45 protein-coding genes, 1 tRNA gene and 1 riboswitch (2 of these 47 running past the window's edge) are annotated in these 57,671 nt (G+C 68.0%); of the genes, 27 read left to right on the forward strand and 19 right to left on the reverse strand.

What is annotated here, in order from left to right; translation table 11 throughout:
- Positions 1 to 1,625, forward strand: the 3' portion of a protein-coding gene (locus tag CJ177_RS26265; protein ID WP_095868981.1) for an ABC transporter ATP-binding protein. 124 nt of this gene lie to the left of the window's left edge; the window shows 1,625 of its 1,749 coding nt (coding positions 125-1,749); its start codon lies off the left edge, out of view; its stop codon occupies positions 1,623 to 1,625.
- 58 nt (positions 1,626 to 1,683) lie between these two features.
- On the opposite strand, the gene CJ177_RS26270 is transcribed toward CJ177_RS26265, so the two are convergent.
- A complete protein-coding gene (locus CJ177_RS26270; protein ID WP_005244522.1) occupies positions 1,684 to 2,619 on the reverse strand; it encodes a methionyl-tRNA formyltransferase in 936 nt (311 codons plus the stop codon).
- 110 nt (positions 2,620 to 2,729) lie between these two features.
- Between CJ177_RS26270 and CJ177_RS26275 the strand changes: the two genes are divergently transcribed.
- The 5 genes from CJ177_RS26275 (at position 2,730) to CJ177_RS26295 (ending at position 23,600) form a co-directional block, all read left to right on the forward strand.
- The gene (locus tag CJ177_RS26275; protein WP_005244521.1) at positions 2,730 to 3,533 is read left to right on the forward strand and encodes an alpha/beta fold hydrolase; all 804 of its coding nucleotides are present in this window, start codon (positions 2,730 to 2,732) and stop codon (positions 3,531 to 3,533) included.
- 45 nt (positions 3,534 to 3,578) lie between these two features.
- Positions 3,579 to 4,778, forward strand: coding sequence for a sensor domain-containing diguanylate cyclase (locus tag CJ177_RS26280; protein ID WP_095868982.1), 1,200 nt, complete (start codon positions 3,579 to 3,581; stop codon positions 4,776 to 4,778).
- A gap of 289 nt (positions 4,779 to 5,067) precedes the next feature.
- Positions 5,068 to 21,843, forward strand: coding sequence for a non-ribosomal peptide synthetase (locus CJ177_RS26285; RefSeq protein ID WP_095868983.1), 16,776 nt, complete (start codon positions 5,068 to 5,070; stop codon positions 21,841 to 21,843).
- 162 nt (positions 21,844 to 22,005) lie between these two features.
- A complete protein-coding gene (locus tag CJ177_RS26290; RefSeq protein ID WP_005244518.1) occupies positions 22,006 to 23,352 on the forward strand; it encodes a lysine N(6)-hydroxylase/L-ornithine N(5)-oxygenase family protein in 1,347 nt (448 codons plus the stop codon).
- Complete coding sequence (locus CJ177_RS26295; protein WP_005244517.1) at positions 23,349 to 23,600, forward strand: MbtH family protein; 252 nt, start codon at positions 23,349 to 23,351, stop codon at positions 23,598 to 23,600. The genes CJ177_RS26290 and CJ177_RS26295 overlap by 4 nt, the downstream gene beginning before the upstream one ends.
- A 106-nt stretch (positions 23,601 to 23,706) precedes the next feature.
- Here the strand turns inward: CJ177_RS26295 and CJ177_RS26300 are convergent, their stop codons facing one another.
- Together CJ177_RS26300 and CJ177_RS26305 are read right to left on the reverse strand one after the other, a co-directional pair.
- Positions 23,707 to 25,146 (reverse strand): threonine/serine exporter ThrE family protein, encoded by a 1,440-nt coding sequence (locus CJ177_RS26300; RefSeq protein WP_005561483.1) that lies wholly within the window; start codon positions 25,144 to 25,146, stop codon positions 23,707 to 23,709.
- A gap of 1 nt (position 25,147) precedes the next feature.
- Entirely contained in the window at positions 25,148 to 25,528 is a 381-nt protein-coding gene (locus tag CJ177_RS26305; RefSeq protein WP_005262863.1) for a nuclear transport factor 2 family protein, read from the reverse strand.
- A 72-nt stretch (positions 25,529 to 25,600) separates the two neighbouring features.
- Here CJ177_RS26305 and CJ177_RS26310 point away from each other — a divergent pair.
- Positions 25,601 to 25,675, forward strand: a tRNA-Thr gene (locus CJ177_RS26310).
- 143 nt (positions 25,676 to 25,818) lie between these two features.
- Positions 25,819 to 26,022, forward strand: a complete 204-nt coding sequence (locus tag CJ177_RS26315; RefSeq protein WP_095868984.1) for an RNA polymerase sigma factor — start codon at positions 25,819 to 25,821, stop codon at positions 26,020 to 26,022.
- 13 nt (positions 26,023 to 26,035) lie between these two features.
- Here the strand turns inward: CJ177_RS26315 and CJ177_RS26320 are convergent, their stop codons facing one another.
- The 4 genes from CJ177_RS26320 to CJ177_RS26335 form a co-directional block, all read right to left on the reverse strand.
- Positions 26,036 to 27,448, reverse strand: a complete 1,413-nt coding sequence (locus CJ177_RS26320; RefSeq protein WP_095868985.1) for a lipase family protein — start codon at positions 27,446 to 27,448, stop codon at positions 26,036 to 26,038.
- Positions 27,449 to 27,548: 100 nt separating this feature from the next.
- Positions 27,549 to 28,184: a TetR/AcrR family transcriptional regulator gene (locus CJ177_RS26325; protein WP_095868986.1), complete on the reverse strand. Its 636-nt coding sequence runs from the start codon at positions 28,182 to 28,184 to the stop codon at positions 27,549 to 27,551.
- Positions 28,185 to 28,226: 42 nt separating this feature from the next.
- Positions 28,227 to 30,119 carry a glycoside hydrolase family 15 protein gene (locus CJ177_RS26330; RefSeq protein WP_095868987.1) on the reverse strand — a complete coding sequence of 631 codons (1,893 nt, stop codon included), beginning with the start codon at positions 30,117 to 30,119 and terminating at the stop codon, positions 28,227 to 28,229.
- A gap of 92 nt (positions 30,120 to 30,211) precedes the next feature.
- Entirely contained in the window at positions 30,212 to 31,099 is an 888-nt protein-coding gene (locus CJ177_RS26335) for a sigma-70 family RNA polymerase sigma factor (RefSeq protein ID WP_005244510.1), read from the reverse strand.
- Between the two features lie 105 nt (positions 31,100 to 31,204).
- On the opposite strand from CJ177_RS26335, the gene CJ177_RS26340 reads away from it, so the two are divergent.
- Positions 31,205 to 31,969: an SDR family oxidoreductase gene (locus CJ177_RS26340; protein ID WP_095868988.1), complete on the forward strand. Its 765-nt coding sequence runs from the start codon at positions 31,205 to 31,207 to the stop codon at positions 31,967 to 31,969.
- On the opposite strand, the gene CJ177_RS26345 is transcribed toward CJ177_RS26340, so the two are convergent.
- The 3 genes from CJ177_RS26345 to CJ177_RS47465 are packed head-to-tail and all read right to left on the reverse strand — an operon-like array spanning position 31,954 to position 33,261.
- Positions 31,954 to 32,868 (reverse strand): SigB/SigF/SigG family RNA polymerase sigma factor, encoded by a 915-nt coding sequence (locus tag CJ177_RS26345; protein WP_095868989.1) that lies wholly within the window; start codon positions 32,866 to 32,868, stop codon positions 31,954 to 31,956. The genes CJ177_RS26340 and CJ177_RS26345 overlap by 16 nt on opposite strands.
- 43 nt (positions 32,869 to 32,911) lie before the next feature.
- Positions 32,912 to 33,058, reverse strand: coding sequence for a hypothetical protein (locus tag CJ177_RS47460; protein WP_179443285.1), 147 nt, complete (start codon positions 33,056 to 33,058; stop codon positions 32,912 to 32,914).
- 59 nt (positions 33,059 to 33,117) lie between these two features.
- Positions 33,118 to 33,261 (reverse strand): hypothetical protein, encoded by a 144-nt coding sequence (locus CJ177_RS47465; protein WP_016883983.1) that lies wholly within the window; start codon positions 33,259 to 33,261, stop codon positions 33,118 to 33,120.
- A 287-nt stretch (positions 33,262 to 33,548) separates the two neighbouring features.
- Between CJ177_RS47465 and CJ177_RS26350 the strand changes: the two genes are divergently transcribed.
- On the forward strand, positions 33,549 to 33,902 hold the full coding sequence (locus CJ177_RS26350; RefSeq protein WP_043943643.1) for a helix-turn-helix transcriptional regulator: 354 nt from the start codon (positions 33,549 to 33,551) through the stop codon (positions 33,900 to 33,902).
- 15 nt (positions 33,903 to 33,917) lie between these two features.
- Here CJ177_RS26350 and CJ177_RS26355 read toward each other — a convergent pair whose 3' ends face one another.
- Entirely contained in the window at positions 33,918 to 34,301 is a 384-nt protein-coding gene (locus tag CJ177_RS26355) for a hypothetical protein (protein ID WP_005244506.1), read from the reverse strand.
- Between the two features lie 241 nt (positions 34,302 to 34,542).
- Here CJ177_RS26355 and CJ177_RS26360 point away from each other — a divergent pair, with 241 nt between their 5' ends.
- From CJ177_RS26360 to CJ177_RS26370, 3 genes are all read left to right on the forward strand, one after another.
- Entirely contained in the window at positions 34,543 to 34,851 is a 309-nt protein-coding gene (locus CJ177_RS26360; RefSeq protein ID WP_005244505.1) for a MerR family transcriptional regulator, read from the forward strand.
- Between the two features lie 449 nt (positions 34,852 to 35,300).
- Positions 35,301 to 35,528, forward strand: coding sequence for a hypothetical protein (locus CJ177_RS26365; protein WP_095868990.1), 228 nt, complete (start codon positions 35,301 to 35,303; stop codon positions 35,526 to 35,528).
- 29 nt (positions 35,529 to 35,557) lie between these two features.
- Complete coding sequence (locus CJ177_RS26370) at positions 35,558 to 36,523, forward strand: hypothetical protein (protein WP_005244503.1); 966 nt, start codon at positions 35,558 to 35,560, stop codon at positions 36,521 to 36,523.
- A gap of 63 nt (positions 36,524 to 36,586) precedes the next feature.
- Here CJ177_RS26370 and CJ177_RS26375 read toward each other — a convergent pair whose 3' ends face one another.
- Genes CJ177_RS26375 through CJ177_RS26395 form a run of 5 tightly spaced genes read right to left on the reverse strand, consistent with a single transcriptional unit; the run spans position 36,587 to position 40,240 of the window.
- On the reverse strand, positions 36,587 to 37,750 hold the full coding sequence (locus CJ177_RS26375) for an epoxide hydrolase family protein (RefSeq protein WP_095869234.1): 1,164 nt from the start codon (positions 37,748 to 37,750) through the stop codon (positions 36,587 to 36,589).
- 55 nt (positions 37,751 to 37,805) lie between these two features.
- Positions 37,806 to 38,156, reverse strand: coding sequence for a hypothetical protein (locus tag CJ177_RS26380; RefSeq protein ID WP_061042242.1), 351 nt, complete (start codon positions 38,154 to 38,156; stop codon positions 37,806 to 37,808).
- Positions 38,157 to 38,205: 49 nt separating this feature from the next.
- On the reverse strand, positions 38,206 to 39,033 hold the full coding sequence (locus CJ177_RS26385; protein WP_095868991.1) for an LLM class F420-dependent oxidoreductase: 828 nt from the start codon (positions 39,031 to 39,033) through the stop codon (positions 38,206 to 38,208).
- A 40-nt stretch (positions 39,034 to 39,073) separates the two neighbouring features.
- Entirely contained in the window at positions 39,074 to 39,877 is an 804-nt protein-coding gene (locus tag CJ177_RS26390) for a hypothetical protein (protein ID WP_005244499.1), read from the reverse strand.
- 48 nt (positions 39,878 to 39,925) lie between these two features.
- Positions 39,926 to 40,240: a multidrug efflux SMR transporter gene (locus CJ177_RS26395; protein WP_061042240.1), complete on the reverse strand. Its 315-nt coding sequence runs from the start codon at positions 40,238 to 40,240 to the stop codon at positions 39,926 to 39,928.
- 10 nt (positions 40,241 to 40,250) lie between these two features.
- Positions 40,251 to 40,312, reverse strand: a riboswitch (guanidine-III (ykkC-III) riboswitch).
- Between the two features lie 771 nt (positions 40,313 to 41,083).
- Between CJ177_RS26395 and CJ177_RS26400 the strand changes: the two genes are divergently transcribed.
- Together CJ177_RS26400 and CJ177_RS26405 are read left to right on the forward strand one after the other, a co-directional pair.
- Positions 41,084 to 41,800, forward strand: a complete 717-nt coding sequence (locus CJ177_RS26400; RefSeq protein ID WP_179443301.1) for a response regulator transcription factor — start codon at positions 41,084 to 41,086, stop codon at positions 41,798 to 41,800.
- An 80-nt stretch (positions 41,801 to 41,880) separates the two neighbouring features.
- Positions 41,881 to 43,263 (forward strand): cell wall metabolism sensor histidine kinase WalK, encoded by a 1,383-nt coding sequence (locus CJ177_RS26405; RefSeq protein WP_061042239.1) that lies wholly within the window; start codon positions 41,881 to 41,883, stop codon positions 43,261 to 43,263.
- Positions 43,264 to 43,266: 3 nt separating this feature from the next.
- Here the strand turns inward: CJ177_RS26405 and CJ177_RS26410 are convergent, their stop codons facing one another.
- Positions 43,267 to 43,692 (reverse strand): HIT family protein, encoded by a 426-nt coding sequence (locus CJ177_RS26410; RefSeq protein ID WP_005244493.1) that lies wholly within the window; start codon positions 43,690 to 43,692, stop codon positions 43,267 to 43,269.
- A 140-nt stretch (positions 43,693 to 43,832) separates the two neighbouring features.
- Between CJ177_RS26410 and CJ177_RS26415 the strand changes: the two genes are divergently transcribed.
- Together CJ177_RS26415 and CJ177_RS26420 are read left to right on the forward strand one after the other, a co-directional pair.
- The gene (locus CJ177_RS26415) at positions 43,833 to 45,086 is read left to right on the forward strand and encodes a bifunctional glycosyltransferase family 2/GtrA family protein (RefSeq protein WP_095868992.1); all 1,254 of its coding nucleotides are present in this window, start codon (positions 43,833 to 43,835) and stop codon (positions 45,084 to 45,086) included.
- Positions 45,083 to 47,173, forward strand: coding sequence for a glycosyltransferase family 39 protein (locus tag CJ177_RS26420; protein ID WP_061042237.1), 2,091 nt, complete (start codon positions 45,083 to 45,085; stop codon positions 47,171 to 47,173). Before CJ177_RS26415 ends, CJ177_RS26420 begins: the two co-directional genes overlap by 4 nt.
- A gap of 60 nt (positions 47,174 to 47,233) precedes the next feature.
- Here CJ177_RS26420 and CJ177_RS26425 read toward each other — a convergent pair whose 3' ends face one another.
- Positions 47,234 to 47,632 (reverse strand): hypothetical protein, encoded by a 399-nt coding sequence (locus CJ177_RS26425; protein WP_061042236.1) that lies wholly within the window; start codon positions 47,630 to 47,632, stop codon positions 47,234 to 47,236.
- Positions 47,616 to 48,002 carry a hypothetical protein gene (locus tag CJ177_RS26430; protein WP_005244488.1) on the reverse strand — a complete coding sequence of 129 codons (387 nt, stop codon included), beginning with the start codon at positions 48,000 to 48,002 and terminating at the stop codon, positions 47,616 to 47,618. Before CJ177_RS26430 ends, CJ177_RS26425 begins: the two co-directional genes overlap by 17 nt.
- A gap of 100 nt (positions 48,003 to 48,102) precedes the next feature.
- On the opposite strand from CJ177_RS26430, the gene CJ177_RS26435 reads away from it, so the two are divergent.
- From CJ177_RS26435 to CJ177_RS26480, 10 genes are all read left to right on the forward strand, one after another.
- Positions 48,103 to 49,242, forward strand: coding sequence for an acyl-CoA dehydrogenase family protein (locus tag CJ177_RS26435; protein WP_005244487.1), 1,140 nt, complete (start codon positions 48,103 to 48,105; stop codon positions 49,240 to 49,242).
- Between the two features lie 120 nt (positions 49,243 to 49,362).
- Entirely contained in the window at positions 49,363 to 50,151 is a 789-nt protein-coding gene (locus tag CJ177_RS26440) for an enoyl-CoA hydratase/isomerase family protein (RefSeq protein WP_005244486.1), read from the forward strand.
- Between the two features lie 36 nt (positions 50,152 to 50,187).
- A complete protein-coding gene (locus tag CJ177_RS26445) occupies positions 50,188 to 50,565 on the forward strand; it encodes a Zn-ribbon domain-containing OB-fold protein (protein WP_095868993.1) in 378 nt (125 codons plus the stop codon).
- On the forward strand, positions 50,565 to 51,713 hold the full coding sequence (locus CJ177_RS26450; protein WP_095868994.1) for a thiolase family protein: 1,149 nt from the start codon (positions 50,565 to 50,567) through the stop codon (positions 51,711 to 51,713). The genes CJ177_RS26445 and CJ177_RS26450 overlap by 1 nt, the downstream gene beginning before the upstream one ends.
- Positions 51,714 to 51,722: 9 nt before the next feature.
- Positions 51,723 to 52,928, forward strand: a complete 1,206-nt coding sequence (locus tag CJ177_RS26455) for an acyl-CoA dehydrogenase family protein (RefSeq protein WP_257014686.1) — start codon at positions 51,723 to 51,725, stop codon at positions 52,926 to 52,928.
- Entirely contained in the window at positions 52,925 to 53,887 is a 963-nt protein-coding gene (locus tag CJ177_RS26460; RefSeq protein WP_005244482.1) for a phosphotransferase family protein, read from the forward strand. The genes CJ177_RS26455 and CJ177_RS26460 overlap by 4 nt, the downstream gene beginning before the upstream one ends.
- A 16-nt stretch (positions 53,888 to 53,903) precedes the next feature.
- Positions 53,904 to 55,106, forward strand: coding sequence for an acyl-CoA dehydrogenase family protein (locus tag CJ177_RS26465; RefSeq protein WP_005244481.1), 1,203 nt, complete (start codon positions 53,904 to 53,906; stop codon positions 55,104 to 55,106).
- Positions 55,103 to 55,864, forward strand: a complete 762-nt coding sequence (locus tag CJ177_RS26470; protein ID WP_061042230.1) for an SDR family NAD(P)-dependent oxidoreductase — start codon at positions 55,103 to 55,105, stop codon at positions 55,862 to 55,864. The genes CJ177_RS26465 and CJ177_RS26470 overlap by 4 nt, the downstream gene beginning before the upstream one ends.
- A 35-nt stretch (positions 55,865 to 55,899) precedes the next feature.
- Complete coding sequence (locus CJ177_RS26475) at positions 55,900 to 56,661, forward strand: SDR family NAD(P)-dependent oxidoreductase (RefSeq protein ID WP_005244479.1); 762 nt, start codon at positions 55,900 to 55,902, stop codon at positions 56,659 to 56,661.
- 26 nt (positions 56,662 to 56,687) lie between these two features.
- Positions 56,688 to 57,671, forward strand: partial view of an NAD(P)-dependent alcohol dehydrogenase gene (locus tag CJ177_RS26480; RefSeq protein WP_095869236.1) — the 5' portion only. 48 nt of this gene lie beyond the right edge of the window; 984 of the gene's 1,032 nt are visible here — the first part of the coding sequence; it begins with the start codon at positions 56,688 to 56,690; its stop codon lies off the right edge, out of view.

Consider the following 57,671-nt stretch of genomic DNA (forward strand, 5'->3'; position numbering starts at 1 on the left):
CGCTGGTTCCCGTCTACGTCTTCGGCGTCCTCGTCGACCGGGTGCAGGACGGTGCGCCGCCGTCCACCATCGGGTGGGTGGTCGCGGTGATCGCATCCGCCGCGGTGATCGGCGGCGTGTGTGCCGGGTTCGCGTCGTTCCTGATCCGCAGTCTCGGCGAGGGAATCCTGGCGGATCTGCGCGAGCGCACCGTCGACCGGGCGCTCCGGCTGCCGATCCAGACGGTCGAACGCGTCGGCAAGGGCGACCTGCTGTCGCGGGTCGGCGACGACGTCGCGGTGATCGGCAAGGCCGTCACCGATGTGGTCCCCAACCTCGTCACGGCTGTCCTGCTGGTGGTGCTCAGCATGGTCACGATGCTCGGCATCGACTGGCGGCTCGGGCTCGCGGGCATGGTGGCGCTGCCGATGTATGCACTGGCGATGCGCTGGTACCTGCCGCGGTCCGCGCCGGTGTACGCCGCCGAGCGTGTCGCGATGGGGGAGCGTTCGCAGGCCCTGATCAGCAGCATGCAGGGCGCCCGGACGGTGCGCGCCTACGGTCTGGAAGACAGCCATCTGGCGCAGATCAACGGTGCGTCGGAGAAGGCCCGCGACCTGTCCGTCGGCGTCTTCGCACTGTTCACCCGGTTCGCGGGACGCGGCAACCGGGCCGAGTTCGTGGGGCTCGCCACCATCCTCGCCGCTGGATTCGCGCTGGTGAACGCCGACATCGTCACCGTCGGGCAGACCACCACCGCGGCACTGCTCTTCCACCGGGTGTTCAATCCGATCGGCATGCTGATGTACACGTTCGACGAGGTGCAGTCGGCGGGAGCGAGCCTGGCACGGCTCGTCGGCGTCGTCGACCTCGACGACGAGTCGAGCACCGGGAGTGCCGCCGTCCGGGAGTCCGCGGATTCGACGCTCGAACTCGCCGACGTGCGACACACCTACGACGGCAGCCACGAAGTGGTGCACGCCATCAGCCTGCAGGTGAAGTCCGGTGAACGCGTCGCACTCGTCGGCTCGACCGGGGCGGGCAAGACGACGGTCGCGGCGATCGCGGCCGGCTCGATCGTCCCGACGTCCGGCTCGGTGCGCATCGGCGGCACCGCGCTGCCGGACCTGGCGCCGGGTGGTCTCCGTCGCCGGGTCGCCATCGTCAGCCAGGAGGTCCACGTGTTCGCCGGACCACTGATCGACGACCTTCGGCTCGCCGCACCCGACGCCTCCGAGGAGGACGCGGCGATGGCACTGAAAGCCGTCGGCGCCGACGGCTGGGTGAACGCCCTGGACGACGGCGTTCAGACCGTGGTCGGGGAGGGCGGCCACGAGCTGACCGCCGCCCAGGCACAGCAATTGGCTCTGGCGCGGCTGGTCCTCGCGAACCCGGCGGTCGCGATCCTGGACGAGGCGACGGCCGAAGCGGGCAGCGCGGGTGCGCGGGAACTCGAGGCGTCGGCCGAGGCGGCGACCCGTGGTCGCACGACGCTGGTGGTGGCCCACCGGTTGACACAGGCGGCCGCCGCCGATCGGGTCGTCGTCCTCGAACACGGCCGGATCGTCGAGCAGGGTCCGCACGCCGATCTCGTCGCGGCCGGCGGACGCTACGCCGAACTCTGGTCGGCGTGGGAGGGTCGGTAGGGCGTTCCGCCCCGTGCGCCTTTGTGGTAGCCCCCGCTACCAGAAAGGCGCACGGGCGTCAGCTGAGGTAGCCGCCGCCGTGGGGGAAGAATTCGGTTCCGGCGAGTTCGGTGCCGTCGTCGAGTCGGACGCGCTGGATCTTGAGACCCTTGTTCCGACCCGTGCGAGCGTCGGGTCCGGCGACGATGACCATTCCGTCGCCTTCGTGGATGAAGACACGCCCGGGCGTTCCACCGTAATTTCCTTCGGACACGGCGGCCTTCAGAACCCGGACACGCTGTCCCTTGTAATGGGTGAAGGCGTTCGGGTACGGGTCGGACTGCGCGCGGACGAGCCGTTCGATCGCGTCGGCGGGCCACGTCCAGTCGATGAGGCTGTCCTCGGGGGCGCGCTTGTGGAAGAACGTGGCCTGCGAGCGGTCCTGCGGTATCCAGTCCGTGCGACCGGACGCGATCAGCTCGAGTGCGTCGAGGGTGATCGGGCCGATCATGTCGACGGTGCGGTGGAACAGATCGGTGACGGTGTCCGTCGGCCCGACGGGCGTCGACCTCTGCAAAACGATGTCGCCGGCGTCGAGTTCCTCGTCCATCAGGTGCGCGGTGAGGCCTACTTCTTCCTCACCGTTGATGAGCGCCCAGATGAGCGGGGAGAATCCTGTGTACTTGGGCAGGAGCGAGTCGTGAATGTTGAGGGTGCCGTAGCGGGGAGAGTCGAAGACGTCCCGTGGCAGCCAGGTGCGCCAGTTGTTGGCGACGACGATGTCGGGGTCGGCCTGCTTCAGTGCGGCCTTGAAGTTTTCGTCCGGCTTGGTGGCGATGTGCACGGGCACCCCGTGCTCGGTGGCCAGGTCGGCGACGGAGTCCGCCCACATCTGTTCGTAGACGTGGTCGCTCTTGGGGTGGGTGATCGCGAGGACGACCTCATGGTCGGACTGGAGCAGGGCCTGCAGGGTACGGTGACCCCAGGTTTGATATCCGAGTGTGGCGACTCTCAACGCGGTCCTCCTGGACGAGCTTGTCGGTCAGCGCCGCATGCGAGCGGCAGCGAAGCCAGCTTAGGCTATCCAATCTAATTCGGTGAGACCGCCCATGGAAGGAAGGCAACATGACGATCGCCACGATCAACGGGATCCCCCTGAATTACCAGGTCAAGGGATCCGGCGATTTAGTGGTGCTCATCATGGGAACCGGAAGCCCGGGACGGGTGTGGGATCTGCATCAGACCCCTGCACTCATCGACGCCGGTTACCGCGTCTGCACGTTCGACAACCGTGGCATCGCGCCGTCCGGTGAGAGCCTCGGCGGGATCACCATGGACGATCTCGTCGCCGACACCGCGGGACTGATCGAGCACCTCGGCGGCGGACCGGCGCGCGTCGTCGGCACCTCGATGGGTGCCCGCGTCGCACAGGAACTGGCCCTGACCCGGCCCGACCTCGTGCACAAGGCGGCGTTCCTCGCCGGTCACGCCCGCATGGACTACTTCCAGCAGACCCTCACCGAAGGCGAGCGCGCCCTGCACGACAGTGGTGTCGAACTCCCGGCCAAGTACCGGGCCGCGGTGACTGCCGTAATGAATCTGTCGCCCGCCTCGCTCGTCGACCCGCACACGGCCCGCGACTGGCTCGACCTGTTCGAGTTCAGCGGCGGCCGAACGTCGGACGGCGTGCGCGCGCAGATGGAGATGGACCGCAGTTTCGACCGCAGGCAGGCCTACCGGGCGATCACGACACCGTGCCTGTCCATCGGTTTCGCCGACGACAGGATGATTCCGCCGTATCTGTCGCGTGAGGTGGCCGAGGCCATCCCGTCGGCGCGGTACTACGAGATCCCCGACGTGGGGCACTACGGCTACCTCGAACAGCCCGAAGTGGTGAACAAGGTGCTGCTCGAGTTCCTCGCCAACTGACAGTCTCGCGCGGCTGGAGGCGATCACGGTGACGGCGAGATTCTGATGGCGTTGGGTATTCCGCGCCTCGGGGTGGGCATCGTCCGGTACGACATCGTGAACGGGGCCTTGTGGTGGGATGAAAAGGCCGCCGCCATCTTCGGGGACGACGGTTCCCGGCCACCGCTCGAGTTGTGGCGGGAGCGGGTCCATTCCGAAGACATCGGCGCGGTGCGTCGCATGTTCGGTGACACCGCCGGATCCGTCGGCGCGGAGTGTGTGTTCCGCATCGTGCTGGCAGATCGGTCGACCCGGTACATCCTCACCCGCAGCATCGACGTCACCACCGATGCGTCCGGCGCCCCCGTCGAGCTGACGGGAGTGGTCATCGAACTCGGGCACGTGGCCGGCCGGGACGCGCAGCTCGCGTCGTTGCTCGATCGGGTGGGCCTGGGGTTCATGGCGCTCGACGAGGACCTTCGGATCATCTACGTCAACTCCGGCTGCCTGCGGCACGTGCGGCGGTCGCGGGACGAACTGCTCGGCCGTGTCGTCACCGAGGTTCTTCCCGAAACGCGCGGCAGTTACTTCGACGCACTGTGCCGCAAGGTTCTCGCCACCGGCCGGGAGCAGCAGACGCGGGTGGACTCGCTGTATTCGCCCGGGATGACGATCGAGGTGACCGCGGCAGCCGATTCCGGTGCACTGGTCGTGCATTTCCGGAACGTCACCGCGGAAGTCAGCGCCCAGCAGCAGGCGGAGGAGGCGCACGCTCTCCTTCTGCACGCGGCCACGCACGACAGTCTCACCGGACTGCTCAATCGCGCCGCCATCACCGAGCACCTGCAGCGCTTGTTCGAGCCGGGTGCGGGGCCTGCGGTCGCATTGTTCCTCGACGTCGACGGCTTCAAGGACGTCAACGACACCCGCGGGCATCGCGTCGGTGATCGCATCCTGCAGGGGGTGTCCGAGCATCTGCGCCACGCGATGCGCGCTCCGTCCGCGGTCGGCAGGCTCGGCGGCGACGAGTTCGTCGCCATCCTTCCCGACATCGACGAACTCGACGTCGACGACGTGGTCACCCGGATGCTCGCGTCGATCACGACGCCGATCGACGTCGGCGACGAACTCCTCGCCGTGACGATCAGCGTGGGGATGGCGCGCAGCACGTCGGCTCGCACGGTCGACGAACTGCTACATCATGCGGACACCGCCCTCTACGCAGCCAAGCGTCGCGGTGGGAACACCGCGGTCTGGCACCAGTAGGTTGCTGGGCGGCTGCCCCTGGGTGTCGACGCCGCCGCTCGTGTGCCAACGCCGCGAACGAGCGGTATGTTTACACGGTCGAACTCGACGCCGGGACCGCTTCGGTGCGGTAAAAGCTGGCGGCGGTGCGGGCGACACGCGTTCGTGGTGATTGAACACGAATTACCGCTGTGATAATCCGGCCTGTGAACTTGCCGGCAACCGGGTTGTTGCTAGTGGGTAGCCTAACCTAAACTCCTTCGGGTGCCCGTCGTCGGACGGGCGCTCTCGACGGACGATCGGATCACCCATGTCTCCGGACCACTCGGCGGCTGCTCGCTCACAGCGCACTTCGGCTGAGGGCACTTCTCACTCGGCTCGCGTCAGTTCGACGTCTGTCGCATTCCCGGTGACGGCCGCGCAGTCCGAGGTGTGGGTCGGGCAGCAGTTGAACCCGGGCAGCCCGGTCTACAACCTCTCGCTCGTCGTCGAGGTCGCGGGCCGGATCGACCTGGACCGTGCTGCCGCGGCCATCCGGAAGACCGCCGAACGGGCCGAAGCCCTGCACGTGCGTTTCGAGCGAGGCGACGACAACGAACTGCTGCAGGTGCCGACAGCTCCCGACGCGTGGACTCTCGCCGTCGTGGACCTGCGCGGCGAAGTGGATCCCGACGCGAGTGCGCGCGCATGGATGGATCGCGACATGGAGACCGTGGTCGACATCGACTGCGGCGAACCGTTGTTCCGGCACGCCCTGCTGCGCACCGGGGACGAGTCGGTGATCTGGTATCAGCGCTACCACCACAGCCTCATCGACGGATACGGCATCACCCTCCTCGTGGCCGACGTCGTCGATCGATACGAGCACCCGGAACTCGAGACGTCCACGGCGCCGTGGCCCCTCGACACTCTCGTGACGTCCGACCGCGACTACCGTGCGTCGGCGCGCTTCGAGTCCGACCGCGACTTCTGGATCCAGCAGGTGATCGACGCCCCGGAGCCGCCTCGGCTGCTCCCGCAGGTCGTCGACCACTCCGGGTCGCCGATCTCCGCCCTCGTCGAGATCGACGGGGACGACGCCGACGCGATCTACACCTTCGCCTCCGACGCGGGGATCCGGCGCACCCGGCTGCCGCTCGCCGCGGTCGTGGCGTACATCCACCGGTTCACCGGCCGCCGCGACCTCACCTTGTCGCTGCCGATGACGGCGCGGGTCGGCCGCGAGCTTCGCCGCATCCCGGGTATGTGCTCGACGATCCTGCCGCTCCGGGTGCAGGTGGATCCCGCGATGACCGTGGGCGAGCTCGCCACCCGCATCGACACGACGCTGATCTCGGTGCTGCGGCACGGGCGCTACCGCGGCGAGGACCTCGCCCGCGATCTGCGGTCGATCGATCCGGACCGTCAGATCTTCGGTCCCGGAATCAATTCCATGATGTTCGAGCACTCGCTGACGTTCGGCGGTTTCCCGGCGTGGGTGCGGGGTTCGGCCACCGGACCGGTCCGCGACCTCGATTTCTCCATCCGCGGTGGGCAGGATTCGGAGCCCATCCAGATCGACCTCCGGGCCCCGGCCGGTCTCGGCGCCGAGCTCGAGGAGCATCGCCGCAGGCTCGAGCACTTCGTCGGGCAGTTCGTCGCCGACCCGTCGCAGCCCATCGCGTCGCTCGATCCGATGACCGAGGCCGAGCGCAGGCAGTTGCTGGTGGAGTTCAACGACACGGCGTCCCCGCAGGAATCGGTGACTGTTCCCGACCTGTTCCATGCTCAGGTGTCGCGGACACCGGATGCCGAGGCCCTGATCGCCGACGACATCCGGCTCACCTACCGGGAACTAGGGAAACGCGTGGCGCAGCTGTCCCACCACCTGCGCGCCCGCGGTGTCGAGGCGGAAACAGTGGTGGCGGTGGGTCTTCCGAGATCGGCAGAGATGGTGATCGGACTGCTCGCCGTCATGTGTTCGGGTGGGGCGTTCGTGCCCCTCGACCCGTCGTGGCCGGAGGACCGCCGGACCTCGGTCCTCGCGGACGCCGGGGCGGCGCTCGTTCTCACCGGACCCGGCGGAGTCACCGACGCGGGGGAGCGGGCCGTGCCGGTCGACCTCGCGGCGTGGGCGTACGCCGAGCAGTCCGCCGAACCGCCCGCGGTGACCGTGCAGGGTTCGCGGCTGGCGTATGTCATCTTCACGTCGGGTTCGACGGGCAGGCCCAAGGGCGCCATGATCCGGCACGAGGCCGTCTGCGCACGGCTGCTGTGGCAGCGCGACGAGATCCTGGGCTTCGGGGCCGACGACGCGTCGCTGTTCAAGGCGCCGCTGTCGTTCGACATCTCCGTGAACGAGATTCTGCTGCCCCTGGTGGCGGGTGGCCGGCTGGTGGTGGCCGAGCCCGGCGGGGAGCGGGACCCGCAGTATCTGCTGGACCTGATCGCCCGCGAGTCGGTGACGTTCGTCTACCTCGTGTCGTCGATGCTGGACGTGCTGCTCGACCTGTCGCGGGGCACGGATCGGCTGGCGGCGCTGAAGCACGTGTGGTGCGGCGGTGAGGTTCTCACACCGGGTCTGTTCGAGAGGTTCCGATCGCAGCTCGCCATCACGCTGTACCACGGCTACGGTCCGGCGGAGGCGACGATCGGTGTGTCGCACGTGATCTACCGGGAGGACGCTGCGCGGATCGCCACGTCGATCGGGCGCCCGAACCCCAACACCCAGCTGTACGTGCTGGACGAACACCTGAACCCGGTGCCTCTCGGCACCGGCGGCGAGCTGTATGCCGGTGGATTCCTCCTCGGCCGCGGTTACGTGGACGCTCCGGGGCTGACGGCGTCCCGCTTCGTCGCCAACCCGTTCGCGAACGACGGCTCCCGGTTGTATCGGACCGGTGACCTCGCGCGGTGGGCGGCGGACGGTTCTCTCGACTTCCTCGGCCGCGCCGACAATCAGGTGAAGATCCGGGGCATGCGACTCGAGCTCGAGGACGTCGAGGCGGGCATCGTGTCGCATCCCGCCGTCCGGCACAGTGCCGTCGTCGTGCGGGAGACGCCCTTGGGGGCAAAGTTTCTCGCGGCCTACGTCGTGGCGAAGCAGGATTCGGTACCGGACGTCGCCGAGCTGCGGGTCTGGGCGTCGTCGAAGCTGCCGGAGTACATGGTGCCGTCGGCGTTCGTCGTCCTCGATCGGTTCCCGCTCACCCCCAACGGAAAACTGGACCGGCGGGCGCTGCCCGAGCCGGATCTCGGCGCGGCCGGCGAGAACGTCGCGCCCCGCACCGCCGCCGAGGAAACCCTGTGTGGGCTGATGGCAGGTGTCCTCGGGGTGGAATCGGTGGGCGTCACCGACGACTTCTTCGCGTTGGGTGGCGACAGCATCGTGGCGATCCAGCTGGTCAACCATGCTCGGCAGGAAGGTCTTTCGATCAGCCCGCGGGAGATTTTCCAGCTCCGCACCGCCGAGGCGCTCGCCCGGGTCCAGGACGGCCGGACCGCGGCAGCCGTGGACTCCGACGACGTCGCCGTCGGTGACATCCGCAGCACCCCGATCGTCGCCCGCACCGCGGAGCGGGGCGGCGGGATCGCCGCGTTCCACCAGTCGGTGCTCGTGCAGACTCCCGCCGCCCTCGACGAGCACGCCGCGGCGGCGGCCCTGGCCGCGGTGCTCGAGCGGCACGACGCCCTGCGCGCGACGCTCGTCCGTGGTAACGGAAGCGGCCTCCGCCGCGGGGGCGACCGCTGGACGCTGTCCGTGCCGGCACCGTCCCCGGCGGCGGTCGACGGAATCCTGCGCGTGGTCGAATTCGACGGCAGCGCCGAGCAACTCGACATCGAGACGCGGGCGGCGGTCGGAAGGCTCGACCCGGATGCGGGCGTGATGGTGCAGGCCGTCCTCTTCGCCGCGGCCGACGGTCCCGGCCGGTTACTGCTGATCGGACACCACCTGGTGGTCGACGGGGTGTCCTGGCGCATCATCCTCGAAGACCTCGCCCGCGCGGGCACAGCCGTGGCGGCGGGGGGCGTTCCCGAACTCGCTCCGGTCGGAACGTCGCTGCGCCGCTGGTCCGAGCTGCTCGACGAGCAGACGCGGTCGGGTGCCTTCGACCACGAACTGTCCTTCTGGGCGGACGCGGCGACCACGGAAGACCCGCTCCTCGGGTCGCGTGCGCTCGATCTCGCCCTCGACCTCGCCGGCGACGCCGAAACCCTCACGGTGACATTGCCTCCGGAGGTCACCCGGCCACTGCTCTCCACCGTGCCCGCAGCGTTCCACGGACATGTCAACGACGCGCTCCTCACCGGTGTCGCGGTGGCGCTGCAGAGGTGGCGAGACGGAGAGCCGGGCCCCGTGCTCCTCGATCTCGAGGGGCACGGACGCGAGGAAGACCTCGTGCGCCGCAGTGACGGACCCGCCCTCGACCTCTCCCGGACCGTCGGCTGGTTCACCACCGTCTATCCGGTGGTGCTCGACCCCGGCGCAGCGGCGGACGAGGCGGGAATCGCCGACGCGCTGAAGGCGGTGAAGGACCAGCTGCGCCGCATCCCGGGTTCCGGGTTCGGCTACGGCGCGTTGCGCTACGTCGGTGTCCCGAGGCCGGAACTCGCGCTCGCGCCGACCCCGCAGGTGCTGTTCAACTACCTCGGACGGGTGACGTCCGCGGAGGGCGTCGACTGGCTGCCCCGCGCCATGGGCGGCGCGGACGACCCGCGGATGCCGCTCGGACACGCCCTGGCGTTCGACGTGATCGCCGAGGACGGCGCGGACGGCCCCGTCCTGCGCACGACGCTGACGTGGGCGCCCGGTGTGCTCACCCGTGACGCCGTCGTGGCGCTCGCCGACGAGTGGACCGCGGTGCTGCGGGTGCTGGCCGGAATCGACCGTCTCGGCGGTCACACGCCGTCGGACTTCCCACTGGTGTCGCTGACACAGCCGGACGCGGACGCGCTGGCGGGGGCGGCCGACGTGCTTCCGTTGACACCGCTGCAGGAAGGCATCTACTTCCAGTCGGCATTCGAGGACACCGGCACGGACCCGTACGTGGTGCAGCAGGTGATCGAACTGACCGGGCCCGTCGACGCGGCGGCGTTGCACCGCGGGCTGCAGGCGGTCGTCGACCGGCACGCTGCCCTCCGCGTCGGAGTGCGGGCGGTATCGGACGGCCGGGTCGTGCAGGTGGTCGGCGAAAACGTCCAGGTGCCGATGGAGGTGCTCGATCTCACCGGTGTCGCGGATCCGGAGCAGCGCGTGGAACAGGTGCTGGCGGCAGATCGGGCCCGGGGCTTCGATTTCGAGCGTGGCCCCCTGCTGCGCTACACGCTCGCGCGGGTGAAACACCAAAAGTTTCTTCTGCTGCAGTCGATTCACCACATCGTCGCCGACGGGTGGTCGGTGCCGGTGATGTTGCGGGAATTGATGGCCCTCTACAACGTCGAGGGGAAGCCGCTGGCGCTGCCGACGCCCACGCCGTACCGGAGCTACCTCGAATGGCTGGGGGCGCGCGACCGTCAGGCGTCGCTCGCCGTGTGGCGGGAGGCGCTCGCCGACGCCCCCGAGCCGGTGGAACTTCCGAAGCCCTCGTCGACGGGGGAGTCCGGGATCCGCAGTGTCCGGGTGACACTGCCGTCGGACGCCACCGTCGCGCTGTCCGCTGTGGGCCGGGCCCGCGGATTGACGCTCAGCACGCTCGTGCACGGCACGTGTGGTCTGGTCCTCGGCCGCCTCACCGGCCGGGAGGACGTGGTGTTCGGTTCGACGGTGTCGGGCCGCGGCGGCGACCTGCCCGGAATCGAGACCATGGTGGGCCTGTTCATCAACACCGTGCCCACCCGGCTTCGGTACCGGCCGACCGACACGGTGGCCGAGACCCTCGCCCGGTGGCAGCACGAGCAGTCGACGCTGCTCGACCACCAGTACCTGGGCCTGCCCGAGTTGCGCCGGGAAGCGGGACTGCAGAACCTGTTCGAGACGCTCGTCGTGTTCGAGAATTATCCGCTCGGCGACGGCGCGGTGGCGGATCCCACCGGTGCGGTGCGGTTGACCGGCATCAGGTTCGACGAGCACCCTCCGTACCCGATGACGCTGATCGTCGTGCCCGGTGACGCGCTGACACTCGAGCTGAAGTACGACGCCACCCGCATCGATGCGGCGACCGCGACCCGGTTCGCGGAGTCGACGGTGGCGTATCTCGCGGAGCTGACCCGGGACGTCGACCAGAACGTGTCTTCCGTCGCGCTGGCGTCGCGTGAGCCGATCGACGCGGCACTGCGCGACGTCGCGGTGGAGTTCCCCGAGACGACGGTGACGGCGCTGCTCGAGGAGCAGGCCGCGCGGACACCCGACGCGGTGGCCGTCGTGTTCGAGGACGAACACCTCACCTACGCCGAACTGCATGCGCGCGCGAACCGCGTCGCGCGGCTGCTCGTCGACCGCGGGGTGGCACCCGAGTCGAAGGTGGCGGTGGCACTGCCCCGTTCGCTGGACCTGATGGTGGCGCTCCTCGCGGTCGGGAAGGCGGGCGGCGCTTACGTTCCACTCGACACCGGTTACCCCGCCGACCGGCTGGCGTTCATGCTGGAGGACGCGGAACCGGTGTGCGTCCTCACCGACGGCACCGTGCCGTTCTCCGGGTCCGGTGTTCCGCAGGTCCGGGTGTCGGATGCCGACCGGTACTCGCCCGCGCCGCTGACCGGTGTCGCGCTCGTGCCGCAACACCCCGCCTACGTGATCTACACGTCGGGCTCGACGGGACGGCCCAAGGGGGTCGTCGTGCCGCACGCCGGCATCGTCAACCGTCTGCTGTGGGTTCAGCGGTTCCGGCCGATCACCCCTACGGACAACGTGTTCCAGAAGACCCCGTCCAGCTTCGACGTGTCGGTGCTGGAGTTCTTCGGACCGCTCCTCGCCGGGGCGACCCTCGTGCTGGCGCGGCCGGACGGTCACAAGGACCCGGCGTACCTCGCCGACGTCATCGTCCGGCAGTCGATCACCCGCGTGCATTTCGTGCCCTCGATGCTCGAGGTGTTCCTCGCCGAGCCCGCCGCGGCCCGGTGCACCGGGCTGCGAATCATCTCCTGCAGTGGTGAGGCTCTTCCCGTGGCATCCGCCCGGCGCGTCGCCGAACTCCTGCCGGGAGTGGAACTCGACAACCTCTACGGTCCGACCGAGGCGTCGGTCGACGTCAGCTACGCCGCGTCCGTTCAGGGAATCGACGCGTCCGCACCCTCCGTGCCGATCGGCCTGCCGACGTCCAACACCGGTCTCTACGTGCTCGATCGGTACCTGCAGCCGGTGCCCGCGGGCGCGGCCGGTGAGCTGTATCTGTCGGGACCACAGCTGGCCCGCGGCTATCTGGGCAGGCCCGGGTTGAGCGCCGAGCGCTTCGTCGCCGATCCGTTCTCCCACACCGGGTCACGCATGTACCGCACCGGTGACGTCGCCCGGGTCAACGCCGAGGGTGCGGTCGAGTATCTCGGCCGGGTCGACGATCAGGTGAAGTTGCGCGGTTTCCGCATCGAATTGGGCGAGATCGAAGCCCAGATGGCCGCCTGCCCCGGAGTGCGGCAGGCTGCGGCCGTCGTGCGCTCGGACCGGCCCGGACAGCAACAGCTGGTCGGGTACGTCGTCGGGGACGCCGACGACGACGACGTCCGTGCGCGCCTGGCTGCGGCCCTGCCGGAGTTCATGGTGCCCGTCGCGCTCGTGCATGTGCCCGAGTTCCCCGTCGGCCCCAGCGGGAAGCTGGACCGCGCAGCGCTTCCCGCACCGGACTTCTCCGCGCACACGAGTTCGGGCCAGGCGACGTCCGCGCCGGTCGAGGAGAGCGGACCGGCGGGGGTGCTGGCCGCCCACTACGCCGAGATTCTCGGTCTCGGGACCGTCGGGGTGAACGACGACTTCTTCGCGCTCGGTGGCGACAGCATCCTCGCCATCCGCCTGGTCAATCTCGCACGCAGGGAGGGAATCACCGTCACCCCGCGGCAGATCTTCGAACAGCGGACGCCGGCCGCGCTCGCGCGGCTGGTCGCGGCCACCGTCGTCGCGCCGGCCCCGCGCGTGGAGGAGTCGGGCACCGGCGTCCTGCCGCCCCTGCCCGTGGTCCATCGGCTGTCCGAATGGAGTGGCGGAAAGAACCGCTTCAACCAGGCCGTTCTGCTCCACACACCGGCGGGCACCAGCGCCACCGTCCTGACGGCCGCCCTGCACTCGGTGATCGGTCACCACGACGGCCTGCGGCAGAAGCTCACCCGGCACGCGCCGGGTGTGTGGTCGCTCGAGATCACCGAATCCGCAGACCTGGAATTGCGTCGTGTCGACGTCACCGGGCTCGACGCCGCCGCGCTGCGCGAAACCGTGGCAGCAGAATCCGACGCCGCCACCGATCGGCTCGACCCCGACGACGGCACCATGCTGTCGGCGGTGTGGTTCGACGCCGGCCCGCAGGAGCTGGGCAGGCTCCTTCTCGTCGCACACCATCTGGTGATCGACGGGGTGTCGTGGCGGACGCTGATCGAGGACCTCGCCATGGCGTGGGTGGCGGCCGACAGCGGCCAGGACGCCGCGCTCGACGCGGTGCCCACGTCGCTGCGCGGATTCGCCCGCATCGTCACCGAGCAGGCGCAGGACCCCGCCCGGCTCGCCGAACTCGACCACTGGTTGCGCGTCACCGAACCCGGTGCCGACCTGGTGGCCGACACCGACGGGCACGCGGTCGTGAGCAGCGGCGCACGGCGGACGGTCCTCCTGGACCCGCAACTCACGACGGCGCTGCTGACCACCGTTCCCGCCGTGGTCGGCGCCGACGTCACCGATGTGCTGCTCGCGGCGCTACGACTGTCGGCCGACCGGTGGTTCGCCGGCCGTGGACGCGAGAACGACCTGCTGGTGGACCTCGAGCGGCACGGCCGCGAAGAACTCGCCGAGGGTGTGGATCTCTCCCGGACCGTCGGCTGGATCACCAACGTCACCCCCGTCCGGCTGCGCAGCCGGACGGGCGCACTCGAGACGCTCGGGGACGTCAAGGAGCAGCTGCGCGGCGCGCCCGATGGCGGCATCGGCTACGGCATGCTGCGGTACGTCAACGCGCGCACCGCGGGTCTTCTGGCGGCACGGGCGGAATCGCAGGTGCTGTTCAACTACCTGGGCCGCATGCCGCACGCGGTGCCCGGACCCTGGACGCCCGCGGTCGAATCCGACTCTCTGGCCACCGATCCCGATGCCGATCTCGGTGGCCCGTACCGGCTGGTGATCAATGCCCTGTGTGAGGAGTCCGAGCGGGGCACCGAACTGCAGGCCGTCTTCGCCTGGTCGGACGCCGACCTGAGCGAGGCCGACGTCGTCGCGTTGAGCGACGGCTGGGTGTCCGCGCTTCGTGAACTGGCGGACGCCGCAGGAGAGCACGACGGACCGGCGATGCTCACCCCGTCCGACCTTCCCCTCGTGACGCTGACGCAGGAGGAGATCGACCGTATCGTCGAGGCGAGCCCGAGTGGGGTCGACACGGTGCTGCCGCTGTCGCCGCTGCAGGAGGGCCTCTACTTCCAGGCCGGGTTCGACTCCGGCGCCGACATCTACACGGCACAGTTCTCACTCGACTTCGCGCACCGTCTCGACACCGACAGGCTCGCCGCCGCGCTGCGCACACTGCAGCGACGCAACCCGACGCTGCGAGCAGGATTCGTCAGCGCAGGGCTGCCTGCGCCGGTGCAGTTCTTCGGCGCCGGCCTGGACGTGCCCATCGCCGAGTTCGACCTCCGGGAACTCGACGAGCCCGAACGCGCGTCCTACGCCGAACAGCTGACCGCGCAGGACCGGCTGACACCGTTCGACCTCACCTCCCCGCCGCTGTGGCGGGCAATGGTGCTGCGGCTCGGCGACTCCCACGACCGACTGGTGATCAACCGGCAGTTCCTGCTGTGGGACGGATGGTCCAACGGCCTCGTCGTCAGCCAGCTGCTCGCGCTCTACGAATCGGGTGGCGACGACTCCGGGTTCGCCTCCCCGGAAGGATCTTTCGAGGACTACCTGCAGTGGCTGGCCGCCCGGGACTCCGATGCCGCGCAGTCGGCGTGGACCGGCGCGCTCGGCGGGCTCGACGAACCGACGCTGCTGGCCGCGACGGTCGCGGGGGCGCCACAACCACCGCAGCGCCGGGACGCCGTGCTGTCCGAGGAACTGAGCGAACGGCTCCGTGCCGGTGCCCGCGGCGCCGGTGTCACGTTCAACGCGGTGCTCAACGCCGCGCTGGCCGTCGTACTCGGAATCGAGACCGGGCGCCGGGACCTGGTGTTCGGCACCACCGTGGCCGGACGCCCACCGGAGGTCCCGGGCATCGACGCGGTGGCGGGAATGTTCCTCAACACCGTCCCCGTCCGGACGACGCTGCGCGCCGACGAGACCGTCACCGACCTGCTCCGGCGAATCCAGTCCGAGCGGCTGGAGCTGACCCCGTACGACTACCTCGGGCTCGCCTCCATCCAGCGGGTGTCCGAGCACCGGCAGCTGTTCGACGTGCTGTACGTGTTGCAGAATTTCGTCGACGAGAAGCAGGTGTCGGCACTCAATGCGGCGCACGACATCAGCGGCGGCGACAGCATCGATCACACCCACTACCCGGTCACGGTCGTCGTGACGCCGGGCGCGAGCGTGAAGGTGAAATTCGAGTTCCACCCCGAGAAGATCTCGGAGTCGCGGGTCGAACGCATGCTGTCGCGGTACCTGACCGTACTCGAGGAGTGGTCCACCGACCTGTCGGGTCTTGTCGGCGGAATCGCCGGTGCCGCAACGCCTGTGCCGTTCGAACGGAAAGTCCTGCCCGACAGAACCATCGCCGATCTGTTCGCCGACGCGGCCCGACTCCGACCGGACGAGACGGCCCTGGTGTTCGGGCACCGCACCGTGAGTTACGCCGAACTCGACGCCGACGTGAACCGGATGGCCAGGCTCCTGCTCGGCCACGGCGCGGGCCCGGAGCGGATCGTCGCACTCGCGCTGCCGCGGTCGGTGGAGATGGTGGTCGCGCTGTTCGCCGTGCTGCGCACCGGATCCGCGTATCTGCCGCTCGAACTGGACCACCCCGCCGAGCGCCTCGTCGCGATGCTCGACGACGCGCGTCCGACGGTCCTGGTCACCACGTCGGACGTCGCCGGAACGCTCGCCGCTGCGACGATCGACACGCTGGCCGTCGACACCCTGGATTTCGGCGCGGTCGCGTCCGGACCGTTGTCGGAGGCCGAACTCGGCGGATTCGCGCCCGGAACCCCCGGGCGCCTGGATCATCCGGCGTACGTCATCTACACGTCCGGGTCCACGGGCAAGCCGAAGGGCGTCGTCACCCCGTATCGCGGCCTGACCAACATGCAGTTCAACCATCGTGAGGCGATCTTCGAACCCGTCGTGACCGCTGCGGGCGGTCGGCGACTGCGCATCGCGCACACCGTCTCGTTCGCGTTCGACATGTCGTGGGAGGAACTGCTGTGGCTCGTCGAAGGCCACGAGGTCCACATCTGCGACGAGAATCTTCGGCGTGACGCCGAGGCGCTCGTGGCCTACTGCGACACCCACGCGATCGACGTCGTCAACGTGACACCGACGTACGCCCAGCACCTCGTCGAGGAGGGTCTGCTCGACGACGGTCCGGGGCGGCACCGGCCACCACTGGTGCTCCTCGGCGGCGAGGCAGTGCCGGATTCGGTGTGGAACCGGTTGCGCGACACGGACGGAACGGTCGGGTACAACCTGTACGGGCCCACCGAGTACACGATCAACACCCTCGGCGCGGGCACCGCCGACAGCGCGACACCCACCGTCGGCACCCCGATCTGGAACACGTCCGCCTACGTGCTGGACGCCTGGTTGCGTCCGGTCCCGGACGGCGTTCCCGGTGAGCTGTACATCTCCGGGGTCGGGTTGGCGCGCGGCTACCTCGACCGGTTCGCGCTGACGGCGGAGCGGTTCGTCGCCGACCCGTTCCGGGAATCCGTACGTATGTATCGGACGGGCGATCTCGTGCGTCGCCGCGGAGACGGCAACCTCGACTTCCTCGGCCGCACGGACGATCAGGTGAAGATCCGTGGTCACCGGGTGGAACTGGGCGAAATCGCGTCCGCGCTCGAAGCTCTGGACGACGTGCGTCAGGCCGCCGTCGTCGTCGATTCGGGCCCGGGTGGTTTCAAGCGACTGGTCGGCTACGCCGTCCCTGTGAGTACTTGTCAACCGCGGGACGTTGACAAGTACTCACAGGCGCTGCGCGCAACGTTGCCGGACTACATGGTGCCCGCCGCGGTCATCGAGGTCGACAGCCTGCCGATGACGGTCAACGGCAAGCTCGACGTCAAGGCGCTACCGTCGGCGGACGACGTGCTCGGCCGCAGCGGCGGCGCGCGCACGGAACCCCGCACCGACACCGAACGGGTGTTGTCAGGCTTGTTCGGGGAGATCCTCGGCGTCCCCGCCCCCGGGGTCGACGACGACTTCTTCGACCTCGGCGGTCACTCGTTGCTGGCCACCAGGCTGATCAGCCGGGCACGGGCCGCACTCGACACCGACCTCACCATGCGCGACCTGTTCGAGGCACCGACGGTCGCCGAACTCGCCGCCCGGATCGGCGACGACACCGGTTCGACGCGTCCGGTGCTGGTGGCCCGGCCGCGGCCCGAACATCTGCCGCTCTCCGCTGCGCAACAACGCCTGTGGCTTCTGCAGCAGATGGAGGGCGCGTCGGTTCGGGATGGGGCGGGCCCCGCCGTCGCGTACAACTTCCCGATCGTCCTGCGACTGCAGGCTGCACTGGACCCCGGGTTGTTCGAGCAGGCGCTGACCGACGTCGTGTCGCGGCACGAATCGCTGCGAACGGTGTTCGGGGAGCACGACGGTGAACCGGTGCAGGTGATCCTCGACGACGCCCGGCCCGACGTCGCGGTGGTGGACGGGACCGAGGCCGATCTGGTGCGGCTCGTCACCGAGACCGTCGGCCGCCCGTTCGACCTGGCCACGCAGATCCCGGTGCGCGCGAGCCTCATCCGGGTCGCGGACGAACAGGTGCTGGCCATCGTGCTGCACCACATCGCCACCGACGAATGGTCGGACCGCCCGTTCCTGCGGGACCTGATGACGGCGTATGCCGCTCGCGCGCAGGGTTCGGCGCCGGAGTGGGAGCCGCTCGACGTGCAGTACGCCGACTACACGCTGTGGCAGCGCGACGTTCTGGGTGATCCGCAGGACCCGTTCAGCCTCGTCAGCCGTCAACTCGAGTACTGGGCGAAGACTCTCGACGGTGCGCCGGAGGAGTTGGTGCTCCCCACCGACCGCACCCGTCCCGCGCGGCCCAGCTTCGCCGGCGGCGCGATCGAGACGACGCTCGACGCCGCGACGACACGGGCCCTGCGTTCGCTCGCGCGGACGTCGGGAACCAGCATGTTCATGGTGCTGCACGCGGCGTCGGCGGCGTTGCTGCACCGTCTCGGTGCGGGCGACGACCTGCCGATCGGCGCGCCGGTCGCCGGTCGCAGCGAACAGGGTCTCGACGACCTGATCGGATTCTTCGTCAACACCGTGGTGCTGCGGACGGACGTGTCCGGCAACCCCACGTTCGACCAGCTGCTGGCACGGGTCCGCGACACCGACCTGGCGGCCTTCTCACATACGGACGTCCCGTTCGAAACCGTCGTGGAGAAGGTGAATCCGGCGCGGACCTTGGCCCGGAACCCGCTGTTCCAGGTGATGGTCGGCTATCACAGCCGGACGTCCGATTCGGCGCTCGTACCCGGATCGGCCCTCACCCCGGTGGCGTTCGAGGAACGCACGGCCAAGTTCGACCTGGTGTTCAACTTCACCGAGTACCTCGACGACGACCGGGTCGAACTGCGCCTCGAATACGGCTCCGACCTGTTCGACCGGGCCACCGCGGAGAAGATCGCGCGCAGGCAGGTCGTGGTGCTGGACGCCCTCGCGTCCGACTCGGGTCGCGCGGTCGGCGACCTCGACGTGTTCCTCGGCGACGAACGCGAACTCGTGGTGTGCGGTTTCAACGACACCGCACAGCCGGTGGCGGAGGAGACGTTCTACCAGGCATTCGCCCGCCACGTGGCCGCGACCCCCGACGCCGTGGCAGTCGTCGACGACGACGGTGAGGTGACATACGCGGACCTGAGTGTTCGCGCCGACCGAATCGCCGCACTGCTGCATCGTCGCGGCGTTTCCGTCGAAGACGTTGTGGGACTCGCGGTCCCGAGGTCGGCGCAGATGGTCGCGGTCGTTCTCGGGGTGCAGAAACTCGGGGCGGCGTACCTTCCGCTCGACCTGAACCACCCGTCCGACCGCATCTCCTACATGCTCGCCGACTCCGCCGCGCGGGTGCTGGTGACCACGGTGGGGGAGAGCACGCGCATCGCGGACGTCGCCGGCCTCACTCGCATTCTCCTCGACGACGCGTCCGTCGTCACGGAACTCGAGACCGGCCCCGCCCTGGAGGTGCCGCAGCCTTCGCAGGGCCTGGACCACGCGGCATACGTCATCTACACGTCGGGCTCCACCGGTAAACCCAAGGGCGCGATCCTCACTCACGACGGGATCCCCAGCCTCGTCGCGACCGCCGAACAGCGGATGAAGCTCGTTCCCGGTTCGGTGGTGATGCAGTTCGCGTCCATCGGATTCGACGTCGCGGTCTTCGAGTTGTCGATGGCACTGTGCACGGGTTCCCGTCTGGTGATCGTGCCCGACGAGTCCCGGGTCGCCGGACCGGAACTCACCGATTTCATGGCCGCACACGCCGTGACGCACGCGATCATTCCGCCGTCCCTGCTGGCGGCGCTGCCGTCGGGGTGTGCCGTCCCCGAGGGCTGCACCGTGCTGGTGGGCACCGAGACCGTGCCGCCGGAACTGATCGGACGCTGGGCGGAACGGCTCAACCTGCTGGCCGCATACGGTCTCACCGAGGCCACCGTCAACAACACGCTGTGGCAGGCTCAACCCGGATGGAACTCGGCCGTGCCGATCGGCATCCCCGATCCCAACGAGCAGGCGTACGTCCTCGACGACCGCCTGCAGCCGGTGCCGCCGGGAGTGGCGGGCGAGTTGTACATCGCCGGACGCGGACTGGCCCGCGGATACCTCGGCCGGCCCGACCTCACGTCGGCACGGTTCGTGCCCAGCCCCTTCGGCGACGCGGGCACCCGGATGTACCGGACCGGTGACCGGGCGCGCTGGCGGGCCGACGGCAACATCGACTTCCTCGGACGCGTCGACGATCAGGTGAAGATCCGCGGATTCCGCATCGAACTCGGCGAGATCATCGCGGCCCTCGGAAGCCATCCGGCGGTGAAGCAGTCGGCGGTCGTCGCGGACCGATCCGGCGACATCGTCCGGCTCGTGGGCTATGTGACACCGGCCGACGGTCACGGAGCCGGGCAGATCGATCCGCAGGCGGTGCGGGAACACGCCGCCGCGCGGTTGCCCGACTACATGGTGCCGACTCTCGTGGTCGTGCTGGACGGCGATCTCCCGTTGACGCCCAACGGCAAACTCGACCGCAAGGCGCTTCCGCTGCCGGACTGGTCGGCCCTGACCGGGGACGGCACCCCTCAGACTCCGGAGCAGAAGGAGATCGCCGCAGCGTTCGCCGACATCCTGCATCTGCCGTCGGTGGGCATCCACGACAACTTCTTCGACCTCGGCGGCAACTCCATGGCGTCGATGCGGTTGGTGGGACGGATCCGCGGGCGGTTCGCCGTCGACATCGGTATCCGGGACGTGTTCGACAGTTCCACGGTGGCCGAACTCGCCGCGATCGTCGCGGGGGCCTCGTCCACCGGCAGGCCGGTGCTGACGGCGGCGGACCCGAGGCCGGAGGCGCTCCCGCTGTCCGGGCCGCAACGCCGGTTCTGGAAGCAGTTCCGGGCGGCCGGCGCCGAGGCACGGGCCAGTCACGCACTGTCGCTGCAGCTTCGCGATACCGTCGATGTCGAGATCCTGGCGCAGGCTCTCGACGACGTCACGTCCCGGCACGAACCGTTGCGGACCGTGTATGTACAGGTCGGGGACACCGTCGTCGCGCAGGAAGCGGTGCGGCCCGCCCTCGAACTCGTCGACGTCGGGGACGGAGACGTCCACCGCACCGTCTTCGAATTGGCGCAGGAACCCCTCGATCTCACCGAGCAGGCACCGCTCCGGGTGCATCTCGTGACCGGCGCCGACGGCACCCAGGCGTTGCTTCTCGCGATGCACTACATCGCCGTCGACGAGTGGTCCGTGGTGCCGTTGCTCGGTGATCTGATGGGCGCATACGCCGCGCGCTCGCACGGCGAGGAACCTGCGTGGGAACCGCTGCCCGTCGGATACGCCGACTACGTCGTGTGGTCGCAGGCACTCGTCGGCGATCCCGAGGACCCGGACAGCCGTCGGTCGCGTCAGCTCGGCTACTGGCGGGAGACGCTGGACGGCATGCCGTCCCGGCTCGACCTGCCTGCCCCGGCCGTTCGCGGACCGCGGACGGCGGAGATCGTGCCGGTCGAGATCGACGCGGAACTCCACAGCGCGGCCCGGAAGTTCGCGAGCGACACGGGCACCAGCCTGTTCATGGTGTTGCAGGCCGCACTCGCCACCGTGCTGACACGGCACGGCGCGGGCACGAACATTCCGCTCGGGTCACTCGTCGCGGGACGCACGGAGGAGGCGCTGGACGCGCTGGTCGGCTGTTTCTTCAATATCGTTCTGTTGCGAACGGATACGAGCGGTGATCCCGATCCCGTGGAGTTGCTGCGGCGTATCCGTACCGCGAATCTCGACGCGCTGGACAATCAGGACGTGGCGTTCGCCGACGTCGTGGAGGCGGTCGGCGAGACGCCGGTGCTGCGTCCGCAGATCATGCTCGTTCATCACGAGCAGGCCAGGCTCGGTCATCTCGACGCGCTGGGCGGTGTGATGCCGGTGCCGGTGGGTGTTCCGGATTCGGACCTGACGCTGAGCTTCTACGAGCCGATCGGCGACGGACCGGTCCACGCGTATTTCTCGTTCTCCTCGGATGTGCTGGACGCCGAGACGGTCCGTGGCTGGGCGTCGGAGTTGTCGTCGCTGGTCACCGTGTGGGCGGAAGGATCCCGATGATCAAGAGTGATCCAGATCGCAGTTCCGGGGCGGACTTCGCCGCCGCGGGGGCCGGAAGTACTTGGTACTGTGCTGGAAATAAGGATAGGCTTCACTATCTTTTCGGAAGGCAGACGGCGGCTGGGTCGGGTGCGGCGCGGCGTCGAGGACGGACAACGAGCTATGAGTGAATCGCCGGAAACGGTCGGTACAGATCTCCCAGTGCGAGATGTCGTGGGTGTCGGATTCGGTCCCGCTAACCTCGCCCTGGCCATTGCCATCGAGGAACACAATGCGGAGTGCCCCCCGCGCGAGCGGATCAGCGCGCAGTTCATCGAGAAGCAGGATCGATTCGGGTGGCATCCCGGGATGCTTCTCGACGGCGCGACGATGCAGATCGCGTTTCCGAAGGACCTGGTGACGTTCCGGAATCCGCGAAGCGCATTCACCTTCTTCAATTACCTTTTCGACCAGGGTCGCCTCGTCGACTTCGTCAATCACCAGACCTTCTTTCCGACTCGCCACGAGTTTCACGACTATCTGCAGTGGGCGGCACGCCGAGTGGACGCCGACGTGCGATACGGCACCGCGGTGGAGACCGTGCGCGGAATCCGCGGCGACGACGGGGTGATCGACCGTTTCGAGGTCCGCGCCGCCGACGGCAGCACGGTGATCGCGCGCAACGTCGTGATGGGCGCCGGTCTGCGGGAACGAATCCCCGAGTGGGCCAACCCCTCTGCGCGGTGCTTCCACAACCACCAGTTCCTGTTCCGGCTCGGCGAGATGCCGGCTCCGGTCCACCATCGGTTCGTCGTCCTCGGGGCAGGCCAGAGTGCCGCCGAGATCGTGCAGTACCTGCACGGAAACTACCCCGAAGCCGAAGTCCACAGCGTCTTCTCGCGGTACGGGTACAGCCCGGCGGACGACAGTCCGTACGCCAACCGCATCTTCGATCCGGAGGCGGTGGACGATCTGCACGGTGCCCCGGAGGCGGAGCGTCTGCGATTGCTGGATGTCCATAGGAGTACTAACTATTCGGTGGTCGACATCGAGCTCATCAACGAGCTCTACGCGACCGAATACCAGGAACGCGTGCGGGGGCGTCGCCGCCTGTTCATGCGCCGCGCGTCGGAGATCATTGCCGTCGACGAGACTTCGGACGGAATCGAGGTGGCTGTCCGCAGCGGTGTGGACGGCCTCACCGACACTCTCGCTTGCGACGCACTGATTCTGGCCACCGGTTTCACCCCCGCACCCCTCGAGCCTCTGCTCGGCGATCTGGCGCCGAAGACCCACCCGCCGCGTGAAGTGGGCCGAGATTACAGATTGGCGGTTTCACCGGACGTCACAGCGGGAATCTATCTGCAGGGCGGCACGGAGAAAACGCACGGAATCACGTCGTCGCTCCTGTCGAACGTTGCCGTGCGGGCGGGAGAGATCGTTACATCTGTCGTAACACGGCGTGGCCGCAACGGCACGCTTGCTAGTGTGAACGCACAGGACACGTATGCGACAAGCGAGGCGAGATGAGCACCAATCCATTCGATGACGAAGAAGGCCGCTTCTACGTGCTGGTGAACGATGAGGACCAGCACTCACTGTGGCCCACGTTCTCTGAGGTGCCGGCAGGCTGGCGCGTAGTTTTCGGCGAGGAAAGCCGGGCCGCGTGCCTCGAGTACGTGGAGAAGAACTGGACCGACATGCGGCCGAAGAGCCTGCGTGAGGCCATGGAGGCCGACGAGAAGTCGGGCGGACGGCACAGCGTCGACAAGAGCTGACCTCCCCGGCGCCGCGTGTCGGCGACGATGTGCCGGGACGACCGTCCGGTGAGACACCGGCGGTCGTACCCGGCAGACGGCCGAGAGGCCGTTACCTGAAAGTGCCTCAGGCCGCCTTCTGTGTGTGTGTTTCGACCGGCTTCCGCCGCCTCGTCTTGAAGACGGGGCGGCGGATGTCGTCTGTGCGACGCAGGATGCGCGGCCTCCGCAGGGTCCGGGCGATCCACTCGCCGAGCGTGACGCCCGCCGCGAGTGCGCAACCGATACCGAACGCCGCGAGCAGCGAGCTGAGTCCGATCACCACCTCGTTGTTGAGCAGGGCGTAGAGGCCCCGATACAGAGACAGACCCGGCAGCAGTGGCGTGATACCCGCCACCACGACGACCAGCGGCGGCGTGAGCGCGCGGCGGGCCATCAGACCACCGGCGAAACCGACCACTGTGGCGGCGAGTGCCGAACCGATGATGGGGCCGATGCCGAACTGGTGCGCCACCATGTAGACCAGGGCGCCGGCCGCGCCACCGAACCACGCGGCCGTGAGGGCGCGCTGCTCGGCGTAACAGGCCAATGCATAGAACATCGACGCGAAAGCGCCCGACATCACCAGGACGGGTAGTTGCACGAGTTCCGTGATCTCGACGTTGACGGGTGGCAGGGTCGAACCCAGCACACCGGTCAGACGCAACGAGATGGCCACACCGGCGATGATGCCGCCGGTCATCATGACCACTTCGAAGAATCGCGCCGCCGCCGTGATCGGTGCTCCCGTGATGGCATCCTGCACGGAACCGACCAGCGACAACCCGGACAACAGCACCACCACACCGGCCGAAATGATCTGCGAGGGTCTGATCTCGACACCCAGCTGATCCTGGAACGTATAGAGCGTCGCCGCCGGGGTCGCCGCCACCAGACCGCCCGCCACCTGCTGGAAGAAGAACGGCAGACCGATGCGGTTGAGGACGCGGTTGACTCGGTAGATCACCATCGTCGTCAGGAAGGCGACCGATGCGACCAGCACCCCACCACCCATCAACACGGAGACCGACGCGGCCATCGACGCCCAGGCGAGCGTCGCGATCCAGCGGTTGTACGGGTGCGGCGCCGTGGTGACCGCGGTCAGGGCCTCGTGCGCCTCGCTGGGGGTGACGGCCTCCCGGCGGATCCGCCGCGTGAGCCGGTCCACCGCCGCGAGGCGGGTGAAGTCCATCGAGCGGTAGTGCACTATCCGCATCGTGCTCGCCGGCGGGAGGGTCGGCCCGCGGTACGCGGACAGCACGATGGAGTTGTACGTGACATCCACATCGCACTGGGCGAGGCCGTACGTGGCGGCGATGAACTGCACCTGCTCGGCGGTGTCCATCGCACCGGTGCCGGACGCGAGGAGCACTTCACCGACTCGCACGGCGAGGTCGAGTACTTCGGCGACCACCGCGTCGTCGGTGAGGTCGATCGGCTGCAGCGGTGTGGGTGCAGCGGTGACCGCATCGACCGTTGCGCGACGGTCGCCTGTGAGACGTTGGAGGGATTCTGTGAGCTTGGCCATACTACGTGTCGGAGACAAGATCTTTCTCGGTCAAATCGGTGGCGGAGAGTGCAGACTCGAGTGTCTCGTGGCGGAACGTGGAGATGACCTGATCGTGGACGACACGGAATGCAGAGGCCAGGATACGCGTCTCCTCGGGGTCCGTGGCCCACGTGGCCTGCTGTTCGACCACCAGCACCCCGTCGTAGTAATACATTCGCTGCGGAATCAGCGTGATGCCCGCGGTAGACGCCCATTCCCGCAGCGCCGCCAGGCCCTGGGTGGCGCCTTTCGGCCCACCCATCTCGATGTCGTCGCTCGACAGGGACAGCAGAGTGTCGATGTCGCCGGAGTTGAGGGCGTCGTGCCAAGCGAGGACAGTGGCGATCTCCGAGGTACTCATGGCTCCAACGCTATCCAATGTGGGCGGAAGTAGCCGACGTTCCTGCAATGGATATGATGGGCGCGCGTGTCCGCCTCCTTAGCTCAGTGGTAGAGCACTCGCCTTGTAAGCGAGCGGTCGTCAGTTCAATCCTGACAGGAGGCTCCACCGCGGAATTACCTCCGCACACAGAGGGCCACCTTCCCCCGGGAAGGTGGCCCTCTGTGTTTCCCGCACGCTCACCCCTGGGTGGGCAGTTCGTCACCCTGGGGTCCCTGTCTCCGACCCCGCCGGTCATTGACGATGAGTGCATGCAAGTGAATTCGTGCAGGTCGGCGGTACTGGACGCGGTGGAAGCGCTGCCCGCCCTCGAACGGGAGACACTGGCCCTCGTGTATTACCGGGGAATGTCCTGCGACGAAGTGGCGGACACGATGCAGATCAGCGTCGCCACCGTCCGGGACCGCCTCCACGAGGGGGCGCGCAGACTGCTCGCCGGTGTCGGCGACCTCTGATCGGACCGCGCCCTCACGTGCCGATCGGCTGACCGAGCAGGCTCGCGATCGTGTCGCCGACGATCGACGACCACACCGGCCACGTCGCCTGGTCGAGGGCCATCGATCCCACGTCGTGGGTGATGCATCCGGCGTCGGCGGGCACCCCGGCGAACCGGTCCCGCAGCCACATCAGGGCGCTCGCGGCTGCGACCGGTTCGAGGGACAGGTGCTCGCTGGCGTGGTCGCGGGTGTACGTCACCCGGGCGTTCGGGTCCTCGCAGTAAGTGTCGACCAGTCTGTCGACGGGCCCGACCGGCACCAGCCAGTCCGGGTTCGCCTGGTACATGAACATCGGGACGTCCGGGATCCGGTGTCCCATCTTGGTCCGGTCGAGTACCGATTCGACCACCGGATCGCGCAGCGGGTCGCCGCTCGGGCTGTCGAACAGGCCCCTCAGGTTCGCGAACGGCAGCAGCGCCGACTGATAGCTGACGCAGAGGTTGCTCTTGGCGGCGAGAAGCTGCTTGCCGAGTGGGTTCAAGTGCGTGCCGAGATACTCCGCGAGCTCGGGATAGTCACGGCTCACGCCGAACACGCCGCCCAGCACGATTCCCGCGCCCAGGTTGTCGTCCGCGAGATCGACGAGGGCGCCGAGATCGGCCGGGATGCCGCCCTCGGCCGCGCCGACGATGTTCAGGTCCGGTGCGTAGCTCGCGTGGAGTTCGGCGGCGTGACCCGTCGCGATCGCGCCTCCGGAGTAGCCCATCAACCCGACCGGAGTCTGCCGGCCCGTCAGGCCCAGTGGGTCGAAGTTCTCCGCCGCGCGGATCCCGTCCAGGGTGATGCGGCCCGCGAGGGGCCCGGCCGCATACGCGGCGTTCGGGCCCTGGTGATCCGGCATCACGACGGCCCATCCCTGGGCGAGGGCGGCCTGCGCCTCGAGGAACTGCAGCGGTGCGACGATCTGACCGGTCAACGGCGCGGGCACGGACCACTGCTGCAGTGCGTACGAGGCGGCGCAGTACTTGCCGAGGGAGTCCTCCGCCGGCTGGAGCGAGAGCAGATTGCGGACGCCGTCGATCGTGCCCCGGGGCTTGATGACCGTCGCGACCGCAGGGATCGCCTCGTCCCGCGAATTGTTGGAGCGAAACGACAGCTGCCACGCGTCGACGTTCACCGGAAGCACCGACAGGTTCGCCAGGTGCACTTCGCGGGCGGCGATGATCTCGCCCGGCTCGGCCGCCGCGACCACGTTTGCAGGCGGTTCGTAGAAACCCCGGTCGGCCTCGGGCCAGGCGGGAACGGTAGGGGCCGGCTGCACGTCCACCGACGTTCCGCCGTCGGTGGGAGCCCCGACCGACGGCGTGGCGACGGCGAGTTGTGCGGCCACCACCATCGCTCCCACCAGCAGCATTCGACGTCGTAGCGTTCTCGTTCCGATCATGTGGTCCTCCCCGGCCGAAGTGAGACGTCTATGTCTCACTTTGAGTGCAGACCATAGATCAGGTGTGACGGGTATCGCAATACTCGCGAGTAAGTTCGGCTCAGGTCTGGTCGGTGACAAGCGCGATGAGCATCGTGCTCAGAACGTCCACCAGGACCGACGCGGACGGTCTGGGGGAGGCGGTGCTCCAGTGATGGGCGAGATCGTTGACCGCCCCGATGAAGGCGATCGACACCATCGCGAACCGCTCGGGCGGGTCGACGACGCCACCGTCGATCGTGCGGGTGACCGCTTCGAAGAGTTCGGCCCACTGCGTGCGGCGCGCGAGGCGGTACTGCTCCACCCGGGGGCCCGCGCCGACCACCTCCACGAAGATGATCCTGGACCGCCGCTCGTCCGTGCCGACCGATTCGATGTAGGCCGTCATGACGGTGCCGGCGACGGTCCGGGGATCGCGCGAGGGCGCCCGGTCGTTCGCGGCGAGCACCGCGTCCCGGGCCTCGTCCTGAATCGTGTCGTAGAGCGCGAGGAGGATGTCCTCGCGGCTGCCGAACTCCTCGTAGAACTGGCGACGCGACAGTCCGGCGTGGGCGCAGATGTCGCTGATCGAACTGTGGGCGTACGTCTTCTCCGCGAAGACGGACAGGGCGGAGTCGAGGAACCGTGCCCGGCGGGCTACGCGACGTTCCGCAACCGGTTGGCCGCTGTACGTCCGATTCGACTCTGCTCGGGACACGATCTCAGCCTACGGTGACGGGACGTGGTGGCCCGCCTCGGCTCACATCAGTTCCCGCATTCGTTCGTGCAGGATGATGCGCCCCGCGGCCTCGATCAGCGCGAGGTGGGAGAACGCCTGCGGAAAATTGCCGAGATGACGGCCGGTGCTCGTGTCGAACTCCTCGGCGTACAGCCCCAGGGGAGAGGACACGCTGACCAACCGCTCCATCAAATCGGTTGCCTCCTGCACCTGTTCGACCACGGTCAGTGCCGACACCAGCCAGAACGAGCAGATCAGGAAACTGCCTTCCTTGCCCGACAACCCGTCGTCGGTTTCGCCGGTGCGGTAGCGCAGGACGAATCCGTCTTCGGTGAGATCGTTCGCGATGGCGTCGACGGTGGCGCGCAGGCGGGCGTCCCCGCGGGGAAGGAAACCGAAGACCGCGGCGAGCAGGGTCGACGCGTCCAGCGCCTCGGTGTCGTAGTGCTGGCGCAGAACCCCGTTCTTCACCCCGTGCTCGAGGATGTCAGCGCGGATCTCTTCGGCTGTGGCGCGCCAGGTTTCCTCGGCCGAGCGATCGCCGCGGATGCCCGCGATCTTCGACGCGCGGTCGAGTGCCACCCAGCACATCAGCTTCGACGACACGTAGTGCTGCGGTGCGCCGCGAGCCTCCCAGATCCCCTGATCGGGGTTGCGCCATACCGCGGACGCGCACGTCGCCTGCTGCTGCACGAGCGGCCACAGCCGGCGGGGGAGGCGCTTGCTGCGCACCGTGTGCAACAGGATCGAGTCGAGGACGGCGCCGAACACGTCGTTCTGCCGCTGGTCGAACGCGCCGTTTCCGATGCGCACCGGACGCGCGCCCGCGTAGCCGGACAGGTCGTCGCGGGTCGACTCCGTCAGGTCGCGGGCGCCGTCGATCCCGTACATGATCTGCAGTGCGCCATCGCCGTTCGACTCGAGGTCGGCGATGAACTGCATGAATTCGTCGGCCTCCCAGTCCAGGTTCAGATAGTGCAGAGCCTGCAGGGTGAACGTGGAGTCCCGCATCCACGTGTACCGGTAGTCCCAATTACGTTCGCCACCCGGAGTTTCCGGTAGGGACGTGGTGAGGGCCGCAACGGTGGCGCCGGTCGGCATGTACGTGAGTCCCTTGATGGTGAGGGCGGACCGCTGAATCGCCTCCCGCCACCGGTGATCGGGAAAGCGTGCGTGGCTGAACCAGCGCCGCCAGAAAACCGAGGTTGCATCGAGTTGCGCGACAGCCTCTTCCGCCGTTTCCGGTGCGGCGAGTTCCGCCGCCCACGACAGCGCGCAGTAGAGGGTTTCACCCTTCTCGAGCACGTGCCGGGCGCGCACCCGCCCACCCTCGATGCCGAGCGCCATGTCCGTCTGCAGGCGTAGGGTCCGCCCCGCGCCGCTCGCGTCGGCGGTGTGCCGATCGCCGTCCACGAGAACCCACTCCGCCGGTGTTCTCCCGTAGTCGAACACGGGCTCGCACACCAACTCCACCTCCACAGTGCCGTCGAGGCAGGTGACCGTGCGGACCAGCATGTGATCGGCGTCCTCGTCTGCAGGCGGCCGTGTGTGGGGAGTGATCGTGTCCTCGCCGCGGCTCGGACCCATCGTCAGTGCACTGCGCACGGTCACCCAGCCGGTCGGCGTGTTCCACACCGCCGAAATGGTGTTGCTTCCCGGCTCGTACTGCCGGGATGCCGGAACGTTGAGCCCGAACGGGCCGATCCGGAACATCCCGGCCTCGCGGTCGAGGAGGGAACCGAACACGCTGGGCGAGTCGAACCGGGGCACGCACAGCCAGTCGACGGAACCGTCCGGCGCGATCAGTGCCCCGGTGTGACAGTTCGAGAGGAAGGCGTAGTCGGCGATGGGCGGGAACGGCGACGGCGCGGCTGCGCTCTGGGGTGGGGCGTCGTCGTCCGAGGCAGTAGTCACGTTCGCGCCCCTCTCCCGGCAGTGTCGGCCACCTCCATGCTGCGGGTCGGGGCGCGCAGGGTCATCACCCTGTACGGGTGACCGGGGTCCCGTCAGTCACCGAGAACCGCGAGATCGAGTCGGCGGACGCGATCGGGTTCCGCGATGACGTCGATCTCGGTGATGCTGCCGTCGGCGATCGTGAACTTCAGCACCAGGTGCAACCGCCCGCGGAGAGCCATCACGAGCCCGACCGCCCCGTTCACCAGGGCGACCTGGGTGAACCGGGCCCGTTCCGAGGAGGCGAGCGCGCCCCTGGCCACGACGCGAGCACCCCGGATCACGAGAGGCGCCGGGGTGGGGCCGACAGCCGGATCGGCGCGGAGCACCACATCCGGATCGAGCAGGGCGACCAGCGCGTCGAAGTCGCCGCCGCGGGTCGCGGCCAGATAGGCGTCGACGACGCGGCGCTGGCGTTCCAGATCCGCCGTGGCCGGTGCCGGCGAGACTCCTTTCACCCGTCGGCGGGCGCGGCTGGCGAGCTGCCGAACCGCCGGGGAGGAGCGGCCCACGATGGGGGCGACGTCGTCGAAGGGCACGTCGAACATGTCGTGCAGCACGAACGCGAGCCGCTCGGCCGGGGTCAGCGTGTCGAGCACCACGAGCAGTGCCAGCCCGACCGAGTCGGCCAGCACCGCTTCGTGTTCGGGGTCGCCACCGTCCTCGTGACCGACGACCGGGTCGTGCGCCTGCACGTCGAGAGGTTCCTCGCGCCGCTGCTCGCGTGAGCGCAGCACGTTCAGGCACACCCGCGACACCACGGTGGTCAGCCACGCCTCGAGATTGTCCACGTCGCCGGTGTCGGCGCGGTTCATGCGCAGCCACGCCTCCTGGACGGCGTCGTCGGCTTCGGTCACCGAGCCCAGCATCCGGTACGCGACGGCCCGCAGCCGGGGCCGGTGTTCCTCGAAACGCTCCGTCAGCCGATCGCAGTCGTCCACCGTGTCACATTCCTTCCTCGCCGCGTGTCTTAGCAGTAGATCCACCGAAAACCAGCTGCCGAGACCGGGAAACCGAGTCCCGCATCCAACGAATCTGGAGAGATCATGACATCACCCATTCTGATCACCGGCGGTACGGGCACGCTCGGACGTCAGGTCGTCCCACTGCTGCGGGCAGCGGGCCGGGATGTGCGGGTTCTCAGCAGGCACGGCCGCGAGCCCGGCGACGGCGTCGAGTACCTGGCCGGTGACTTGTTCGAGGGCAAGGGAATAGAGCCTGCGCTGGAGAGGGTCGAGACCGTTCTGCACTTGGCGGGCGGACCCAAGGGTGACGAGGTCGCGACGCGGAACCTGGTGGACGCCGCCTCGCGCGCCGGGGTGCAGCACCTCGTGTACATCTCGGTGATCGGCGCCGACGGCGTCCCGCTCAGCTGGTTCGGATCCAAGCTGGCCGCGGAACGAGCGGTGGCCGAGTCGGGTGTGCCGTGGACGACGCTGCGCGCGGCCCAGTTCCACGACCTGGTGCTGACCATGCTGCAGAAGATGGTGAAACTGCCGGTGATTCCGGTCCCGGGCGGACTGCGGTTCCAGCCGGTCGATTCGGGGGAGGTCGCGGCGCGCCTGGTGGAACTGACGCTCGGGGCACCGGCCGGCCTGGTTCCCGACCTGCCCGGGCCGACTGTGTACGGGATGGCCGATCTGATTCGCGGATACCTGCAGGCGACCGGAAGGCATCGGCTGACGATGCCGGTGCGGATGCCGGGAAAGGCCGGCCGCGCGTACCGGGAGGGCGCGAACCTGTCACTCGACGTCGCAGCGACGGGCAAGCGGACGTGGGAGGACTTCCTGGCCGACTACGAGAGCATCTGACCGCCGACGTCGGCGAGTTTTCCGCGCAGGTTCGCCAGCGTCTTGGTCAGGAGCCGGGATACCTGCATCTGTGAGACACCCACCCGCGCGGCGATCTGCGACTGGGTCATGTTGCCGAAGAAGCGCAGGACCAGCACGGTGCGTTCGAGGTCGGGAAGTGATTCCAGCAGAGGTGCGAGGACCACGTGGTCCTCGACGTGTGCGAGGGCCGGGTCGACGTCGCCGATCGTCTCCGACAGGGGGCGTTCGTTCTCGCCGAGCGGGAAGTCCACGGAGAGGGTGCTGTAGGCGTCGGCGACTCGGAGCCCCTGGACGACTTCGTCCTTGTCGATCCCGAGGGTCTCGGCCAGTTCGCTCGCCGTCGGGGCGCGTCCGAGCGTGGTGGTCAGTTCGGTCGTCGCGTTGGTGAGGGAGAGGTGCAGTTCCTGCATGCTGCGCGGGACGCGCATGGCCCAGCCCGTGTCGCGGAAGTGCCTGCGGACTTCGCCGGTGATGGTCGGGACGGCGTAGGACACGAAGTTCGCTCCACAGCGGGCGTCGAACCGGTCGACTGCCTTGACCAGGCCGAGGCGGGCGACCTGGATCAGGTCGTCGAGCGGTTCTCCGCGACCGTGGAAACGCCGGGCGATGTGTTCGGCGAGCGGCAGGCAACGTTCGATCAGCCGCTGGCGCAACACTTCGCGGCGGGGGTCGGAGGCGGCGAGCCTGCCGATGGCCTCGCACTGCGCGGGCACGTCACGGTATTGGTCGCGCTCGCGGCGCGCGGCCTCCGGGCGTTCCAGCCGTCGGTCTTCTGCTGCGACCTCTGCCGCAGGCTTCGTGCGATGCGTCGGCGTCGTCCTCGCGGGGATGCGACGGATTTCGCAGGATGGTGCGACGAGCTGGGTGGACACATTCATGGCTCTGCCCTTCTCTGACCTGCCGGCATCGGCAATGGTGTCGCTATTCGACGAGTGCGGGGGAGGTGTCGGTGGCCTCGTCGGCGAACATCGCCTCGATCCGGGCCTTGATTTCCTCGGTGCTCATCGTTGCTCCGCCGCGCGAGGCGGTAGTGGTGGCGGAACCGTGGGATGTGGAGCTGGCGGGCATGAGCGCTGTGTCCTGTCGGGTGTGAAGGGTCGGTGTGGAAGAGGTGGCCGGGCCGGGTGTCAGGTCGGTAGGGACGAGAGGAGAGTGAGCGCGCTGAGGGCCAGCGTGGCGATCAGGCCGCCGGCGATCGCTCCACCGCTGCCTGCGCCGAGAACGAGGACTTCTCCGTCGTGCGGAGCGTTCTGCGGGTTGTGTGTGGTCATCGGTTCTCCTTGGCTCCCACCTCGTGGTGAGAACTTATCTGCGCTGAAGGATATAGATTTGTTCTACAGTCATAGCGCAGGAAGTTCAAGCGGAATCGGCAAGATTGCTGCTCGGGAGCGTTGATCGCCGGACGAAGAACTGGACCCGGAGGAAATCAGATGAGGCCGCGTGGCCCTCCGGGCCGCCGAGAACTGTGCGGCGGAACAGCGGGACGGCAGTGCGTGCACAGCGAAGCGAACCTGTCCCCCCTGCGGCACATTGTGTCGTCCGGAGCTTGATAGGATTGATGCGCCCTGAGAAGAAGGGAGATCCGGTGACGTCCTCTCATGTGCCGCTTCGTTCGCAGCGGGGTGTGTACGGGATCTCGGTAACGTCGGAGCTGACGGGTATCGGGCCGCAGACGCTGCGCTTGTACGAGCGGCGAGGGTTGATCACACCGACTCGCACGGGCGGTGGAACACGCCGGTACAGCGAGGACGATGTCGCGCGCCTCCAGAAGATCACCGAGCTCGTCGCGGCCGGTGTCAATCTGATCGGAATCGGTCAGATCCTTCAGCTCGAAGCCGAGAACGCGATCCTCGCGGCGCGCAACGCCGAGCTCGAGCTGCTCGTGCAGTCCGAGGTCCCGGGTCGCGCCTGAGTTGCTCTTACCGGCTCACCTGGTGGACGGGTCGTTGGTGGGATTGAACTCGTCGAACGATGCGTCGGCCGACTGCCATTTGCCCCCGGCCCGGATGTCGGCGAACGCCAGGTCGAACGCGTCGACCAGCCATGCGTGCTCGGCGGCGGCCAGCAGTTCGTCGGAAGTTCCGTCGGTAACGCCCTGATAGAGGCTGACCCGCCATTCGGACGTGTCCTCGGCGGCGTCGGTCAGTCCGTCGGCGGCGTTGGATGCGAGAAGGTAGCGGTTGTACTCGAAATCGACCCGGATCGCGTAGCCCGCACCGGTGTTGACGACATTTGCCGGTCGCTGGGTCGCCGCGGCGAGCGCAGTGAGGGCGTCTCGGTAACGATCTGCGTGTTCCTGAGTGCGGGGCACCGGTCTTCTCGTCTCTGGCGCAGAGGCCGTGGCACTCGCGGCCACGACACCTCCACGAACCCTGCCAGGGCGGCCTCGGTTCGTGTTCGGTTCGGATCCGAGATTACGTCACCCGGTCCTGGTCCTCGCCGCAGCCGAGGGCGCGTGCTGAACGGAATACGCAAAATCTATATCTCCTGTTGCAGATTCGTTTCATTCGTTTGTTAATATCAGGTGTTCCTTAAGCAGAAGGGAGCCTGTTGTGACCATCGACGCCTTACCCCGCTCATGTCGCGGGGTCTACGGAATTGCGGTGACGTCGGAGTTGACGGGCATCGGCCCGCAGACTCTGCGGCTGTACGAGCGTCGCGGATTGCTGACCCCTGCCCGGACCAGCGGCGGCACCCGTAGATACAGCGATGACGATCTGGTCAGGTTGGCGCGCATAGCGCAGCTCATGGAGGACGGAGTGAACGTCCAGGGCATTCAGAGGATTCTCGCGCTCGAATCCGAGAATGCGGATCTGGCGTCCCGGTTGGAAGGGTCGGAGGGCGGCGCGGCCGGAGAGTGATCCGTCGGGTGACAGGGTTCGACCGATTTTCGGGTCGACGTCGGTGTTCGCCTCCGGTCCTCTCGAGCACTGGGCCCGTGAAAAATGTGCCATCTGCGCAGGTCCCGGCGGTTTCAGAGTGTCGCCATGTGCGCCTCGGCCGATTCTCTTGCTCGGAAGGGTTGAACTTTACTGCTGAGTAGATAAGATGAAATCTGTATCAGCCAGAGCAGATAAGTTGACGACCCGGACGAGCCGCACGCATACGAGCATGTGACGTTGCGGCAGGGAGAGAACACGCAATGGCCGAATCCGACACTGCCCGCGCAGTCGATGTCGTGAGCGCGCTACCGCTGTAAATCGCGACACCCGGGCTCTGCACGAAGGCGCCGACAGCGTCGTCCGGCGAAACGCCCCCTCGTGTAGTCCCGACTCTGGTCCGCATTCGACTCCAGACGGGAAATCGAACCATGACCCTTGCCCACAATGCACTCCGCACCCACGCTCCCCGGCACGCGAAGAACGAGCAGGACGAGCCCGACCGTCGTTTCTCGCTCGGGACCGCGCTCGTCGCCGCGCTCGTTGCCGCCGTGCCCACGATGTCCGTCACCGGATCGGCGGTCCTCGCGGCCGTCACCGCTGCGGCCGTTCTGGTCGGAGTCCTACTCGCTGCGTATCTCATCTCCAGCCTGATCTGATCGCACCCCACGAACCGGAAGGACACGCTATGACCATCACCACCGTCCCCACACTGATCACCCAGCTGCACGCCGTACTCGATCTGACCAACACCGAAATCCAGGTTGCCGAAACCCGCGTCGCGCAGGCGCGCACCGAGGCCGTGCGCCGAGAACTGACCGAGAACGCCGAGAACGGACGCCTCCGCGCAGAGGCGATCGAACGCGCGATCCGCGATCTCGGGGGAGTGCCGGAGATCGTCGGCCCGCTGATCGGCCGGCTGGCAGCGGCGCTGAAGGCGATGGCGGAGCAGGCGCAGCCGTTCGACGAGGCCCTGCTCGGCGACCTCGCCCTCGAACATCAGCTGCTCGACCGGGCGCGGTACGTGAAGGCCCTCGCGACCGCAGCCGGGAAGCAGGACGTCGTCCGGTTGGCCGATCGGCTGGTCACCGCGCACGCAGCGACCGTCGACTGGTTGACCACGGTGCTCGCGGAGGAGGCACTCGGCGGACCGGCAGCCCTGCGACGCACCCCGTTCCAGGCGGCGACCGGCGCCACGATCCGGCTGATCAACGTCCCCGTCTCGTGGTCCGCGCGCGGCATCGACCGTGCTCTCGACACGGCCCGCACCACCCCGCCGATGCTGAGCGCGTTGCTCGGGCGAGGCGCCCACGCGGGCGACGTCGCGGTGAAGACGCTCGCCGCCTCGCGTGACGCCGCCCTCGAAACGGCCGAGCAGGTCACTCGCAACGAAGGCGCCGAGGGAATCGCCGACGCGATTCACTCCGCACGCACCGCCGGCGGTGTCCTGGAGGCGGACGAACTCCCGATCGCCGACTACGACGACCTCAACGTGTCCCAGGCCGTCGCCGCGGTCAAGGAACTGACCGATCCGTCCGACGTGCGCACCATCGTCGCCTACGAGGAAGCCCACAAGGACCGTCAGGGCGTGGTCTCGGCGGCCCAGACGCGACTGGCCGGCATCGCCCAGGAGGTTGCCGGTATCGGCAACTGACGCAACACCGTCCACGAACTCGCGGGTCCCGCTGCCGGGGCCGGCGAGTTCGTCGTGTTCCGCTCAGCGGAGTCCGGCGAAGAACTCCCGGATGTCCGCGGTCAAGGTCTCGGGCTCTTCGAGTGCGGCGAAGTGACCGCCACGGTCCTCGACGTCGGTCCACCGCGTGATCGCGTGTTCCTGTTCGGCGTAGCGACGGATGCCGACGTCGTGGGCGAAGACGATGACCGCGGTCGGGATCGCGGACGCGGATTTAGCGGTGCCCCAGGATGATTCCTGCGTGTAGCCGACATACGCGGACGAAGACGCGGTGTCGGTGAGCCAGTACAGCATGACGTCGGTGAGAAGCCGGTCGATGCCGACGACGTCGTGGGGGAGCGCCTCGCGGGGATACGTCCACTCGCGGAACTTGTCGACGATCCAGGCCAGTTGACCCACCGGCGAGTCGGCAAGCGCGGCACCGAGAGTCGCGGGTCTCGTGGACTGAATGGAGATGTAGCCGAACTCCTCGGACATGAACCGGGACACCCGGTCCAGGCGGTCCTGCTCCAGCGGTGACAGACTGGCCTGCTCCGCCTCGTCCAGTTCGTGGAACGGAACCCCGACATTGCCGTTGAGGTGCACCCCGACCACAGCGTCCCGGGCGATTCGTGCGACCTCGGGCGAGACGTCCGCACCGATGTCGCCGCCCTGGACCCCGTAGCGGTGGTAGCCGAGCCGGCTCATCAGATCAGTCCACGCCGTGGCGATACGGTGAGTGTCCCAGCCCGATTCGCGGACCGGTCCGGAGAATCCGAATCCGGGCAGCGACGGCACGACCACGTGGAATGCGTCGGCGGGGTTGCCCCCGTGCGCTGCGGGGTCGGTGAGGGGCCCGAGCACGTCGAGGAACTCGACGAACGAACCCGGCCAGCCATGGGTGAGGACGAGGGGCAATGCGTCCGGTTCGGGTGAGCGCACATGGAGGAAGTGGATGTTCTGCCCGTCGATCTCGGTCACGAACTGCGGGATGGTGTTGAGCGATTTCTCCTGCGCCCGCCAGTCGAACTCGTCGCGCCAGTACGTGACGAGTTCGACCAGGTACGACGTGGGCACACCGCTCGCCCAGTCGTCACCCGGGAGGGGTGTGCCGAACCGGGTGCGCGCGAGACGATCGGCGAGATCGTCGAGTTGCTCCTGCGCGATGTCGATGCGAAACGGACGGATGGTCTTCGTCGTGTCGGTCATACCGAGCACGCTACGAAGGATTGAGGACAGTTCCGGTCCTCGATGCCGAGCCGGGTCAGCAGGCCCCGGTCTTGGCGGCGTCGTAGGCCTGGATCATCTGGTCCTTGCGCTCCTGCGGGGCGTCCTTCCACTCCGGCGTCTCGGCCGACTGGGTGAACAGGTCGTCGAGGGCCTTCGTGCGGTCGAAGGTCTCGCCGCTCTGCTGCGCGCGAGCCTCCGCGCCGTTCGCGTACTGGAGCAGGCCCTTGCACAGGTCCGCGACAGCGGGCAGGTCTGCGGAGGATGCCTCGGTGGCCTCGATCGTTGCGCTCGCCGGGGACGCGGCCTCGGTGGTGGTCGATTCGGAACTGCATGCCCCGAGCAGCAGGGCGGCAGGGATCAACAGCGCAACGATGGTTCGTGTCATGCGAAATACATACCAGAGGCACGGGTCGGCTGCTGTCGGCCGGTCGGTCCTATGCACGAAGTGGCAGCAGTCGCGCAAGCTGCCGGGCCGCTTCGTCCGGCCGCTCACCCAGTTCGTTGACGACGACATGATCGGCACCGGCCGCGAGGTGGCTGTGGACCCGCGCGACGATCGCGTCCGCGTCGCCCCAGGCGACCAGGTCGTCGACGAGCCGGTCGCTCAGCCCCGCGATGTCGTCGGCGCCGAAGCCCATCCGTGCGAAGTTGGTGGCGTAGCCGCCCACCCCCGACAGGAAGCGGAGCGGAACGCGGGCCGTGTCGCGGGCCTGCGCGGCATCGGTGCCGAGCACCGTCATCAGCGAGACGACGAGCGTGGCGTCCGGACCGAGGATCCGCCGCGCCTCGGCGGTGTAGTCGGGGGTGACGAGGAGCAAGACGGCCCCCGCGGCCCTGTCCCGCGCGAGTTCCAGCTTGCGCGGGCCCAGCGCGGCCAGAATCCGTCGCTCCGCAGGCACCGGCGGATCGAACCGGTCGAGCCTGTCGAGATACTCGTTCAACGCTCGGAGCGGCCGGGGGACCTGCGGGCCACCCAGTCCGACGACGAACCGGTCCGGCGCCGTCGTCTGCAGATCCGCATGAAGCTGTGCGACGGCGCCCGAGTCGTACACGCCGACCGGGATGATGCCGGTCGCGACGGGGATCGAGTCGGTCGCCCGGACGACAGCCGAGATCCGGTCCAGGCTGTCGATCTGACCGCCCCGCAGCCAGATCGCCGAATAGCCGAGGGATTCCAGCCGGGCTGCCTCGTCGAGGTACGTCTCGTCCGGTGAGATATTCAGGGAGATGCCGATTGGTCCGAGGCCTTCGATGCGAGTCATCAACCGACCGTAAAACCTCGAGTCACGTTCAGGTCAAGTGTCAGGCGGGCCCGAGTGTGTAGTCGACGCCCGGGCGGTCGCCCTTGCCCTTGAGCCAGCGTCCTGGCAACTTGCCGGCGAGGTCGCCGAGCGGCCCGACCGCGGCGCTGAGAATCCCCACCGTTTCCTGCAGCAGGTCGATGCTGGCGCTCATCCGCTCGAGGTTGGGCGCCAGCGCCGTCAACGTCTCGGACAGCGCCACGATCTGGTCGAGCGGGCCACCCTCGGCGATGAGACGTTCGAACGCGCCACCCTCCGACAGCAGGGTCTCGAGGATGCCGTTCTCGGCGAGCGCCCGGTCCACGAGTCCGCCCGGCGCCGTGAGCCGCTCGACCGCGCCGTCCTGCGCGGTCAGCCGTTCGAGCGGTCCCTGCTCGGCGGTGAGACGGTCGAGCAGGCCGTCCTTCGCGAGAAGCCGTTCCAGGGTGCCGTCCTCGGCGAGCACCCGGTCGAGCGGGCCGTCCTTGGCGAGAACCCGCTCGAGCGGGCCGCCCGGCTCGAGCAGTCGTTCGAGGGTGCCGCCCTCCGAGGTGAGACGGTCGACGGGACCACCCGGAGCGAGCAGGCGGTCGAGCGGACCACCCGGCTGGAGGGCCTGCCCGAGCGGCCGGTCGTTGGCCGCGAGCGACGACAGCTGGCTGATCACCTGCAACGGGCTGCCCTGGGTGCTCATCCCCGTGACCACACCGGTTCCGGCGACCGCCGTCCGGACGGTCACCAGGCTGGCTTCGGCGATTCCGAGACCGACATCGGCCGCCGCGAGACCGACACGCACCGGGAGGGTCATCAACGACACCAGGTTCATGGAATTACTGTAACCCGCGACACACAAGCATCGAGTGTCACGATCCGGTCAGTGCAGCACCTTCAGTCCGACGACGCATCCCACGATGCCCAGGATCAGGAGGATCTTCACCAGCGAGGAACTCTCGGCGCCGGTCACCATCGCGAACCCGACCGTGAGGGCTGCGCCGATACCGACCCAGACCGCGTACGACGTTCCGATGGGGAGACTGCGCATCGCGAACGCCAGACCCGCCATGCTGAGAATCAACGCGACGCCGAATACGACACTGGGTCCGAGTTTGCTGAACCCGTCCGATCGGCCGAGGGCGGTGGCCCAGACGGCCTCCAGGATTCCCGACAGCACAAGCACGATCCACGCCATGACAAACCTCCGGGCACCGTCTTGTCGCTGGCCGGGTACGGTGCGCTCGTCCGGATGTCGTGTCGACGATTTCCACGGTACCCAACGGGGCGCTCCGCGCCTGTGAGTGGTGAGCGAGTCCACACACTCCCCGGACGCGCACGGGTCGCGAATGCGCCGATTATCTCGCAGATCGAGGTCGCCTCATTTATTGTCGAGCGAAACAGTGAATTGTGTGCGTATACCACGGAAGATAACGAGGCACATCATGATGCTCGGACTGCTCGCGGCAATCAACAGCGCATTCACCCTCGGACTCGCCAACACGATCGGGACGTTCGGTGGAGTGGTTTTCAACCTGAACGTCGTAGCCTGAACTTCCTGCCTGTCAAGACAACTCCGCTCCCACGACCCCGCTGTCGAATCGACGGCGGGGTTGTCTCGTGTGCGACGACCGGAGGCGACGGCACGCGGAGCGCAACTTTCCCATCCTTGCTCATGCGCCGAGAATTTCCCCCTTTTTCGGTAAAGAAGAATGGGTGATTTTATTGGGGGAATTCGCGTGCGTGTGTCGCCGCGAATTCTTCGGAGTTGACCTAGTGTCATCCGCAACGCGCACGGACAGCGCGCAACCACCCCTTCCGAGGGGCAACGATGGAGGTCATGATGCTCGGACTGCTCGGGGCACTCAACAGCGGTGTCACACTCGGATTGGCCAACACGATCCTGACGTTCGGCGGGGTAGTACTCAACCTCAACATCGTGGTGAACTGACGACCGGAATCCCAACCGCACAGGCCGGCGGTACCGCTCACAGGAATCTCCCAGGAAACCTACAGCGACGATCCAGCGTCGCGAGTGATGATGGGTTGCGTGAATGAGAAGCCTGTCGAAGCCCGCGTCCTCGTCGTCGACGACGAACCGAACATCCTCGAGTTGCTGTCCGTGAGCCTGCGGTTTCAAGGATTCGAGGTGGCGACGGCGACGACCGGGGCCGAGGGACTCGACACGGCCCGCACGTTCCGGCCCGACGCCGTGATCCTCGACGTCATGATGCCGGGAATGGACGGATTCGGCCTGCTCAAGCGGCTGCGCGCCGACGGTGTGGACGCTCCGGTGCTGTTCCTCACCGCGAAGGACGCGGTGGAGGACAAGATCAGCGGCCTCACCCTCGGCGCGGACGACTACGTCACCAAGCCGTTCAGCCTCGAAGAAGTGGTGACGCGGCTGCGCGTCATCCTGCGGCGGGCCGGGAAGGTGTCGGTGGAGGAGCAGTCCGCCCGCATCAAGTTCGCCGACATCGAACTCGACGACGACACGCGGGAGGTCTGGAAGGCGGGCGACCTGGTGTCGCTGTCGCCGACGGAGTTCACGCTGCTGCGGTACTTCATGGTCAACGCCGGCACCGTGCTGAGCAAGCCGCGGATCCTCGACCACGTCTGGAACTACGACTTCGGCGGTGAGGTCGGGGTGGTCGAGTCGTACGTGTCCTACCTTCGCCGGAAGGTCGACACCGGCGAGACTCCGCTGATCCACACCCTCCGCGGAGTCGGCTACGTGATGCGAGAACCGCGGCGATGACCGCGCCCGCGGCTCCGCAGGAGTCGGCCGAGGCGGTCGCCGCTGTCCCGAACAGGCCTGCGCGACGGTGGATTCGCTCGATGCCACTGCGCATCACGCTCGTCGGCGCGGTTCTCCTTCTCTCTGCGCTCGGACTCCTCGCGTCCGGTGTCGCGGTGACGTCGGCGCTCGAGAATTCGCTGACCAACCGCGTCGATCATCAGCTGCACGACGCGGCTCAGGGGTGGGCGAAGCCCGGCAAGTCGCGTCCGCTGCCGCCGCCGGTCGAACCGAACCTCGGCCGACCACCGAGCCCGTTCTACGTCCGCACGACGCTGCCGAACGGAACGGTCCTGCGCGAGATCAACGACGAATCCGAATCCCCCGCACTGCCCGAGAACCCAGCGTCCGGGCCCGAGACGGTCGGCTCGACCGACAACTCCGACGTGCGGTGGCGGGTGCTGACGACGACCGCGCCGGACGGAACCGAGACCACCGTTGCGATGACACTCACCGAGAACGACGAAACGGTGAACCGGCTGATCGTGCTGCAACTCATCATCGGTGTGGTGGTGCTGATCGTGCTGGGAGTGGTCGCGTACTTCGTGGTCCGGCGCAGTCTGCGTCCCCTCGTCGAAGTGGAGGAGACCGCCGCGGCGATCGCGTCGGGTGACTTGCACCGCCGTGTTCCGGAACGGGACGATCGTACCGAGATCGGACGACTGTCCGTGGCGCTCAACGGAATGCTCGCCCAGATCCAGCACGCGTTCGCCGCCACCGAGGCGTCGGAGGAATCGGCGCGGCGCTCCGAGGAGAAGATGCGGCGATTCGTGGCCGACGCGAGCCACGAGCTGCGCACCCCGCTCACCACGATCCGCGGCTTCGCCGAACTGTATCGACAAGGCGCGATGACCGACACGGAAACCCTGATGAGTCGCATCGAAGGGGAGGCATCGCGGATGGGACTCCTCGTGGAGGATCTCCTGATGCTCGCCCGGCTCGATGCCCAGCGTCCCCTCGAGACCCGGCCCGTCGACCTGCTGTCGGTGGCCTCGGACGCCGTGCACGGGGCACGCGCCGTCGCCCCCGATCGGTCCATCGCGCTCGACGTCCGCCCCGGACCCGGGACACCCGAGGTGATCGGTGACGAGGCCCGGTTGCGGCAGGTCCTCGGCAACCTGCTCGCCAACGCCGTCAAACACACCCCCGCCACCGCGGACGTGACGGTGCGGCTGAGCACCACCGAACACAGCGTCGTGCTCGAGGTGGCCGACACCGGACCCGGTCTCAGCGAGGAGGACGCGGCCCGGGTGTTCGAGAGGTTCTACCGCACCGACGCCTCCCGCACCCGGGAGAGCGGCGGCAGCGGGCTCGGCCTGTCGATCGTCGCGGCCCTGGTCGCCGCCCACCGCGGGTCGGTGACCGTCGACAGCCGGCCCGGCGAGGGTGCGACGTTCCGGGTGGAACTGCCGCGGTCGAGCTGACCGTCAGTCGGGGACGTTGTCTCCGTGGCCGAGTTCGCGCAGCGCTGCCTTGAGCTTCGCCTGCGCCTCGTCGAGCGATTCCTGGGACGGATTCTGCTCGGCGTTGCTGATGTTGAAATCGCCGAGGTCGTAGGCCGGGAAGACGTGCACGTGCAGGTGCGGCACCTCGAGACCGGCGATCAGCAGACCCGCCCGCGGTGCGTCGAAAGCGGGGCGGACGGCCTGTCCAATTGTGCGGGCGACGTCCATGACCTTCGTCCAGATCTCACCGTCGACGTCCTGCCACTGGTCCACCTCCTTGCGGGGTACGACGAGGGCATGGCCCTGGGTGACCGGGGCGATGGTGAGGAACGCGACGACGTCCTCGTCCTCCCACACGAAACGTCCGGGCAGATCTCCGTTGATGATGGCGCTGAATACAGATCCCATGGCCGCCATTATGCGGCTTCGCCGCCCGTGAGTACTTATCAACCTCCCGCGGTTAACAAGTACTCACGGGTGCGAAGCGCACAGGAAACTCCCAGCCTCCGTCCAGGGTCATCGGAGCGTACGGGACGAATCTTGGACGCATGACGACGAATTCCCTCTCCCGCGCACCGGGCGCCATGGGACGACTCGAGACCCCCGAAACCTCCGAGACCGCGCCCGTGCTCGACGTTGTCGTGCCGGTCTACAACGAGGAAGCCGGACTCGAACGTTGCGTGCGCCGGCTCCGGCGGCACCTCGACGAGAACGTTCCCTACTCCGCCCGCATCACCATCGCCGACAATGCCAGCGTCGACGCCACCCTCGCCGTGGCGCACCGGCTGGCCGACGAGATCGACGGCGTCCGTGTCGTGCACCTCGACGAGAAGGGGCGAGGCCGCGCTCTGCGCGCGGTGTGGAGTGCCTCCGATTCCGAGGTGGTGGCGTACATGGACGTCGACCTGTCGACGGACCTCAACGCCCTGATGCCGCTCGTCGCGCCCTTGCTGTCGGGGCATTCGGACCTCGCGATCGGCTCCCGCCTCGCCCGCTCGTCGCGGGTGGTCCGAGGTCCGAAGCGCGAGTTCATCTCCCGCAGCTACAACCTCATCCTCCGTAGCGCATTGCACGCGCGGTTCTCCGACGCGCAGTGCGGGTTCAAGGCGATGCGGGCGGACGTCGCGCAGCGCCTGCTGCCGTTGGTCGAGGACACCGGATGGTTCTTCGACACCGAGCTGCTGGTGCTCGCGGAACGCGCAGGCCTCCGCATCCACGAGGTCCCCGTCGACTGGGTCGACGACCCGGACAGCCGCGTCGACATCGTCGCGACCGCCGTCGCCGACCTCAAGGGCGTGTGGCGGGTGGGCCGGGCACTGTCCACCGGATCGCTGCCGATCGGCAGCCTCCGCGACAGCTTCGGGCGCGAGCCGCTGGTGCCCGGAGTTCCCCGCGGCATGGTCGGGCAGCTGGCCCGGTTCGCCGTGATCGGCGTCGCGTCGACCGTCGCGTACGCGCTGCTCTACCTGATCCTGCATCCGATCATGGGCGCGCAGTGGGCCAACGCCGTCTCACTGCTCGTCACGGCCGTACTCAACACGGCCGCCAACCGCGCGTTCACCTTCGGTGTCCGTGGATCCGAGGGTGCCGCCCGGCATCAGATACAGGGCCTGCTCGTGTTCTCCTTCGGACTGCTGCTCACCAGCGGTTCGTTGTACGTCCTCCACTCGGCGGCCCCGGACGTGTCCAAGCACGTCGAACTCGCCGTCCTCGTTCTCGCCAATCTCGTTGCCACCATCAGCCGTTTCATAGCCCTTCGCTGGGTGTTCCGGAACGCACGCCCCGAAGGAGCTCACGCATGACGACGACCCTCGAACAACCGAAGGTCGAAGCGGCCGAACCACCTCCCGCCCGCAGGCGGTGGGAGCCGTGGGCGCTCGCCGCACTGCTGGTCGGGACCGCGGTCGCGTACATCTGGGGGCTCGGCGCCTCCGGCTGGGCCAACTCGTTCTACGCCGCCGCGGTCCAGGCGGGTTCGGAGTCGTGGAAGGCGTTCTTCTTCGGATCCTCCGACGCCGCCAATTCCATCACCGTCGACAAGCCCCCGATGTCGCTGTGGCTGATGTCGCTGTCGGTCCGGGTCTTCGGGCTCAGCTCGTGGGCGATGCTGGTACCGCAGGCCCTCCTCGGTGTCGGTTCCGTCGCCCTGCTGTACGCCACGGTGAAGCGGTGGTTCGGCGCCCCGGCGGGTCTGCTCGCGGGTCTCGTGCTCGCGCTGACGCCGATCGCGGTGCTGATGTTCCGGTTCAACAACCCCGACGCCCTGCTGGTGCTGCTGATGATCGCCTCCGTGTGGGCGATGCTGCGGGCCGTGGAGGACGGACGCACCCGGTGGATGGTGCTGACCGGCGTGTTCGTCGGTTTGGGGTTCCTGACCAAGCAGCTTCAGGTGATGCTCGTCGTCCCGCCGCTCGCTCTGACCTATCTCTTCGCGGGACCGCCGAAGTTCGGCAAACGCCTCGCCCAGTGCTTCGCGGCGCTCGGCGCGATGATCGTCTCCGCGGGCTGGTGGTTGCTGATCGTCGAACTGTGGCCGGCGTCGTCGCGGCCCTGGATCGGTGGTTCGCAGAACAATTCGATCCTCGAACTCACGCTGGGCTACAACGGTCTCGGCCGGTTGAACGGTGAGGAGACGGGAAGTGTCACGCCCGGCGGCGGTCGCGGGGACGCCGCAGCGGCCATGGGCGGTGCCGGCGAGGCCATGGCGGGCGGCGGCTTCCCCGGAGGAGGCGCCCCCGGCGGTGGCGGTATGTGGGGTAGCACCGGTATCACGCGGATGTTCGAGTCGGCTCAGGGCGGTCAGATCGCCTGGCTGATTCCGGCCGCACTGATCCTGCTGGTCGCCGGTCTCGCACTGCGCGGCAGGGCACCTCGCGTCGACACCCAGCGTGCGTCGTTCCTCGTGTGGGGTCTGTGGCTGCTCGTCACCGGACTGACGTTCAGCTTCATGGCGGGCATCTTCCACGCGTACTACACCGTGGCACTCGCACCGGCCGTGGCCGCGCTGGTGGCAATCGGTTCGGTGACGCTGTGGCGTCGGCGGGACGCGCTGTGGGTGCGGGCGGTTCTCGCGGTGACACTGCTGGCCACCGCTGCCATGTCCTGGGTTCTGCTCGGACGTAGCGCGTCGTTCGTGCCGTGGCTGAAGTGGGCCGTGGTCGGCGTCGGCGTCGTCGCCGCGGTTGCCGTGCTGATCCCGGCGCTGACCCGCGGCCGGATCGCTGCCGTGGTCATGCTGGCTGCGCTGTTCACCGGCCTCGCCGGGCCGACGGCCTACGCCGTCGACACCATCGCGACGCCGCACACCGGTTCGATCGTCTCGGCCGGACCCAACGTCGAAGGCACCCGCGGAGGCCCCGGCGGAATGGGTGGCCCCGGCGGCATGGACGGTGCCGGACGCATGGGCGGCCGCACCGACGGTGCCGCGGTGCCCACCGCGCCGGGTGGCGCCGCTGCCGGCGCGACGGACGGCGCGGCGGCAGGGGCCACCGACGGGATGGGCGGTATGGGTGCCATGGGCGGCGGCGCCGCCGGGGGACTGCTCTCCGGCAGTGAGCCGGGCGCGGAACTGGTGTCGTTGCTCGAACAGGACTCCGGCAACTACACCTGGGTGGCAGCGGCCATCGGATCCAACAGTGCATCCGGCTACCAGCTGGCCACCGAGGACCCAGTCATGCCGATCGGCGGATTCAACGGCAGCGATCCGTCACCCACGCTGGAGCAGTTCCAGCAGTATGTGGCGGACGGCAAGATCCACTACTTCATCTCCGGCGGCCGAGGCGGCGGAATGGGTGGAGACGGAACGGCATCGGAGATCTCCACCTGGGTCCAGGAGAACTTCACCGCCGTCACCGTCGACGGCGTGACCCTGTACGACCTCACGTCCTGACCGGAACCGGCTGTGAGTACTTGTTAACCGCCCGCGGTTGACAAGTACTCACAGCCGGTTTCAGAGGGGGAACGAGATCTCGGGTGTGCGGCAGATCAGCAACCTCCGTACGCGGCCCGAACCGTCGAGCTGCGCAGAGGTGTTGAACGAGGCCTCGAAATCACCGTTCCGTGTGGTGCGTCCCAGAGCCAGTTCGACCTCTCCCACACGAGCTCCCGCGAGGACCTCGTGCACGAGCACACTCTTCTCGCGTTGCTGCAGGTACTCGACGAGACCGGCGCGATCCCCGACGAATTCGGCGGCACTCCCACCGCCGGTGGAGAATTGAACCGACATCCGGAAGTCGTCGGTGATCATGTTCAGGACGCGGTCGGGATCGTCCGAATCCATGATCGCGAACCACGCGACCAGCACGGGAGTCGCAGATGTCGTCTCGTTCAGGTCAGTCGCGCTGCCCATGGGCCAACTCCTTTGTGAGAATGCTGAATTCCGTGTCGAAGGACACCTCGTACGCATCGATGGTTCCGTCGCTGTCGAGGTGCATGGCGGCGAGGAAGTAGCCGGTTGTCTTCATGTCGTGCTCGACGACGGAACCGTAGGCGAACTGGACGTCGCCGGCGCTGCTCGTTCGGAGCAGTACGTGTCGTCGATCGACCGGGGGCCGCCCCCTCAGGTAGTCGAGCATGTCGGCGCGGCTGTACCCCCTGCGGACGGTACCCGGGAGGACTATGGCGAACTCGATCGATTCGTCGAGCAGGGCAACTGCGTCGTCGATCCGGCCGCTGTCGAGGATCGCGTAGTACCGCTCGATTACGAGTGCATCGGTCATGAAATGAACTTAGTTCAACCCGACGCCGATTGTCGAGAGTCCTTGCCGCGACGGCTTGGGCGAAACTAAACTGAACTCACGTCAATTTGAGGAGAGTTCCATGCCGACCACCCATTCCCATCCCTGGCCCGAGACCGAACCCCCGGCGATGACGCCTGTCGCCGAGCACGACGATATCCGGGCGGTGGTCCGCCAATTGCTGGATCGGCATTCGACGCTCGAGGCCGGCCGTCTCGCCGCCGAGTCGGAAATCGGCTACTCGCCCGAGTTGTGGTCGCTTCTCGTCAAGGAGATGAACGTCGCCGCCCTGACGGTGCCGGAGGATCGCGGCGGCCTGGGTTACGGCGTGGTCGAACTCGGGATCGTTCTCGAAGAGTGCGGGCGCGCGCTGGTCAGCGAACCCGTACTCACGTCCGCGATGCTGGGAGTGCAGGCCCTGCTCACTGCCGACAGGTGCCCGCAGGTCGACGAACTGCTGGGGCGAGTCGTCCAGGGCGAACTCGTCGCAACCGTGACAGCCCTCAGCGCGGAGACCGATTTCGTCGACGCCACCCGAACTGGAGACCGCTGGTCGGTGTCCGGCCGCGCGACCAATGTCGTGCAGGGCGGGGCGGCCGATATCGTCGTGCTACTCGGCCGCGGTGGCGAGGGGCCCGGCCTCTATGCGATCGATCTGCGTACCGCCCCGGTCCGGCGCACCGAGCTTCCGGTCATCGATCCCAGTCGGCGGCAGGCGAATCTGCTCTTCGGCGACGCGGCCGCGGTGCGTCTCGTCGGACCCGGCGACGCACTGCGGACGGCCGCATCGCTGCAGAGCCTGGGAGTGATCGGGCTGGCTTGCGAACACGTGGGAATCGTCGACCGCTTACTCGAAAGCACAACGGAATACACGATGCAGCGCCATCAGTTCGGGCGAGCGATCGGCTCTTTCCAGGCCGTCAAGCACCGGCTGGCCAACACTTTGGTCGAGTTGGAGAAGGCTCGATCGGCGGCGCGGTATGCGGCAGCCGTGTTCTCGGAAGACCCGGACTCCGCGGCGCTCCCGGCCGCGGTTGCGGGGGCGATCTGCACCGAGGCCGCGATCGCCACCGCCCTCGAGGCTGTGCAATTGCATGGCGGTGTCGGCTTCACCTGGGAACACGCGGCGCATTCCTACGTTCGCCGCGCGCTCGGTGACGAACCGCTTCTCGGTGATTCGCGGGCGCACCGCAGCCGCGTTGCGGATCTCGTCGGGCTCTGAATCGGGGCGTCTGCCCTCGGCTGAATCGAAACCTCTTGCTCCGCCCTATTGACGGACCATCTCCCACCCAGTAGAACTGAAGTGAATCCAGTTCAGTTTACCCCTCGAAAGGACACCGACATGGTGGACACCGACCACATCGTGCTCGAGAAGGACGGCGACGTCGCCCGCGTGTGGCTCAACCGCCCGCACAAGAAGAACGCGGTCACCGTCGAGCTGCTGCATCGCCTCGACGAGATCATCGTGGAGGTCGACAACGACCCCGACCTCAAGGTGCTCGTCCTGCGTGGACGCGACGGCACCTTCTGCTCGGGCTTCGATCTCGACGAGCTGCGGGAGAAGTACGTCGGCTCCACCACCGCGATGGACGTTGCCGTGCTGTCCGCCAAGGTGTGCGACCGCCTGTATTCGATGAACACACCGTCCGTCGCGGTGCTCGAAGGCTTCGTCACCGCAGGCGGTTTCGAGCTCATGATCTCCTGCGACTTCGCCATCGCCGCCGAGGACGCCCGTATCGGCGACTTCCACATCCGCCGCGCGCTGTTCGGTGGGGCAGGCCCGATCTACCGGCTTCCGCGGATGATCGGCATTCGGAAGACCAAGGAGCTCATGCTGACCGGCAAACTCCTGACCGGCAAGGAGGCGGAGGCCTTCGACCTGATCAACGCCTCGGCGCCGGCCGAAGACCTCGACAAGCTTCTCGCCGAGTTCATCGCCCCGATCGTCGACAAGAGCCCGTTCATGATGAAGCTCACCAAGATGTGCATCGACCGCGGTCTCGACGCGGACATCCAGTCGCTGATGGTGATGGAGCACCTCGCCGTCGGCAATGCGCTGCAGTCCGAAGACGCGCGAGAAGGCGTGAACGCCTTCCTCGAAAAGCGTGAGCCGGTCTGGGTCGGTCGCTGATCCGATACCGACCACGAATCCCGAGGAGAGAATGAGATGGGCGAGACACATATCGCGCCTGCGCTCGGCGCGAGCCGGTGCTCCCACTGCTCGACTGTCGCGTTCCCGGCCACCAGCCTGTGCTCGCAGTGCTCACGACCGGCGATGTCGCCGTTCACTCTGAGCACACGCGGAACGGTCTGGGCGTACACGGTTCAGCGGTTCGCCCCGAAATCTCCGCCGTATGTCCCGCCGCCGAACGGGTTCACGCCGTTCGCCGTCGGATACGTCGAACTCACCGAGGGAATCAGGATCGAAGCCGTGCTCGAATGCCACGACTTCGACGAACTGGACGACGGGGCGCCGGTGACCTTGATCGCCACGGCGCCGGTGCCCCGCTTCGCCACCGATGCCTGTCTGAAGGAGATCCGCTGATGTCCACCGTGTCGATCGTCGGGGCCGGACTCTCGAAGTTCGGACGTCAGCCGGGCAAGAGCGGTCGACAGCTGGCGCTGGATGCGATCGCGTCCGCGTTGACGGACGCCGGCATCGCGTGGACCGATGTTCAGGTCGCGTTCGGTGGCAGCGACGGGTCCGGGCTCGCCGACACCCTGGTCTCCGAACTCGGGCTCACCGGAATACCTTTCACCAACGTCAAGAACGGCTGCGCGACCGGCGGTAGCGCGCTGGTGTCTGCCGTCAACGCGATTCGCTCGGGCGCCGCCGACATCGCACTTGCGGTCGGATTCGACAAACATCCGCGCGGCGCCTTCGACCCGGCGCCGGAGGATTGGGGTCTGCCCGTCGGCTACGGCGAGGCAGGCCTGATGGTCACCACCCAGTTCTTCGGCATCAAGATCGCGCGGTACATGCGCGAACACGCGATCAGCGCACCGACTTTGGCCGCCGTGGCGGAAAAGGCGTATCGCAACGGCTCGCTGAACCCGAATGCCTGGCGCCGCGAACCGATTTCCTCTGAGGAAATCGCCGCAGCCGACATGGTCAACGACCCGCTGACGCGATACATGTTCTGCTCTCCCGGCGAGGGCGGCGCCGCCGTCGTCGTGGCGAGCGAGGCCGCCGCCCGGCGCCTCGGCGGAAGGCCTGTGCAATTGCGCGGAATCTCGGCGGGCACCCGCCGGTTCGGCTCCTTCGAGGTGTTCGGTCCGTCGATACAGGGCCGGGGAACTCCGCCCAGTGTGAGCACGTCCACCGCCGCCGCCGCGTTCGAGCAGGCCGGACTCGGTCCCTCGGATGTGGATGTCGCGCAACTCCAGGACACGGAGAGCGGTGCCGAGATCATGCACATGGCCGAGTGCGGATTCTGTGAGCACGGCGAGCAGGAGAAACTGATCGTGGCAGGCGAGACGGAGATCGGTGGCCGGATCCCGATCAACACCGACGGCGGATGCATCGCCAACGGGGAACCGATCGGCGCCTCCGGCCTCCGGCAGATACACGAGATCGTCACGCAGTTGCGCGGGGAGGCCGGTGCCCGACAGGTTCCCGGACACCCGCGCATCGGATTCACCCATGTCTACGGTGCGCCCGGAATCAGCGCCTGCACCGTCCTGTCCGTCTGAGGAAGAGCCATGAATCAAGCAACGATGCCCGACCTGGACCAGTTCGTGGATGAAGCGCGGGCGTGGCTGAGAACTGTCGCCGAACCGCGCACCCAGATCAAATGGGGAGTGGGATCCGACTCGGTCGCCGTCTTCGAGAATTGGACTGCAGAGCAGGAGCGCGACGAGACCGACCATATCCGTGCGTACGAACAGACGAAGTTCGATGCCGGCTGGGGCTCGATGAACTGGCCGGCCGAGTACGGTGGCCGTGGTCTGCCGATGTCCTATGTGCTCGCGTTCCGGCGGGAGGAGAACGCGTTCGACGTGCCGCGCCGGACCGAAATGTTCTCGGTGACTCAGCAACTGGTCGCTCCGGCGATCGCCCAGTGGGGAACGCCGGAACAATGCGAACGATATGTGCGTGCGATGCTTCGGACCGATATCATCGCCTGTCAGCTGTTTTCGGAAACCGAAGCCGGATCCGACCTGGCCGCCGTCCGGACGAGAGCAGTCGAGCAGGACGGCCGGTGGACGATTACCGGGCACAAGGTGTGGACGTCCGGCGCCCGGGTCGCCGACGTCGGGGTCGCGGTGTGTCGCACCGACCTCGAGGCGTCCAAACACGCGGGCCTCACGGTGTTCCTGGTCCCGATGGATGCTCCCGGAGTCACCGTCCGGCCCATCCGCCAGATGACCGGGGGTAGTTCCTTCAACGAGGTCTATCTCGACGGCGTCGAACTGTCGGACGACTACCGGCTGGGGCCGGTGGGTGAGGGGTGGTCGGTCGCCTTGACGGTGCTGGCAGCCGAGCGACTCGACGCCGGGAACCTGGTTCTGGCCAACGCCGATCACGCCGTCGAACTCGCCCGTCACCTCGACCGGCAGCTGAGCGAGATCGAGCGTGACAAGGTCGCGGATCTCGTGACGCGCAGCTACGTCCAGCGGGTGACCGGTATGCGGGTGGCCGCGGCAGTGGTCGCAGACAAGGACCCCGGTCCCGAGGCATCGGTGGGTAAGTTGCTCGCCACCGACACCATGGCACGTACCTCGGAGGTCGTCCGGTTGTTGCTGGGGCGCGATCTGATTGCCGACTCGGGCGAGTGGGGAACGTTCGCGTGGACGGAGCATGTGCTCGGCGCACCCGGGTACCGGATCGCGGGCGGTACCGACGAGATCCAGCGCAACATCCTCGCCGAGCGTGTTCTCGGTCTACCGAGGGAGCTGCGCCGATGACCACGAACGGCACGCTCGGCGACCGCGTGGCCCAGCGCCTGCGCGAGCAGAGCCCTGGCCTGGACGTCGGCGCACTCGAGCCGCTGCTCGGCGGGCATTCCGGTTTGACGTACAAAGTGCAGACCAGCGACGGCGACCTCGTGATCAAGGCGGTTCCCGAGGGGCAACGCCCCATCGGGCGACACGATATGGTGCGCCAGGCGCGGATCATGGGAACACTCGGTGCGACAGAAGTTCCCGTGCCCCGGATCGTCGCCGTCGACGAGGATGGGCCGGCGTGGTTCGCGATGGAGTGCGTGGCCGGGGAATCACTCGAGCCGGTGCTCGATTCCCCTCCGGTGGAACCGGCTGTCGCGGCGGCGCGGATGCGCCGCGCGGCCGCGGTACTGCCGCTGCTGCATGCGGTGCCGGTCGACACGATCCCGGCGGCCGGGGATCCGTTGTCGCCCGGTGCGGAGTTGGCGCGGTGGAAACGAACGCTGGACGCCGTTCCCCCCGACCTCGTCAGCGGCGGCGACGAACTCTTGCGCCTCCTCGCCGCCGATCTCCCCGAGGCGCTGCCACCGACGTTGGTGCACGGTGACTACCGGCTCGGCAACATCATTGCGCGTGACACCGAGCCGGCGGCGTTGATCGACTGGGAGATCTGGAGCCTGGGCGACCCGCGGGTCGAATTGGGCTGGTTCCTCGTGTTCGCCGACGGCGCGAACTTTCCCGGGGTGGGGCGCGCGGTGCCGGACCTGCCGTCCGAGGACGAACTGATCGGCCTCTACACCGGGGGCAACCCGGCGCTGCCGAACATGAACTGGTTCAACGCGCTCGGCCGCCTGAAGATGGCGGCGATCATGGGCCACAACCTGCGCCGGCACCGCGAGGGCCGCCACCACGACCCCGACCAGGAACGGCTGCCCGACACCATCTCACAGCTCATTCGCAGTGGCACTGCGCTACTCGCCTGATCAGAAAGGACGACACGTGGACTTCGGATACTCCGCACGCACCGAGCGACTGCTCGAGCAGCTACGGACCTTCATGGAAGAGCACGTCTATCCGGCCGAGGCCGTGTACGACGAGCAGATCCGTGCAAATTCCAACCCTCACGAGCAGCCGAAGGTCATGCTGGACCTGCAGGCGAAGGCCAGAGAACTCGGATTGTGGAACCTCTTCATGACGCACGCCGGGCGGGGCGCCGGGCTGACCAACCTCGAGTACGCCCCCCTCGCCGAGATGGTCGGACGCTCGGTGATCGGCAACGAGGCCGTCAACTGCTCGGCACCCGACACCGGCAACATGGAAATTCTCGCCATGTACGGCACCCCGCAGCAGCAGTCGCGCTGGCTGGAGCCGCTCCTCGACTGCACGATCAGGTCGGCATTCGCGATGACCGAGCCGGACGTGGCGAGTTCGGACGCCACGAACATCACCTCGACCATCCGCCGCGAGGGCGACGAGTACGTCCTGAACGGCCGGAAGTGGTACACCTCGGGCATTCTCGACCCCGACTGCAAGCTCGTCATCTTCATGGGCAAGTCCGATCCCGAGGCTCCGACGTACCGGCAGCAGAGCATGATCCTGGTGCCCGCAGATGCCCCCGGCATCGAGGTGCTCCGCGATCTGCCCATGTTCGGCTACCACGACCGGCTCGGCCACGGCGAGGTCCAGTTCACGGACGTGCGGGTGCCGGCCGACCACATGCTCGGCGCCGAGGGCGACGGGTTCGCGATCGCGCAGGGCCGACTCGGGCCGGGACGCATGCACTACGCGATGCGGGCGATCGGCATGGCCGAACGCGCCCTCGAGCTGATGTGCCGACGAGTGCTGCAGCGCACTGCATTCGGTGCTCCGCTCGCCGACCGCGGTGTGGTGCGCGAGTGGATTGCCCGTAGCCGGGTGGAGATCGATCAGATCCGGCTACTCGTCCTGAAGTCGTCGTGGCTGATGGACACGCGCGGAAACGGCGCTGCCCGTTCGGAAGTCGCCGCGATCAAGGTGGCCGCCATGGAGATTGCTCATCGCGTGGTCGACCGCGCGGTCCAGGCACACGGCGCCGCAGGAGTGAGTGACGACACGATCCTGGCCAGGCTCTACGCCATCACCCGTGCACTGCAAATCGCCGACGGCCCGAACGAAGTCCATCTGCGCACGATCGCGCGCCTCGAACTGAAGAAATACGCATGAACACGACTGAAGAGTTGAAGGGCAAGGTCGCACTCGTCACGGGCGCCACCCGGGGGCTCGGATACGCTATCGCCAGTGGGCTGGCCGCCGCGGGAGCCACCGTGATCGTGTCGAGTCGCAAGGAGGAGGCATGCGTCTCCGCGGCCCGGGCAATCTCCAGGGACACCGGTGGAATCGCCGAACCGCTGGCATTGCACGTCGGGAAGTGGGACGCGATCGAACTTGCGGTCGACCACATTCTCACCCGGTTCGGAACGCTCGACGTCGTCGTGAACAATGCCGGTATCGCGCCCCTGTCCCCGACACTCGAGTCGGTGTCGGAGTCGCTGTTCGACAAGACGATCGAAGTCAACCTCAAGGGCCCGTTCCGGCTCATGGCGGTGGCCGGTGCCAGGATGAGTGCGGCCGGGGGCGGTTCGATCATCAACATCTCGAGCATCGGCGCGCTGCGCCCCAGCCCGCCCGAGGCGATGTATGCGGCGTCGAAGAACGGGCTCAATGCGCTGACGATGGCCTTCGCGCAGGAATACGCGCCCCGGGTGCGGGTGAACTGCATCATGCCGGGCGGATTCGCGACCGACATGGCGGCGGACTGGGACGACGAGTTCGTCGGGAAGATCGTCGACCGGCTCCCGGCCGGACGTCTGGGGCGTCCGGATGAAATCGCCGGCCTCGTCGTGCATCTGGCCGGCGACCGTGCCGGGTACACCACGGGCGCGATCATCCCGGTCGACGGCGGACGCACCGCCGTCTACTGATGCGGGTGCCACGAACACGAGTAGGAGCCAACCACATGCAGGTACCCGATCTGTTCCAGCTGAGCGGTCGCGTCGCCGTCGTCACGGGTGCGTCGTCCGGATTGGGAATGGGATTCGCGCGGACGCTGGCCTCGGCCGGCGCCACGGTCTTTGCGGCCGCCCGCCGAGTCGATCGGCTCGCGGCACTGGCCGAGGAGGTCGACACCGTGGTCCCGGTCGAATGCGACATCACCGTCGACGCCGACCGCCGCCGGCTCGTCGACCGCGCCCGCGAGCGCACCGGCCACGTCGACGTCCTCGTCAACAATGCCGGTAAGCCCGGACCTCCGAACGCGGAGGACGAAACCGCCGACGGGTTCGCGTCGATTCTCGACGTCAACCTCGCGGCGGGTTTCCATCTCTCCACGTACGCCGCGTCGGCCGTTCCGGAGGACGCGGGGATATCGATCATCAACATCTCCTCGGTGATCGGGCTGGTGTCCACCGCTCCCATCGGCGGTGCGAGCTACGCGGCGTCGAAGGCGGGCATCCTCGGGCTGACCCGCGAGCTGGCGGGTCAGTGGGGCAGGCGGGGCGTCCGTGTCAACGCCGTCGTTCCCGGATGGTTCGATACCGAAATGACCGACGGACTGTTCAGCAATCAGCGTTCAGCCGACTGGGTGCGCCGCAACACGATGCTCGGCCGCGGTGGCCGCGCGGGCGAAGTGGACGGTGCCGTGCTGTTCCTCGCATCCGATGCGTCGTCGTATGTCACCGGACAGACGCTCGTCGTCGACGGCGGCTGGGCAGCCAGGTAGGCGACAGGACAGTGGCCATCGAGACGATGAAAGCCGTGCGCTTGACCGCCTGGGGCGAACCCGCTCAGGTCGTGCCGGTCCGGCTCCCCGAACCGCAGGGCGCCGAACTGCTGATCGAGGTCCGGGCGGCTGGGCTCTGCAGGTCCGACCTGCACGTCATGGACGCACCCGCCGGTGTGTTCGACTATCCGCTTCCCCTCACGCTCGGGCACGAGGTGGCCGGAACCGTTGTCGACGCGGGCCCCGGCGCCGACAGTTCGTGGATCGGCGAGTCCGTGGTGATCCACGGTGTCTGGTCCTGCGGGGCGTGCCGCAATTGCAGACGGGGCCGGGAGAATTACTGTCACGACCTGCGTCGGCGGGCCGACGGCCGGCTCCCCGCGATCGGCAACGGTCTCGGCTACGACGGCGGTCTGGCCGAGGCCATGATCGTTCCGTCCGAACGGTTCGTGGTGCGCACCCGGGGGCTTGCTCCCGAGAGTGCCGCCCCGCTCGCCGATGCGGCCCTGACGGCCTACCACGCGATCCGCACGAACCGGGATCTCGTCGACGGCCACTCCGTCGCGGTAGTGGTCGGCGTCGGGGGACTGGGACACCTCGCCGTCCAGATTCTTCGTGCCCTCGGCGCAGGCACCGTGTTCGCCGTCGATCCGCGCCCGGAATCGCGCGCGCTCGCGAAGCGGCTGGGAGCCGACGCGGCATTCGCGGACATCGCCCGGATCACTCAGTCGATCGACGCTGATGTGGTCTTCGATTTCGTGGGTTCATCGGCCACCACGGAGGCGGCTGCAAAGTTGCTCGGTCCCGGTGCCCGCCTGGTCACCGTGGGCAGCGGGGGAGGCCGGCTGACGGTCGGCAAAGACCTCGGACTACCCAACGGCTGGCAGGTCAGCGCCCCGTTCTGGGGAACACGCGCGGATCTCGAGGCGGTGATCGACCTCGCGCATCGAGGGCTGCTGAGCGTCGAATCGACCGCGTACCGATTGGACGACGCCCTCGACGTATACGAC

The organism is Rhodococcus sp. ACPA1 (genome assembly GCF_002300195.1).
GTDB lineage: Bacteria > Actinomycetota > Actinomycetes > Mycobacteriales > Mycobacteriaceae > Rhodococcus_F > Rhodococcus_F opacus.

What these genes read in the sequence shown, in the direction of transcription:
- CJ177_RS26320 (WP_095868985.1), bottom strand. Translation starts at nt 27,448, where the DNA reads ATGATCGGAACGAGAACGCTACGACGTCGAATGCTGCTGGTGGGAGCG.
- CJ177_RS26415 (WP_095868992.1), top strand. Translation starts at nt 43,833, where the DNA reads ATGACGACGAATTCCCTCTCCCGCGCACCGGGCGCCATGGGACGACTC.
- CJ177_RS26400 (WP_179443301.1), top strand. Translation starts at nt 41,084, where the DNA reads ATGGGTTGCGTGAATGAGAAGCCTGTCGAAGCCCGCGTCCTCGTCGTC.
- CJ177_RS26425 (WP_061042236.1), bottom strand. Translation starts at nt 47,632, where the DNA reads ATGGGCAGCGCGACTGACCTGAACGAGACGACATCTGCGACTCCCGTG.
- CJ177_RS26290 (WP_005244518.1), top strand. Translation starts at nt 22,006, where the DNA reads ATGAGTGAATCGCCGGAAACGGTCGGTACAGATCTCCCAGTGCGAGAT.
- CJ177_RS26385 (WP_095868991.1), bottom strand. Translation starts at nt 39,033, where the DNA reads ATGACTCGCATCGAAGGCCTCGGACCAATCGGCATCTCCCTGAATATC.
- CJ177_RS26440 (WP_005244486.1), top strand. Translation starts at nt 49,363, where the DNA reads ATGGTGGACACCGACCACATCGTGCTCGAGAAGGACGGCGACGTCGCC.
- CJ177_RS26460 (WP_005244482.1), top strand. Translation starts at nt 52,925, where the DNA reads ATGACCACGAACGGCACGCTCGGCGACCGCGTGGCCCAGCGCCTGCGC.
- CJ177_RS26430 (WP_005244488.1), bottom strand. Translation starts at nt 48,002, where the DNA reads ATGACCGATGCACTCGTAATCGAGCGGTACTACGCGATCCTCGACAGC.
- CJ177_RS26350 (WP_043943643.1), top strand. Translation starts at nt 33,549, where the DNA reads ATGCGCCCTGAGAAGAAGGGAGATCCGGTGACGTCCTCTCATGTGCCG.
- CJ177_RS26345 (WP_095868989.1), bottom strand. Translation starts at nt 32,868, where the DNA reads ATGAATGTGTCCACCCAGCTCGTCGCACCATCCTGCGAAATCCGTCGC.
- CJ177_RS26395 (WP_061042240.1), bottom strand. Translation starts at nt 40,240, where the DNA reads ATGGCGTGGATCGTGCTTGTGCTGTCGGGAATCCTGGAGGCCGTCTGG.
- CJ177_RS26375 (WP_095869234.1), bottom strand. Translation starts at nt 37,750, where the DNA reads ATGACCGACACGACGAAGACCATCCGTCCGTTTCGCATCGACATCGCG.
- CJ177_RS26475 (WP_005244479.1), top strand. Translation starts at nt 55,900, where the DNA reads ATGCAGGTACCCGATCTGTTCCAGCTGAGCGGTCGCGTCGCCGTCGTC.
- CJ177_RS26445 (WP_095868993.1), top strand. Translation starts at nt 50,188, where the DNA reads ATGGGCGAGACACATATCGCGCCTGCGCTCGGCGCGAGCCGGTGCTCC.
- CJ177_RS26380 (WP_061042242.1), bottom strand. Translation starts at nt 38,156, where the DNA reads ATGACACGAACCATCGTTGCGCTGTTGATCCCTGCCGCCCTGCTGCTC.
- CJ177_RS26450 (WP_095868994.1), top strand. Translation starts at nt 50,565, where the DNA reads ATGTCCACCGTGTCGATCGTCGGGGCCGGACTCTCGAAGTTCGGACGT.
- CJ177_RS26420 (WP_061042237.1), top strand. Translation starts at nt 45,083, where the DNA reads ATGACGACGACCCTCGAACAACCGAAGGTCGAAGCGGCCGAACCACCT.
- CJ177_RS26365 (WP_095868990.1), top strand. Translation starts at nt 35,301, where the DNA reads ATGACCCTTGCCCACAATGCACTCCGCACCCACGCTCCCCGGCACGCG.
- CJ177_RS26285 (WP_095868983.1), top strand. Translation starts at nt 5,068, where the DNA reads ATGTCTCCGGACCACTCGGCGGCTGCTCGCTCACAGCGCACTTCGGCT.
- CJ177_RS26275 (WP_005244521.1), top strand. Translation starts at nt 2,730, where the DNA reads ATGACGATCGCCACGATCAACGGGATCCCCCTGAATTACCAGGTCAAG.
- CJ177_RS26280 (WP_095868982.1), top strand. Translation starts at nt 3,579, where the DNA reads ATGGCGTTGGGTATTCCGCGCCTCGGGGTGGGCATCGTCCGGTACGAC.
- CJ177_RS26405 (WP_061042239.1), top strand. Translation starts at nt 41,881, where the DNA reads ATGCCACTGCGCATCACGCTCGTCGGCGCGGTTCTCCTTCTCTCTGCG.
- CJ177_RS26370 (WP_005244503.1), top strand. Translation starts at nt 35,558, where the DNA reads ATGACCATCACCACCGTCCCCACACTGATCACCCAGCTGCACGCCGTA.
- CJ177_RS26470 (WP_061042230.1), top strand. Translation starts at nt 55,103, where the DNA reads ATGAACACGACTGAAGAGTTGAAGGGCAAGGTCGCACTCGTCACGGGC.
- CJ177_RS26410 (WP_005244493.1), bottom strand. Translation starts at nt 43,692, where the DNA reads ATGGGATCTGTATTCAGCGCCATCATCAACGGAGATCTGCCCGGACGT.
- CJ177_RS26295 (WP_005244517.1), top strand. Translation starts at nt 23,349, where the DNA reads ATGAGCACCAATCCATTCGATGACGAAGAAGGCCGCTTCTACGTGCTG.
- CJ177_RS26455 (WP_257014686.1), top strand. Translation starts at nt 51,723, where the DNA reads ATGAATCAAGCAACGATGCCCGACCTGGACCAGTTCGTGGATGAAGCG.
- CJ177_RS26300 (WP_005561483.1), bottom strand. Translation starts at nt 25,146, where the DNA reads ATGGCCAAGCTCACAGAATCCCTCCAACGTCTCACAGGCGACCGTCGC.
- CJ177_RS47465 (WP_016883983.1), bottom strand. Translation starts at nt 33,261, where the DNA reads ATGACCACACACAACCCGCAGAACGCTCCGCACGACGGAGAAGTCCTC.
- CJ177_RS26435 (WP_005244487.1), top strand. Translation starts at nt 48,103, where the DNA reads ATGCCGACCACCCATTCCCATCCCTGGCCCGAGACCGAACCCCCGGCG.
- CJ177_RS26390 (WP_005244499.1), bottom strand. Translation starts at nt 39,877, where the DNA reads ATGAACCTGGTGTCGTTGATGACCCTCCCGGTGCGTGTCGGTCTCGCG.
- CJ177_RS26305 (WP_005262863.1), bottom strand. Translation starts at nt 25,528, where the DNA reads ATGAGTACCTCGGAGATCGCCACTGTCCTCGCTTGGCACGACGCCCTC.
- CJ177_RS47460 (WP_179443285.1), bottom strand. Translation starts at nt 33,058, where the DNA reads ATGCCCGCCAGCTCCACATCCCACGGTTCCGCCACCACTACCGCCTCG.
- CJ177_RS26315 (WP_095868984.1), top strand. Translation starts at nt 25,819, where the DNA reads ATGCAAGTGAATTCGTGCAGGTCGGCGGTACTGGACGCGGTGGAAGCG.
- CJ177_RS26340 (WP_095868988.1), top strand. Translation starts at nt 31,205, where the DNA reads ATGACATCACCCATTCTGATCACCGGCGGTACGGGCACGCTCGGACGT.